The following is a 56,896-nucleotide window of genomic DNA, read 5'->3' on the forward strand; positions in this document are numbered from 1 at the left end:
AACCCGACGGCCCTGCCTCACGCAGAGCCGCATCTCTCACAGTCGAAGCTTCCATCCAATCAGCCTCTTACTGCTTTACCAACGGACAGCCGCCCTTATCGAGCGGACGGAACGCTTCGTCACCCGGAATGGTGCGCAGAACTTTGTAATAGTCCCATGGTCCTTTGGATTCCTCAGGCGACTTGACCTGAACAAGATACATGTCGTGTACCATACGACCGTCTGCACGCAGCTTCGCATTGCGGGCGAAGAAGTCGTTGATATCCATTGTGCGCATCTTGTCGAGCACCGCTTTACCACTGGTGGACTTTGCAGCTTCAGAGGCCTTGAGATAATTCATGACCGCCGAGTAAACACCAGCATGGACCATCGTCGGCATCTTGCCGTTCATCCGTTCACCGAAACGCTTCGACCAGGCCCGGGTCTGGTCATCATAATCCCAGTAAAAGCCGGTGGTGAGTGTCAAGCCTTTAGCAGTTTCGAGACCAACACTATGGACGTCGGAGAGAAACAGCAGCATACCTGCGATTTTCTGACCGCCCTGAGCAATGCCATATTCATTGGCCTGCTTGAGCGCCGTCATCGTATCGCCCGACGAGTTTGCAAGTGCAATCACGTCAGCGCCCGATGCTTGCGCCTGGAGCAAGAAGGAGGAAAAGTCAGTGGTTTCACGGGGGTGACGCACTGAACCTACAACTTCACCGCCGCTTGCCTTGACGGCTTCTGTCGTGTCCCGTTCGAGGGCATGACCGAAGGTGTAGTCAACCGTGATGAAGTACCACTTCTTGCCGCCTTCCTGCGTCATTGCGCGACCGGTACCATTGGCAAGCGAATAAGTATCCCAGGTCCACTGCGCAGTCGTTGGCGAGCAGGCCTTGCCCGTCAGGTCCGAGGAACCTGCGGTCGACGCCAGAAACGCTACGTCCTTGTCGCGCGTGATCTCTTGAACCGCCATGGCGACCGACGATGTCGGCACGTCGATAATGGCCTTGACGTTCTTCTCATCAATCCAGCTGCGCGCCAGCGTGGATCCGATATCCGGCTTATTCTGATGATCGCCGACGATGACTTCGATAGGCTCCCCATTCAACTTGCCACCGAAATCCTCCACAGCCATCTTGGCCGCAACGACCGAGCCTTCGCCAGCAAGATCGAAATTCATGCCGGACATATCCGTCAGCACACCCAGTCGAACGGGTTCTGCCAAAGCCGGGCTTGCAAGCATCATTGCGGCGAACGCACCCGAAAGCATCATTGATTTCATTGTCATGGTTTTCCTCCTCCCAAATAATAACGGTGTCAGCCCGACTGGCTGCTGCTTTCCGCAATCAGCCTCGCCAGATAAAACTGGTCTGCTTCATAAGGTGCGGCCCAGTTGGCGCGGTGTTCTTGATCAATGGCCCTCTTGGTCATCCGCAGGGCTAAAGGCGGGCATTCAGCGATTGTCTGCGCGAAGAGTTTTGCAGCTTCCACCGCGTCACCCGCTGGAGCAATCTTGTCGCAAAGCCCCATATTGAGCGCGTCCTGCTCGCCGATCCGCTCATTGGCGAAAAGCGCGCGTTTGGCACGCGTCGGGCCGATAAGCGACGACAAGAGGGGCAGTCCGCCCCAACCCAGCGTCATGCCCAGACGGACTTCTGGAAACTGAAAGAAGGCGCCCTCAGCCATAACGCGGAAATCGGCTGCCAACGCCAGAATGCCGCCGCCACCGACGGCCGGTCCCTCGACGGCCGCGATTGTGATCTGCGGTAACAACCGCCACCGATCACACATGACGCCGCCAAGCGACATGGCCGTGTGACGAGAAACGGCGTCCGCATTATTGCGCCACAGATTATCGTCCTTCAGATCGACACCACCCGAAAAGCGACTTTCGGTACCCGTGATAATAACGACCTGAACAGTGTCATCCGCCGACAGCTCATCCGCCGCTTCTATGAGTGCCTTGATCGCTTGTTCATTGAGAGCATTGGCCTTGCCGCCACGGTCATAGCGCGCTACCGCAACCGGTCCTTCGCGCTGAATATCGACTATGGCCATTTCCATCCTCCCAGATGTTTTCGCTTTGACATACTACCGAGTATGTTGCATATTCCAAATAGGTTTGCAACTGCCCTCTTTTGAGGTTTAGTTGCGACCCGGGTAGGAGGAATTCAGACTATGACGCCAGACCAGCGTGCGCTCGACCGCAACCATTCCGTGTTGCGATATCTTCTTGATCGATATGCAGCGGAGCGCCCCACGGCACCATTCGTGCATTTTTGGCCATCGACGGAATGGGATTACAAAACGACCCGGGACCGCGTTCGCCAGCGTGCAGCGACACTGCAATGCCACGGCGTGAAACGCGGCGATCATGTCCTTTGTTTTATGGGTAACGGCCCGGACCTGCTCACCACCTGGTTCGCCATCAATTACATCGGCGCAGTCTATGTGCCGATCAATACCGCCGCACTCGGTCGCCCGCTGGAACATATTCTGGACGATGCCGATGCACCTCTGATGGTCGCGCACGCCGATCTGGTAGAGCGATTGCAGGATGTTGCCCCCGGCAAGCTGCGTAAAGTTCTGGTGGTCGAAGGTGCGGTAGACCGCGCAGTCGCTGGCGTTGAAATCCTGCCTTTGACTGACGTGGAATCCGTCAACGAGACCGAACTCGTTCTCGACACGCCGATTGAGCCATGGGACACGCTTGCCATCATGTACACGTCGGGTACGACAGGCAATGCCAAGGGCGTCTTAACCTCATATGTGCAGCTTTATACGATGGGTCCAGACGCCTTCGATTGCGTCGATGAAACCGATCGCTGCATGATCTGCGGGCCGATCTTCCATTGCGGCTCCACGCTCTATGTCTACGCGATGCTGGCACGCGGACTATCGATTGGTATGATGCGCGAATTCAAAACGCAGCATTTCTGGCAAGCGGTACGGGAAACGAACTCGACCTACTGCCTGTTGCTGGGTGTGATGGCCAGTTTTCTCTTAAAACAGCCGGTTTCATCGGATGATCGCAACCACCCGCTTCGTCGTGCCTTCATTACGCCGTTTGGCGAAGACGGTCCATTGTTCGCCGAGAGATTTGGCGTGGAAGCATGGACCATCTACAACATGACCGAAATCGCCAGTCCGCTTGTTGCTGGTCCCGGCATTACCCAAAAGGGCATCGCGGGAAAGCCGCGCCCCTGGTATCAGTTGCACATCGTCGACGAAAATGACGTCGAAGTGCCGGATGGCACGGCGGGTGAACTGGTCATTCGCTCCGACCGTCCGTGGGCTTTGATGAAAGGCTATTACAACAATCCGAAAGCCACCGTGGAAGCCATGCGCAATGGCTGGTTCCACACCGGGGACAGTTTTCGCAAGGACGAAAACGGCGTTTATTTCTTCGTTGATCGCCTGAAAGATGTCATCCGCCGACGCGGCGAGAATATCTCGTCCTTCGCATTGGAGGCCGAAGTTCTTTTTCACGACGCTGTCAAGGAATGCGCGGCTATCGCAGTGCCCAGCGAGTTGAGCGAAGATGAAGTCCTTATCGCCGTAACGCCGGTGGACGGACAGGAAATTGTCGCCGAAGAATTACTGGATTTTCTTGCAGGTCGCCTGCCTCGCTTTATGGTGCCGCGCTATGTGCGGATTTTGGAATCTCTTCCAAAGACGTCGAGCGGTAAAATCCAGAAGCATATTTTGCGCAGCGAAGGGGTTACCGGAAACACGGTCGACCGCGAGCTGAAGCGCGCAAGTTGATCTGCCAAAGCTCAACACCGATAAATCGAAAGACCTGAACATCATGGACAATTTCGTTTTCAACACAACGCCATCCATCGTGCTGCAGACCGGCGGCCTGGCGAAGATCGCTGATATTGCCGGGCACCTGCTGGGCAAGCGCGTGGTCATCGTGACCGACAAGGGATTGCGCAAACTCGGGCTTCTGGAACCCGCGACAAACGCGCTGGAACAGGCAGGCATTGCCGTTTCGATCTTTGACGATGTGCAGGCCGACCCGCCGGAAAGCAATGTTCTGACTCTGAAAGAGCACATCTTGGCGCATGAAGCGACAGGCGTTCTCGCCATTGGCGGCGGCTCATCAATGGATGTTGCGAAGGTTGCAGCTCTGCTCGCAAAGAGCGGCGAAACGCTCAACGACATTTACGGCGTCAATATCGCACGGGGGCCGCGCCTTCCGCTCGTTCTGGTGCCGACCACAGCGGGTACCGGGTCCGAGGTCACACCGATCTCGATCATCACCACCGGCGCATCGGAGAAGAAGGGCGTTGTCTCTCCACTGCTGCTACCGGACATGGCAATCCTCGACGCGGATTTGACTGTCGGTTTGCCAGCGGCGGTAACTGCTGCAACTGGCATCGATGCGATGGTACATGCCATCGAGGCCTATGCCTCAGCCTCCGCCAACAACAATCCTTTATCGCGCTCATTGGCGCGCAATGCCCTGCAATTGCTAAGCTCCAATATTCGCACTGCGGTCTTTGAAGGCCAGAACCGCGATGCAAGGGCTGCCATGCTACTCGGCTCATTGCTCGCCGGCCAGGCCTTTGCCAATTCACCCGTGGCTGCCGTCCATGCGCTCGCCTACCCGATTGGCGGGCATTTCCATGTGCCGCACGGCCTGTCCAATGCGCTCGTGCTTGCCCATGTATTGCGCTTCAACCTGCCGGAAGCAATCCATATCTACGCGGAAATTGCAGCAGATGTTTTCCCAGAACTTGCTACCATGTCGGCAGAGAAACGCGCAGAAGCCTTTGTTGAAAAGCTCGCAAATCTCAGCCGTGAGCTTGGCGTACCGCAGACATTGCGCGAGGTGAACATCGCGGAAGGCGATCTGCCTCTGCTTGCGCGCGACGCCATGAAACAGACCCGCCTTCTGGTCAACAATCCGCGCAAGGTAACCGAGGCAGATGCTCTCGCGATCTATAAGGCCGCATATTGATCGAGCCTCAGTTGAGATCATAAAAAAGGCCGGTTAAACCGGCCTTTTTCGTTCCAATCAACAAATCTCAAACAGGCCTGCCGCACCCATGCCGCCGCCAACGCACATGGTCACCACCACATAACGTCCATTGCGCCGCTTGCCTTCAATGAGGGCATGTCCGGTCATACGCGCACCCGACATTCCATAAGGGTGGCCAATCGAAATAGCGCCGCCATTCACGTTGAGCTTCTCATTGTCGATGCCAAGCTTGTCACGGCAGTAAAGCACCTGTGCGGCGAAGGCCTCGTTCAGTTCCCATAGATCGATATCATCGATCGTCAGGCCATGCTGCTTCAAGAGCTTTGGCACGGCATAAACCGGTCCAATGCCCATCTCGTCAGGCTCGCATCCCGCAACGGCCATCCCGCGATAAATACCGAGCGGAGACAGGCCACGCTTTTCCGCTTCCTTTGCTTCCATCAGCACGGACGCCGAAGCACCATCCGACAATTGCGAGGCGTTGCCAGCAGTAATATAGCCACCCTGTGCGATGACCTGACCACCGGCAAAGACCGGCTTCAACCCGCGCAAGCCTTCCAGTGTGGTTTCAGGACGATTGCCTTCATCCATGGCCAACTCGATGCTTTTCGAAGATATCTCACCAGTGACCTTATCCTTGATCAGCATGGTAGATTGAATCGGTACAATCTCGGCGTTCAAGCGGCCCGCTGCTTGCGCGGCTGCCGTGCGCTGCTGCGATTGCAGCGCATATTCGTCCTGCGCCTCTCGCGAAACTCCATAACGCGCAGAGACAATCTCGGCCGTCTCGATCATGCTCATGTAAGTGGCAGGCAGATGCTCGGCCAGCCACGGATCGCGCCAGCGATAGACATTCATATGCTCGTTTTGCACCAGCGATATCTGCTCCACGCCTCCGCCGACAGCAATCGTCATACCATCGCCAGTAATCTGCTTGGCCGCTGTGGCGATAGCCATCAGCCCCGAAGCGCATTGACGATCCATCGACTGGCCCGGCACCGAAACCGGAAGGCCTGCCCGCAGCAAAGACGTGCGGGCGATATTCATGTGGGTTGTGCCTTGCTGGAGAGCAGCGCCAATGACGACGTCCTCCACCTCGGCGCCGTCAATGCCTGCCCGTTCGACAGCAGCGGCAATTGCATGTCCAGCAAGCGCTGGGGCTGTCGTGTCGTTGAAAGCGCCGCGATAGGCTTTGCCAATCGGCGTACGCGCAGTTGATACGATTACAGCTTCTCTCATCAGAGCTCCTCCACTGACGCTGGAATGTAAAGCCTTTCGGCTAATCCTCTAAGTTCCGGGGTCAGCGGAACAGGCCGTCGCGTGTCTCGGTTGACATAGACATGCACATATTCACTTACAGCAGCCGTCAGCTCTTCGCCATCCTTGAAGATGCCAAATCCCCACAGCAAACTTGTGTTACCGATATGCTCGACACGCACCCCGACAACGACATTGTCGGGATAAGAAATCTCGGAGAAATAATTCGTTGAATTGCGCGCCACGATGCCGATGGGCGTGGAACCATTCAGCTCCAGAGCGCCTCCCGCGATCAACGACCGGTTCAGTGCCGCATCGCAATATTGCATATAGACGACATTATTGACGTGGCCATAAATGTCCATGTCGCTCCAACGCGTCTGCATCTCGTAGAACTCCCGATAGGCTGACCGGGGTTCAGCCTTAGGGCGCGGCTTTTGCGCCGTCATTCGACGACCTCGTTCGCCCTCGACGTTGCAATGATGCGATCCACATGCGCCAAACCGGCATCGGTTTCGATAGAGTTGGTCATATCATCGATCTGTGTGAATGCAGCGGCAACAGCTTCCGGCGTACGCTCGCCTTTCGGCAGATAAACGCCTTCGCTTTCAACAATCGCCATACGGGCCACGGTCCCTGCACCTGCGAGAAGAACGGTGCGGCTCGGAGCCTCCTCGCTGACGAGGAAAAGAGCGGCAGGAACAACGTTTTCCGGAGCGAGGCGCACCAGCATTTCTTCGTCCAACACATCTCCGGTCATGCGCGTTGCCGCGGTCGGGGCAATCGCATTGACGTAGATGTCGTACTTATCGCCCTCAAAATGCAACACATTCATCAGGCCCACGAGCCCGGCCTTGGCTGCGCCGTAGTTCGACTGACCGAAATTGCCATAAACGCCCGACGTGGAAGTTGTCATCAGGATGCGGCCATAGTTCTGACCCTTCATGACGTCCCATACGGCGCGACTGGCATTGGCCGAGCCAATGAGGTGTACGTCGACCACAGCGCGGAAATCAGCCATTTCCATCTTGGCAAAGCTCTTATCGCGCAGGATCCCGGCATTGTTGATGAGAATATCAATGCGACCGAATTCTTCGACAGCGCGCTTTGCCAGTGCCTGCATATCTTCGAACTTCGTGACGTTGCCTGCATCAGCAATTGCGACGCCGCCCTTGGCGCGAATTTCCGCGACGACCTTTTCCGCCGCCTCCGACGCGCCGCCAGTTCCATCCCGGCTACCGCCGAAATCATTGACGATAACCTTTGCGCCGCGCGCTGCCAGTTCAAGGGCGTAGGCGCGCCCAAGCCCACCACCAGCGCCTGTTACGATTGCAACACGATTTTCGAAAGAAATAGTCATATGATCCTCAACCTACCGTCAGAATAAGCCAGTCAGCAGCGAGTGCTGGCTTCGCTTCGTCTTTGATTTCAACAGTCGCTCCAAAGGTCTGGAGCTGACCATTCCCCTTCGGCTGAACCGATTTGGAGTTGAACGCGCCGCGAATGGAAGACCCCACCTTTACCGGAGCGAGAAAGCGAACCTTGTCGAAGCCATAATTAATTTCGACCGCGCCGGCTGCAACTTCCGGCAATACTTCGCGGCTGAGTTTCGTCAGCAGGCCAAGAACCAGAAAGCCATGCGCGATAGTACCGCCAAAGATACTTTCCTTTGCTGCGCGTTCCGGGTCCGTGTGAATGAACTGATGATCATCAATCACATCCGCAAACCGATCCACAAGCTGCTGATCGATCTTGATCCAGTTCGAATACAGAATCTGGCTTTCCGCGCTTGCATGGGGCGCAGACGCAGCAGAATTAGGGTTTATTTCCAAAATTATATCCTCCAAGCGCTGAAAAATGGACAGCAGTCGCATTAATCAACAACATACTGAGTAGTATGCACTTGAACATGGCTTTGTCTAGTGGCATTTTGCCATCGAAATTTGCTAGGATTGGTTGCCGCTTACCTATGCATAAATCGGAGTAGCAGATGGCTGACAGCCGCCGAAATAACCGAACGGACAGTACCGGGAATGTCGTAATCCTGGAAACAGCCGCTCAGTGCTTCATGGAGCAAGGCTTCTCCACAACAAGCATTGATGATGTGGCGCGCAGGATGGGCTCGACGAAAGGGCGCATTTATCACTACTACTCATCGAAGACGGATTTGTTCTTCGACGTGCATCGGGAAGGCATGGATCGACTGTTCAAGGCCGTTGAACCAGTCATGACGCTGAACGGCTCAGGTTTGCACCGACTTGAGGAGATGCTCATGGCGCATGCGCTCGCCATGATGACCAACGTCGCTTTCGAAGCAGTGGTGGTGCAGGGCGTTCATATGCATAAGCTTGCGGCGACGACACCCGACCAGCGCCGCACACTCAATGAGCTGATCTCAATCAGGCGTCGGTTTGAAGATCTGTTCAAACAGGTCATTCGTGAAGGCATGGAGGATGGCAGCATCCGGAATGTCGACGTATCGGTAGCAGCAAAGGCCGTGCTCGGCGCCATCAACTGGCTCTCAATCTGGTACCAGCCGCGAAGTGTGGAAACCGATGCCGACAGGGTCGCACTCGCCAAGGAAATTGTGGGCATACAGATCAAAGGCCTGCATTCGTGAGAGACGACCAGGCGCCTCTCACTGTTGTTCACGTCGTTAGATAGCCGGGCTCCAAAAGCGCAAGATGATACGCTTTATTATGTCGTAACGAACCGATCAAGTTTGCCCAGCGTCTCCAGACCAAGCTCAATTGCCCCGAAGCCTTTGGCCGTCTGGAACTCAGCGGCTGTGCTGAACACCATTCCCAGGGTCACTTTCGTGAAGCCGTCCTGATCCTCAAACGACGCCCATGCATCAGCATGTTTGGGTCCATTCTCGCCCCAAAGCAACGTATAGCCGAGCCGTTCTTCCGTCTTGACCTCACCGTAGCGGTGGTGGTTCGGGTAGACTGTACCGTCAGGCCCTATCATGTCGAAGACCCATTCGCCGCCTTGACGCAGATCGATCCTCTTTGTGCGACAGGAAAACCCTTCCGGTCCCCACCAAAGCGGCAAAGTCTCAGGGTTCATCCACGCCTTCCAGACCACCCCACGCGGGGCACGAATGACTTTCTGCAACACCATGGTGCGCTCGGCAGCATGGGCCAGATTGTCCAGTCCTGCTCCGAAGCCCGCTCTATAACCAGCTTCCATGTCACCGGACAGCGAAGCCAGTTGCACCGTCACCACAATACTGCTGTGCCCACCGAGGTCAGAAAAAATAGCCGTGACCAATGCAGCCGATTGCTTCACGCCCTCGCAGGAGATTACCTCATAGTTCGCGCTAAGCTTTGCAGGCTGCAACTCCAGCCAGCCGCATTCGCAGTGAATATCGGGCTGACCATTCACCTTGCGTAGAGAAACCTCACGACCGCCAATCCGGGTATCAGCTTCCAGAAACTCCACCTCGACAGCAATCGTTGGCGCCGCCCAGACTGCCCGTGCGGCTGGCGCGGTCCATGCCTGCCAGAGAACGGACACCGGCGCGGCCACGTTTCGCTCAAAGGTCAACGTCGTGAAACGGCTTTCACCGGCGGGTGCTGCTTCGATGCTACTTGGCTTTTGAATTTGTGTCATTTTCGCACTCCTCCATCACACTCATTACAAATGCATCAAGACGATCCAGACGGGATTCCCAGATAGCGCGTTGTTCATCCATCCAGCCGCGCGCCGGTTCCAAAGCCTCGGGGCGGATAGCGCAAGTCCGTACCCGTCCATCCTTGGATGACACAATCAAACCGGCTTCTTCCAGCACGGAGAGGTGTCGCATCACCGTCGGCAGGCGAAGGCCTGTCGGCCCGGCCAGATCTGTCACCGCCGTCGGCCCTCCGGCCAAACGGGTCAGGATCGACCGGCGTGTGGGATCTGCCAGCGCGTGGAACAAAAGTGAAAGGTCTGAATCATGCTTAGCCATATTGCTAACTATTCAGATAACAGCGAAATGCGCAAGAGAAAACTTAGCCATTTAGCGAAGTTTCTCTTGCGCTCGCAGTTCTGTCAGCAGAACAACGACTGACCTAGCCGCAATAGGCGCGGATTATTTTTCCGGTGGTCGGGTCGGTTTCAATCGTTATACGTTCCTGCCGGAAATCCATTGTAACCGGATCGCCCGACTTGACCTGGCGGACGATGGTTGCACCCGTGAGCTGCATGGCAGCGTCGTCCGTCATTTTATCCTTGCCAGCAAGAGTTTCTGCGACATCCTTCTTACAAATCCCACCCGGAGCTTCAGCAGCGGCTGGGGCCTGCTCTTTTTGACATGCAGCAACGGCAAGCAGCAGCACAGCCCCAAACAACAAAGACGCGCGACGCATGAAATCCATGATCAAGATATCCTTTCAGCAATATAATTGGCTACTGGCATCGCATGACCGCGAAACTTCAGTGACCTTGCGAAGGTGCATAATCGCTCTCAGATGACCAGAACATGAACGCGGCGCGATTTCCGGTTGGCGCAACAAATCTGTGCCGGTATGTTTTGCTCCAACAGCGATTGATATCAGGATGAGCATATGAACCTGCACAATGGAAGACCATGGGCGAGATTCCACCCTGCCCCGCTCCCATTTGTCATATGGTTGCTGCTCAACCTTCTGGTGATTGGCGGCCTCGCCTTTTACCAGCGATCAGAATTGTTGTCCGAACTCCAGGCGGCCAGCTTCACGTTACATCGTGAAGCTTCCCAGCGGGCCGTTCAGCATGATGCTCATTTGACAGCGCTTTCAACGATTGCACAATCCAAGGTACGCACTGCCGAGCTCTCACGAGATGACGTGTTTCTCGAGGTTGCTACGACCATCACGCGCTTCTATCCGCGCATAGATGAGATACAACTTGTGCCGATCAATCCCACAACACCCGTCACCGGCACAAGAGAGCTGGAACCGGAATTAACCGCAGATATACGCGCGGCGGCACTGTCGTCGAGCGGGGTCCCCACATTGTTCGCACCGGCAGCGCGTCCCGGGCATTACATGATTGTAAAGCGGAGCCCGAACAACGATGATCCCCACGACGGACTGGCGCTATCGATCAATGCCGACGCCCTTATCAGTTCGGACGATGCATTCTGGCAACGCAACGGTGTCGCACGACGAATTCTCATGCCTGATGGAACGGTGCTTTTCAGCCACCCCGCTTCATTTGGTACAGCGCTCTTTTCCAAGCAATTGGGCAGCGCCTCGCAGCCACTTCTTTTCGAAACCGCAATGAATGTGGGATGGGCTGCTCTGCTGCCACTAGATCAATTGATCCCGCTCCTCGTTCTCACAAACTTGCTGTTCTTCGGAGGACTGGTGATCCTTCGCCAGATAAAACGCACGCGCCAGGCAGAGCGTCGCGCGGAGCTAAGCAGCCTCGAGGCCCGACTAGCCCATGCTTCGCGCGTCAATACAATGGGCGAAATGGCAAGCGGCATGGCGCATGAACTGACACAGCCGTTGACGGCGCTTCTGGCTGGCGCGCAGGCCGGGCGCCGACTATTGAGCCGGAACAACACAACAGCGCTGGCCGATGCGCTTGATGATATGGTGGATCAAGCGCGGCGCGCTTCCGCTATTCTGGACCGTCTGCGCAACTGGTCACGACCGCAACGCAGAGAGAACACACAAGCCGATCTCCGTCTTTCGATGCAAAATGTTCAGACCTTGCTGGCTCCGGAAGCAAAGCGGCAAAATGTCGATATAGAACTTTTGATGCCTGACAGCCCCTTGATGGCTGCAGTAGACCCTGTGGAGATGGAACAAGTCATGTTCAATCTCCTGCGTAATGCCATCGAGTCCTTTCATGATACGGGCACCGGCAGTGATCGGCGGGTCAAAGCTTCTCTGAAGGCTGATGGAAGCGTGGCCATTCTCGAAGTTCAGGACAACGGCCCCGGCGTAGCGCCAGAACTGCTGCCTCGTCTGTTTACGCCCTTTACCACCAACCGTCCTGAGGGAACCGGCCTCGGCCTCGCCTTGAGCCAGCGCCTTGTCGAACGCTTCGGCGGCGAGATTTCCTATATCCCGCAGGAGCGAGGCGCGCTATTTCGCGTCGCGCTTCCTATTGTTGCCGACAGAGAAAGTTTAAGTTGATGGTCCAGCCTGTCTATCTTGTGGATGACGACGCAGCGGTCAGAAAGGCATTGAGCCTTCTGCTCTCGACCATTGATATCGACGTCAGGACTTTTGCCGATCCATCCGCATTCCTTACGCAACTGCCACGGCTGACGCCGGGGTGCCTGATACTCGACATTCGGATGCCAGTGATGACAGGCCTCAAACTGCAGGAGCTACTGGAGGCACAGGCAGTCGACTGGCCCGTGATCATTATTTCCGGCCATGGTGATATCGAAGCCTGTCGCCGCGCTTTTCGCAACGGAGCGGTGGATTATCTTTCCAAACCCGTTGATGAGCAGGACTTGATCGATGCAATCCAGAAAGCCCAGCAATTGCTGGAAAAGCGGTTGGGCAGCAAGGCATTGAAGGCCGAAACCCTTGCCTTGCTCGATGCATTGACCGCGCGCGAGCGTGAGGTTCTGGAGCACATAGCACAGGGCTTCACCACCCGTCAGATTGCGGACGGTCTTGGCCTGTCGCCACGCACCATAGACAGCCACCGCGCCGCCATTGGCGTAAAACTGGGTACCACATCTCAGGCGGAAATGACCCGTCTATGGTTGGAAGGGAACATAAGTCAGTAGAACTACGGATAAGATCGCAAGGGCTACGGATTCAGTTTTTGGACCTGTGGAGTTAGGTAACGTTCATCGAAAACGAGGAACGACCATGATCCGCAAACTTGCAATTATCGCTTTGTCGCTGGCTCCGGCTACCGCTTTCGCCCAAACTCTTCCAACGACGCCCTATCTGCCGCTTGATCTAGCAACCAAAGCCGCTCAGGCAGCGCTGGATGCGTGTGTCGCCAAGGGTAACAATGTAAGCGTTGCAGTTGTGGCCCGCGATGGATCGACAAAAATTCTGCTCAAAGCCGACCTTTCTGGCCCGCACACCGGCAACAGCGCCGTAGGAAAAGCGTTCACGGCAGCAGCTCTTGGCCGCGACTCCGGCGAACTTGCCGAGTTTATCGCTTCAAAGCCAGCCAATAGCGGCATGCGTGATATGGATTCGCGCTTTGTCATCCAGGCTGGTGGGCTGCCGATCAAGATTGGCGATGCGCTCGTTGGCGGCATTGGCGTCGGTGGCGCGCCGTCGGGCGCAACAGACGCAGAATGCGCACTGGCCGGCATTCAGGCAATTGTAGCGAAGTAAAAAGAGCCGTCGGGGCCGTATTTTAATCGGCCCCGATATCACGGTCTTGTAACAGCTTTCCTTTTCATGGATGAAGGCGGAACAATTCGCTCCATCGGCTTGTGAAACAGGGAAGCTCTGATGACTGTTACGATATACCACAATCCGAAATGTGGCACGTCTCGCAATACGTTGGCGATGATCCGCGCGAGTGGAGAAGAACCTGTCATCATCGAATATGTACAAAACCCGCCACCGCGCGACCGACTGGTCGAGTTGCTGAACGCGATGCAGATGACGCCGCGAGCACTCCTTCGCGAGAAGGGCACGCCTTATGCAGAACTGAAGCTGCAAGATTCAAAGTGGACCGATGATGAATTGATCGACTTCATGATGGCGCATCCGATCCTCATCAATCGACCGATCGTGGAAACGCCGCTTGGTACCAAACTTTGCCGTCCGTCAGAACTGGTTCTCGGTCTTCTCGATAAACCAGTTACGACATTCACCAAAGAAGACGGTGAAACAATCACTTACGAAAAAGTGTCACCTTGATATGTGTCAAGCCTCGCTGTTGGCGAGGAAGGCCCGGACACGTTCAGCGACCTGAATTGTCGCGGGCGTATAGACCATCAAGTTGAGATCCGGGCGACCATCGATTGCGAAGGTGGAAAATTCGAGTTCGATCGGCCCAAGTTCGGGATGATGGAGACGTTTGACACCCTCCCCCGACCAGACGACCTCGTTGTCCCGCCACAATGCGGCAAACTCCGGACTCATCTGCGTCAGTTCCTCGACAAGTTGCGCAATTTCGGCACCAGCACCCGCGCGCGCCGCATCTGCCCTGAAGGCACCCACAACGAACCTTGCGACACGCAACCAGTCTTCCTGCGCGGCCTTCACCCGCGAGTCCGTGAACATCATGCGCAGAATGTTTCGCTCGCGCCGGGAACGCTTTGCATAATCCGTCAGGATCATGCTGGCAGCTTTGTTCCAGGCAATCACATCCCAGGTCGCAGTCCTGATGAGCGCAGGGCTATTGGGAATAGCATCAAGCACGCCTTGCAATCTTGGCGTGATGCCGTCTTGCTCTTGAAACCGCACTTCCGGAGGATGTCCGAACGCCAGAACATGGAGATGTACGCGCTCCGGTTCAGTCAGCATCAATCCCTTGGCGATACGCTCAAGCACATCTGCCGACGGCGCGCCGCCACGACCCTGCTCCAGCCAGGTGTACCAGGTCGGGCTGATATTGGCGCGCTGCGCGACTTCCTCTCTCCGCAGGCCCGGCGTCCGCCGGCGCCCGGTTGGAAAACCGAACGACACCGGATCAAGACGCATACGGCGATCACGCAGAAACTGGCCGAGAGGATTATCGTTGACGAATGGCATGCCTAGCCTGTTGGTATTTATACCATGATAAGATCACTACTTTAACATGATTATTTGCCGGTGATAATCCTCTCCTGACAGGAACGGAGAACAAGAAATGCGTATATTTCTCACAGGTGCAACCGGCTTCATCGGTTCACGTATCGTGCCCGAATTGCTTGCCCGAGGCCATCAGGTGCTCGGCCTGACGCGGTCAGATGCTGGAGCAAATGCGCTCGCTTCGGCGGGAGCGGAAGTCCAGAAAGGCACGCTTGAGGACCTTGCAAGCATCCGCGCCGGTGCGGCTCAAGCTGATGCCGTGATCCATACGGCATTCGATCACGACTTCTCCAATTTCATCGCGAATTGCGAGAAAGATCGGCGCGTAATCGAGGCTCTTGGTTCAGTGCTGAAAGGCTCGAACCGGTCGTTGCTGATCACATCAGGCACCGGCATTGGTGATCCCGGCAACGGTCAGCCCGCAACGGAGAACGTGTTCAACCCTCATCATCCCAATCCGCGTATTGCATCTGAACTCGCAGCGCAGCGCTTGCTCGAAGATGGTGTCAACGTGTCAGTCGTTCGGCTTCCACAGGTGCATGACACGATGAAGCAGGGTCTCATCACGCCATATATTGAGATATCACGGGATAAGGGAACCGTTGCTTATGTGGGCGAAGGCCTGAACCGCTGGCCCGCGGCACATGTTCTCGATGTCGCGAAGCTCTATGCTCTCGCTTCCGCCAGAGCAAAGCCTGGTGAGCGGTATCACGCTGTCGCAGAAGAGGGCATCACCATGCGGGACATTGCCGAAGTGGTCGGAACGGGGCTTGGCCTGCCGGTCATCTCCCTTTCGCCTGACGAGGCAACGAACCATTTCGGATGGCTCTCCATGTTCGTCAGCTTCGACATGCCAGCGTCAAGCACACAAACGCGGGCAACACTGGGCTGGGAGCCAAAAGGACCAAGTTTAATATCGGACCTGAAAGAAATGGATTACGGAGCCATTCGACCGTAGAAATCTATCTAAATAACAGGAATTTCGCTTTTAATAAAAAAGTCAAAACAGAAGAATATTTGCAAGAAATAGGCCTCACCGTCACAAAAAAACTCTGATAATTCTGCTTGATTAAGCAAGACAATTTGATAGTAAGGGCGCTCAACAAACAGTCAGGATCACGCCAGAATTCCGGATATGATGAATATTTTTCAAAGCTCCCTGAATATATCGGCCGTTTTGAAGAATGTGTCATCATTTCCCCTGATGATGGATGCCAGATCAGACGATGCCATTGGGTTGCTGCACACATAAGGTTGCAGCGACCCCGAAACTCTCAATCATGACAAAACATGAAGTTCGATCTGGCACGACCGGTCGTTCTTAAAAACGTTTGGGTTTTCAAATGGCTATCTGGACTGAGTTGGCGAGCGCCAGTAACGATGCTGGCGACCAAATATTGTTGCGGCAAAGAGGCGACATCTACGAAATTCGCTACAACGGGCTGGAATTGATGTCGAACATCAATTTCCAATCGGAAATCGTTCTCGCTGAACGTTCCCTGAGGTTTTTGCATCGAACACCAAAGAGAATTCTCATTGGCGGACTTGGCATGGGGTTCACGCTGAGAGCGGCGCTCGACTTTGTTTCGCTGGAAACACAGGTCACGGTGTGTGAACTCATCCCCGACATTGTGGAATGGAACCGCTCATTCATCGGTCATCTCGCTGATCATCCGCTGTGTGATCGTCGTGTCGAGTTGCAGATCGGTGATGTCATGGAAACCTTGAAACAATCCCCTTCAACGTTCGATCTGATCTTGATGGACACCGACAATGGCCCCGATTTTCTCGTGCGGGAACAAAACGACGCGATTTATTCTGGAAACGGCCTGGCTGTGTTGGGCCGCGCATTAACACCAACAGGAACGGCAAGTTTCTGGTCGGCGACAGCATCGTCCAAATTCGAAAACATGCTTGATGCGGAAAATTGGGACTGGAACCGTCACGACGTGTGCCTGATCAACGGTAGAGCGGATGCATTCCACCATGTCTATTCTGTCAATCGAGGCTTGCAGGCTCCTCTGCAATCGCGAAATGCGGGCAATTCCTGTCAATTGATTGGCGCGTAGCAAATCCAGAATGGTAAAGGCGGCTGAATAGCCGCCTTTCATTCAACATCCACATAGCGGCAGCCTTGGCACGCGGGCCCGAGAGAAAATCTACTCACACTGTATAATATGCTAGGCGTGCGGCACGCTGGCTGATAAGTCCACGGTACCAAGTCGTGAAAACTACATAGTCAGAGAAGCAGGCATGATGAGTCACGAAGCCCATGATCCAGGCGGCAAGGTTCGCCTGAAAATCAAGCCGGAAATCAGAGGAGACGCAGTCTTCTCCGAATGTGGCCGATATCGCCGGCTTCTGACGCGTGAATGGGACGGAGCGGATAAGGACGGTTACGTGCTCTGGATTGGTATGAATCCAAGCACCGCCGCTTATGACGTCGATGATCCCACCGTTTTCAAAGAGCAGAAGTTTACGCGCCGCTGGGGTTACAGCCGCTACGTAAAATGCAATGTCATGGACTATCGTGCGACGCATCCGAAAATGTTGCTGGAAGAAGGTGTGATCCCTTGCACTGACGAGAATGTTCAGACAATTCTCCAGCAGGCCAGAGAAGCGGCAATTGTCGTTATGGCCTATGGGTCGCTTCACAAGAAGCTGGCGCACTACGGAGAAATCGTGACGAACACATTGCGAAGCAACGGTGTCACGCTCCATGCGCTGAAGATCACCAACAACGGTTCGCCGGGACACCCGCTATATTTGAAAGATACGAGCGAACTGATCGTCTACTGACGTGTCGCTGACGGCAGGATTCGGAAAATTGACGACAGGTCGGGAACGCAACTGATAAGCAATCCGGGCACTGGCAGACTAACGACAGAAAGACAGAAAATTGACCAAGAACCCTCCTCGCAATCAGGCTGGCTTTGCAACGCGCGCAATCCATGTCGGTCAGGAACCAGATCCGTTGACCGGAGCCGTGATCCCGCCGATCTATCATGCCACGACCTATGTGCAGGATGGTATCGGGGCGAGCAAGGGATACGACTATACGCGAAGCGGCAATCCGACCCGAAACAACCTTGAGCGCTGCCTGGCAGACCTTGAAGGCGCAGAAGCCGCATTCGTTTTCCCGAGTGGACTTGCAGCCGCCGCAACATTGCTGGAGGCGCTTCCCGCCGGTTCGTCCATTCTGGCCCATAACGATCTCTATGGCGGCGTTTACCGATTGCTCGCCGATGTTCGGCCAATCACGGCGGCGCAGAATGTGCGCTTCGTAGATTTTTCCAACGAGGCTGCGCTGCGCGAAGCCGTCGCCGAACATAAGCCTGCTTTGCTCTGGTTTGAGACGCCGTCCAATCCAACACTCCGCATCGTTGACCTGTCATTGGTTGCGGAGCTTGGCAACAAGGCCGATGCGATTACCGTTTGCGACAGCACCTTCTCATCTCCTGCCGGCCAGCGCCCGATCGACCATGGAATCCATGTCGTCGTTCATTCGGCAACGAAGATGCTCAACGGCCATTCGGACCTGCTGGGTGGTGTAGTCGCCATATCGGCGAATGCACCTGCGGGGCTCGCAAAACGGGTAGGCTATTTGCAGAACGCCCTCGGCTCGGTCATGTCGCCGACAGATTGTGCTCTTTTGCACCGCTCTTTGAAAACGCTCGAAATCCGCAGCATCCGGCAGTCGCAAACGGCACTGAAGCTGGCGACCAGCCTTGAACAAAGAGCCGAAGAACTCGGCCTGACCAGAATTGTCTATCCCGGTCTGGCAAGCCATCCACAGCATAAAATGGCCGCCAACCAGATGATCAATTTCGGCTGTGTGATTTCTATCGAAGTTGGTGGTGACCTCGCACGCGTCGAACGCATTTTGACTTCGACGCGCTATTTCCACTTCGCTGTCAGCCTTGGAAGCGTAGAGAGCCTCATTCAGCATCCGTCGTCGCTGACCCATGCGGTTGTTCCCGAAGATCAGAAAAGCCAGCTCGGAATTAGCCCTCAGCTTATCCGCATATCCATCGGCCTCGAAGATCCGGAAGATCTGGAAGCCGATCTTGTGCAGGCATTGATGAACAACCGCTAAGCTCCACGTGAATGCGAAATGGCTGAGCGCATTTATCAGCCATTTCGTTTCATCAAGTATGGCAGGAAAAAGAGATATAGCCCCGTCGCCAGCAATATAAACAGCGGCAAAAGAGGTGAATAAACCACCCAGGATGGCGGCTGGCCGAAAGCCATGGTGGCGAAATTCGCGATCACGGTAAGCGTAAATATAATCGATAGCCAGCGGTGAACCTGCCGGATGGATTTATTCAAGGCCACTTTTTCTCTCCCCTTCAAAAGCCAGCCCTAGGCGTAGGGGCTGGCTCTATTGTTATTCGTCCGCCTTTATCCGCTTCGAGTACTCCTAGAAGCGGCAGGTTCAATCCACATTGGCCGCCACGGTTTCGAGCTTTTCGAGGAAGCCCTGCCATCCGTGTTGAGCACCATGAAACGCTTGCGTCTGGTCCGGCTTGAAACCGGTCTGCTCCATCCTCAAATGTGTACCAACCACCGTTGGCGTCAGCGTCAAAGTCACGACACTTCTGAGATTATAAGCGCTATTCTCGTGGACGTGGTTCCAGGTGTAGGATAGCTGCTTGTTCGGTTCGACAACCAAAACTTCGCAATCCAGCACACCACCCCACTCGCCGCGAAATTTGAACTGATGACCGACTGTCGGCGCAAAATCATTGCTCATCAGCCAATCGGCGATCAGATGAGGTTCGGTCAATGCGCGCCAGAGCTTCTCGGGTGGATAAGGCATCTCGCGTTCGACGACGACCGTGCGGGTCTCAGTTGATATCTCGCTCATTGGTCCATCCTCCTCAACAAGTCTTCAAGGGCGTCAAACTTCTTCTCCCAGAAGCCGGTCATTTCCTGCGCCCAGTCTATGAGTGGGGCCAAAGCCGTATACTCGGCTTTGTAATGGCTCTGCCGGCCTTCATGACGATCGCTCACGAGCCCCGCCCGCTTCAACGCGGCAAGGTGCTTCGAGACAACGGGTTGCGAAACCCCTGCCCCTGCAGTCAGAACCGTGACCGTTTTTTCCCCCTCACGGCAAAGACGCTCAAATATCGCCCGTCGTGTTGGATCGGACAGTGCTTTGAAGACTTCATCCCGTGTTGCTGTCACTTTATTCATACCCCAATGGCTATGGATTAATTCATAGCTAAACAGCTATATGTTTGTCAAGCGTGACGATAATCGCTCGTAAAGTCGGTTACAGTTGTATGCACATGATTATGCGCATATACTGGGCAGAAAGGAGACTGCGATATGTCGGAGCACGAAGCTGCACGTATATTCAAGCGTGCGACCAATCTCTCAATCGATAGTGAGCTTCTCGCCGAGGCCCGTCGGCATAAGATCAATATTTCCAAAGCGGCCGAACTTGGAATTGCGCAGGCGGTTGCCGCCGCAAAGGCAATGCGCTGGAAAGAAGAGAACCGCGCTGCGATACAAAGCTCGAATGCCTATGTCGAAGCAAACGGCTTGCCCCTCGAACGTTATCGCCAATTCTGATGGCGCGATACGACGTCTACCCCAATCCCGGTGGCGGCTATGTGCTGGACGTGCAGGCCGACCTGCTTGATGAGCTGAAAACGCGCATCGTCATTCCACTCATCGGCAAGACATCAGCTCCGCTTCCAGCAAAGCGCCTCAACCCGAGTTTTGAGATTGAGGGCGAAGACTATATTCTCGTCACCCAGTTCATGGCGGCAATTCCGATCTCTGCCTTGAAAGAACCCGTGACAAATCTTAAGGCCGCGCACGATGAGATCGTCGCGGCCCTTGATATGGCATTTCACGGCTTCTGAAGCGAAAAGCAAACGTCGCAATCCGTTCGCTAGAGTACCTCTCCGCCGTCGATAACAAGCGCCAGTCCGGTTACGAATGCCGCCAGTGGCGAGGCGAGATAGACGATGCCTGCCGCTATTTCCTCTGCGGATGCCCAACGCCCCATCGGTATCGTTTTGGAGACATAGTCTTCCAGAGCTGCCCGACCTCCCATCTGCTGCTCAAAGCCAGCATTGAAGGGCGTATCGACAAAACCCGGACAAAGTGCATTAAAGCGAATGTTTTCACGCGCATAGTCCGCCGCCATCTGACGCACCATTGCGACTGCTGCGTGTTTGGTCGTGGCGTAAGAAATCATCCCACGATCATATTGGCACCCAGAATTGGACGCAGTAATAATCACCGATCCTCCACCCTGCGCTCGCATTGGCGCGAGTGCTGCCTGTGCAATAACGAAATGTGAGCGAACATTGAGTGCCCATGCCAGATCCATTTGATCAGGCGTTACTTCCTCAAGTTTTCCCGCAATCTGTATGCCGACGTGAGAATGCACGATATCGAGCCTGCCGTGGCGCGCAGCAACACCAACGACTATGTCAGTGATAGCAGCGTCATCGCGCGCATCGAGTGCTGCACTCTCGGCTTGTCCTCCATTGGCCCGGATTGCTTGCGCCGTTGCTTCGGCAAGCTCTGCACGCAGGTCCGTGACCACAACGGTTGCGCCTTCCGCCGCCATGGCGATTGCGCCTGCGCGACCGATACCCGAGCCTGCACCTGTTACGAGAGCAACCCGGCCTTCAAGACAAGATTTCATGATTTTTTCCCTAGAATAAGCGCAGAATGCACGGGGTTAAGGCAGGCGTTTGAAACGCTTCTGATCCTTATTGCCCTGCCGGTTTTCCACGCCGAAGAATGATTTGTGCAAAGACGAGCAACAGCAGAGAGAACACCATCACCATTGTGCCGATGGCATTGATCTCCGGTGTCACTCCGCGACGAATTGACGAAAAGATGTAGATCGGCAGAGTCGTCTGTGGTCCGGCGACAAAGAAAGCGATGATGAAGTCATCGAAGCTGAAGGTGAAGCTAAGCAAGAAGCCCGCCATCATTGCTGGCATCAACATCGGTAAAGTCACTTGCCGGAAGGTTGCAAGCGGGCCAGCTCCAAGGTCGGAGGAAGCTTCGATCAACGCGCGGTCCATCCCATCAATGCGGGCACGCACCAGGATAATCACCAGCGACATCGTGAACAGCACATGTGCCGCGATGAGCGAGCCATATCCCAAAGAGAGTTTTAGCCCAGTCAGTCCCTGAAGCCAGGGATTGACGGTATTGAAGACTGTCACCAGCGCGATCAGCGTTGCAATACCGATAACAATACCGGGGATCATCACCGCGATATAGATCATCGCATCGAAGAGAACACGCAATTTTCCCTTCAAACCAGTGAGCGCAATGGCCGCCATCGTGCCCAGCAGGCAGGATAGAAATGCCGAAGTCAGTGCAACGGATGCTGACGTCTTGAGAGCGTCGATAACGAACGGATTTTCGAGCGCTTTGGAATACCATTGCGTCGAGAACCCTTGCAACTGGCTTGCCGACCGGCCCGCAGAAAAGCTGAAAAGCGCGATAATTCCGATAGGAAGATAGAGGAACAGGTAAATCGCAGTAGCGTAGATGCGCATCATTTCCTCACATCAAACTGACATCTTCGCGTGCGGTCCCCATCAGGCGCAGGAAACGCATGTAAAGGGAGACGACAAGCAACATAATCGCCACCAGTGTTATCGACACGGCCGACCCAAAAGCCCAGTTGCGCGATTGCAGGAACAGATCCACAAGCGCATTTCCAACGAAGAAGACGTTGCCCCCACCGAGCATCTGCGGGATTAGATATTCCCCCATGAGCAGGATGAAAACGAGCATTGAACCAGTTGCCACACCGGGCAGCGACAAGGGCAATGTGATCTGCAGGAAGCGCCGCCACGGAGGCGTACCCAGATCATCCGCCGCTTCCAGCAATCTGCGGTCGAGCTTTTCCAGACTCACATAGATCGGGAAGAACATCAGCGGCAGATAACCGTAGACAATACCCACCAGAACAGCGAAAGGCGTATTGATCAACCGAAAATCACCGAGACCAAACGCAGACAACAATTGAGGGATGCCGCGCCCGCCAAGAAGGAATATCCAGGCATAGGAGCGGATCAGGATCGATGTCCAGAATGGCACGATCACCAGTACCAGCAACAATGTGCGCCACTGCCTGCCCACCCGCAATGCAAGATAATAGGCTAGCGGATAAGCAAACAGGAGCGCTGCAATTGTGCCGATTGGCGCGAGCGTCAATGTATTGCGGAATGCGGCCCAGCGACTTCCGAGATTGGCGTATTGGGCCAAGGTGAAAGCCGGCTCATAGCCGCCTGCCGCTCCGCGTTCCCCAAAGGAATAGACGAGCACGACCGCCAGCGGCAATACGAGGAGTGCCGCGTACCACAGGCCCGCTGGCCCCAGCAGGAGCCAGCGCATTTTTCGCTGAGACAATGCCATCGCTGTCCGTCCGGTTATGCCGATTTAAAGCGGGCGATCAGTTCCGCCCGGTTTGGATCAGTCAACGTGACGGCCGCTCCAAATTCCAGCGTGGACAGAAGTTCTGACGCCGGATGAAGGATCGGATCATTGCGCATTTCTTCGGACACCAGCGCTTCGACGCGGGCATCAGGCACAGGATAACCATGGAAGGCTGCCTCGCGCGCATTGACCGATGGATCGAGCAGGAAGTTCAACAGTGCGTAGGCACCTTCGCGATTGGGTGCACTTGTCGGGATGGTGTAGAAGTCAGACCAGATTTCCCCGCCTTCCTTACCGAGCGTGTAATGAATTTCCGGCAGATCGCGATTCATCTGCTTCGCGTCACCGGTCCAGCACATCGTTAACCAGGCGTCGCCATTGCGCATGGAAGGCTGATAGTCAGAGGTAATAGCAAACAGATGCGGCTTTACCTCAATCAGCAATTTCTCGGCATCGGCCAACTCTTTCGGATCGACAGAGTTAAACGAATAGCCATGATATTTCAAAGCATTACCGATAGCGGTCAGCTGATAGTCATGGATGATCGTGCGACCGGAAAAGTCTGTCTTGGTCAGATCGAAGAAGTCTTTCCAGCTGGTGAAAGGTGCTTTCGCCTTGCTGCTGTCCCAGGCCATGCCTGTCGTACCCCAAAGCTTGGGGATACCGTAGAGCTTTCCATCGACAGTGCCGGGCGTTGCAAAACGCGCTTCGAAGGACTCTGCATTGTAGTTGGGCAGCTTCGTCAGATCGAGCGGCTCGATCATCTTGCTGTCGGCATAGGTGCTTATGGCATAGTTCGTCGCTACGACGATGTCCCAGCCAGCGCCACCCGCCTGCAGTTTGGCGAACATTTCCTCGTTTGAACCGAAGACATTCACCTGAACGGCAGCGCCAGTTTCCTTCTGGAACGCCGCCAGGTTATCAGGGTCCTGATAGTTCGGCCAAGTTGCAATCGATACCCGGTCCCCAATGTCACCTGCCCATGCGCGAGATGGCAAAAGCCCCGGCAGCGCACCCGCCATAACAGCCGTCGCGGCGCCAAGACCGGTCACGCCAAGAAAATGGCGGCGCGTAACGGAACCCTTCTGGTACCGGCGCAGTTCCTCCATGAATGCCTGCCGGGAAACCGGCGTATCTTTCTTCGTCATTTTATCCCTCTCTTTTTATTTTTGTCGTCCAAACTTGGAATTTTGAAATGCACCGCGCTTGAGAGCTGCCCTATGTCAACCTCACAGACCCTTTATTCACCCCGAAGGATCAGGCCTGTTCCTTGATCCCAGACAAGATGAACCGTGGAACCCACATAAACACCCGGCAATGCACGCTCCGCCTGTCTTGGCACCAGAACCTGCAACGAGCCTAGAACCGGATGGGTGAGCAAGAATTCTATGTGCTCGCCAAGGAAAATCTTGTTTGCGACCTGCACGTCAATCGCTGTCTCCCCTTCAGTCGGTGAAACGGTCAGGCGCAGTGCTTCCGGTCGAATCATGATGTCGACAGTGTCACCCGGTGTCACAGCAAAGGCAGTTTCAACCACCACCTGATGACCTGTGGCCAGGCGCACCGTCACTTGGTCATCATCACTATGCTCGACTTTCCCAGCGAGAATGTTGGCGCGGCCCACAAAGTTCGCGACATAGCGATTAGCGGGGCGATCATAGAGTTCCCGCGGCGTCCCAATCTGCGCGATGCGACCATGGCCCATGATGCAGATACGGTCGGACATAGACAATGCTTCTTGCTGATCATGCGTGACCAGAACGAAGGTGATGCCCAGCTTGCGTTGCAATGACAAAAGCTCAAGCTGCATCTCTGTCCGCAGCTTGGCGTCAAGTGCCGCCATCGGTTCGTCGAGCAGCAATATCTTTGGCTCATTCACGATAGCGCGGGCCAGCGCCACACGCTGTTGCTGACCACCCGACATTTCCCATATCCGCCGTCCACCAAAGTCGGAGAGACGAACAGTTTCCAGTGCTTTCGCAACCCGAAGGCCGATTTCGGACTTCGCTAGTCTCGGGCGACGCTGTCTTAATCCGTACCCCACATTCTGCGCGACGGTCATGTGTGGAAAGAGGGCGTAGCTTTGGAAAACCATGTTGACAGGGCGCTTATAGGCCGGCGTCGTGCCGACCTCCGACCCGTCGATCAATATCTCGCCTTCGCTTGGCTGTTCGAATCCGGCCAGCATTCTCAGCGCGGTTGTCTTTCCGCAACCCGAAGGCCCCAAGAAGGAAAGGAATTCCCCTCGCCGGATTTGCAGATTCAGCTGACTGGCCGCAAGCACGGCACCATAACGCTTCGTGGTGCCGACAAATTCCGCAACTGTGTCGCCGCTTCGACCCACTGAAGCCTCGGTAGCGTATACCATCAAAATATATTCCCCTAGAGAGCTTTGCCTGAAGCGGCATATCCCTTATTTTGGAAAAAACATATAAAAATACTCGATATGTGTATATATCACAAAAGGCATATAGACGGAGATTCCTGATGAACTGGACGCTGGCCTCTGCACGGGTCATCGACGCATTGCACCAACCGCAATTTGCGGCGGACCTCATCGAAGCGATCCGCACTGTGGTGCCCTTCGAGCATACGGTCACCTTTGCATATTGCGGCAACCGGCGACCAATCGCGTTGCATTCGGAATTCCCGGTGTGGAAACACAAGGTCATGGTCGAGGATTATCAGGAGGGGCCCTATCTCCTGGATCCATTTTACCTGCAATCATCACTGCCCGGTGATCCAAGCCTCATACGTCTACGGGATTTGGCGCCCGACCGATTCTATCAGGGAGAGTATTTCCGCAATTATTATGTGCAGACGGAGCTGGCTGAAGAAATTGGCTTCAAGTTCAGTGTGGAACCGAATGTTTGTGTCATTATTTCAGCGATGCGAACGTCAAAGCCGTTCTCGGCGCGCGAGCTTCGTGATCTGAATGAGCTGGTTGCTTTTGTAGCTGCGGTCGGGCGGCATAACTGGGCCGATCTGGCGGAACAATTTGAGCAAACTGCAACCAAGCCGAGAGGAGAAAACCTCTCGGGACTGATCGAACGTGCTTTCCGCAATTTGGACAGAAACTCGTTGACCCCGCGCGAGATTGAGATCGTGGGTTATGTCCTGCGCGGATATTCGGCTGACGCGACAGGACACGCATTGGGAATATCGTCCGGGACTGTGCGCATTCACCGACGCAACATCTATGGCAAGCTCCGTATCGCCTCCCAGGGCGAACTGTTTTCAATGTTCATCAGCGCTCTCAACCCAACCGAGTTTACACATCAAATTGATAAGTAAACTCGTTGCGGTTTAGCGCGATGTGCAATTGGCGAAAGCGTTGGTCATTGAGGCTTCCCGTCAGTAACATTTGGCTGATCTGCGGCAGCAACGTGTTGGTCAAAATGGCATCGACCATGCGACCACCCGAGTCCTGCTCAGTGCAACGGCTGACAATCTGATCAATCACCGCCTCATCGAAAGTGCAGGCGATGTTATGGTGTTCGGCCAAACGCGACTGTATGCGGCTAAGCTGAAGCCGCACGATGTTGCCGAGCGTAATGTCCGTCAATGGATAATAGGGCACGACCTGCAACCGCCCGAGCAGAGCTGCCGGGAAGACAGACAAGAGCGGCTTACGCAAAGCTTCGCTTAGAGCTTCCGGCGCTGGCATCAAATCCACATCACTGGATAGATCGGTGACGAGGTCAGCCCCGATATTGGACGTGAGGATGATGATCGTGTTGCGGAAGTCGATGCGGCGTCCTTCGCCGTCCTCCATCCAGCCTTTATCAAAGACTTGAAAGAAAATCTCGTGGACGTCCGGATGCGCCTTTTCGATTTCGTCCAACAAGACGACGCTGTAAGGGCGACGGCGCACCGCTTCAGTCAGCACGCCACCTTCGCCATAGCCGACATAGCCCCGAGGTGCACCCTTGAGCGTCGATACAGTATGCGGCTCCTGAAACTCACTCATATTGATGGTAATGACATTTTGGTCGCCCCCATACAGGGTTTCCGCAAGTGCTAACGCTGTTTCAGTTTTGCCGACACCGGAAGGGCCTGCCAACAGAAACACTCCGACCGGTTTGTTCTGATCATCCAATCTCGCGCGCGACGTTCGCACGCGGCGAGCGATGACATCCAACGCATAGGGTTGGCCGAATACACGTTGACCCAGCGCGTCAGACAGTTGCAAGACCGCTTCAATCTCGTTTTTCACCATGCGTCCCAATGGGATGCCAGTCCAGTCGGCAACCACAGCAGCAACAACATTGGTGTCGACGGCTGCAAAAATGAGCGGCATCTCTCCTTGTAAGATAACTAATCGCTGCTGCATTTCACTCAATTCAGCGCACGGGGCATCAGACTGTCGGAGCTCATTGCTCCTAACCGAACTTGCGTCCTGCCGATGCAATTGAGCACGTCGTTCAATGATCTGCCGAATGAGCGCCAATTCCCTCTGCCAGCGATCAGTCAATAGGTCCAGCTCTTGCTGCAATACCGCCAATTCGCTTTCAATCAGCAATGGACGCTCTGGATCTCCTATACCGATTTTGGCCTCGCGGCGTATGCGCAATGATACTTTGTTCCATCACTATCTTCTTTACCCGGAGCACATTTGAAAAATACGAAACACGTCGACGGAGAAACCGCCTCGCAACGGACGTTGATTTTCGTTCTTATTTCCCGCCATGGAGGAAATATCAAATAAAATTGACAAATCTATAAATATGTTATGATCGCAATTATTTTTTTACTCAAAAATTAGAATTTATTTTAAAATTTCTTACGTATTATATCGAATATAGAATCATTAAAAATTCATGTTTCCATTTTTATCATAACGCAATTTCTAATCTCCCTTCAAAACTCCGTCAATCGAATGAATTTCCCCGCAACTTATTTGGCGGGCATTGGAAGGTTTCGCTGCGATCAGCCATCTAGCTGGCTATGGGCCGCACTTCCATCGCGGACGTCTGGAGTTCGTCAAATATCGCCGAATGACGTAAAGATATAAACATCTCTTTATATGATATTGACACCCCGCTTCAACTCAGACAAACTATAGCTGTCGTGGTTCCTCATCCGTTCGTTCGGGTAAGGCTAAGAGGGAAGCCGGTGCGTCGAGAGACAAGGCCGGAGCTGCCCCCGCAACTGTAAGCGGCGAGCCGAAGTTCATTCATGTCACTGGATCCGAATCCGGGAAGGCGAATGGAGGCTATAACCCGTGAGCCAGGAGACCTGCCCCGGCCATATATCGTCCATGGGCGGGGTGTCCCTGATGTCGCGGTTCTGACCAGCTTTTCCAAGCCGGCTTTGTCACGCACATTCAAATGACCTCGCCCCAACTTGTATCGGGGTTAAGTAGTCATGTCTAAAACCACCATCGCAACGGCCACCTTGGGAGTGCCACGCATTGGTCGACGCCGCGAACTGAAGTTCGCGCTTGAAGCTTACTGGTCTGGAAAGTCATCAGAAACGGAACTGCTGACATTGGCGAGCGCTCTGCGTGCCGCCAATTGGGAACAGCAATGGGATATGGGGATTACGAAGATTCCTTCGAACGACTTTTCCCTCTACGATCACGTGCTGGATACAACCGTGATGGTCGGAGCCATCCCCGCCCGTTATGGCTGGAAAGGCGGCGAAGTTTCGCTCGATACATATTTTGCGATGGCGCGCGGCAGCCAGGGTGAAGCGGCTTCTTGTGGACATGCGCATCACGGTCATGGCGTGACCGCGATGGAGATGACCAAGTGGTTCGATACCAATTATCACTATATAGTTCCCGAGCTTTCCGACGATCAGGACTTCAAGCTATCCAGCACCAAAGTCATTGATCAGTTCCTTGAAGCCAAGGCGCTTGGCATTCATACGCGCCCCGTCATTCTTGGTCCCGTTACATTCCTGAAGCTTGCGAAGTCCACTTCGGATGGTTTCAATCCCGTGGCGCTTTTGCCAAAACTTCTGCCGGTCTATGAAGAGCTGTTGCAGAGGCTTGCCGCCGTGGGCGCCGACTGGGTGCAGATAGACGAACCTGCGCTCGTTCTCGATCTCATCCCCAATGAGCTGGCGGCATTCGAACTGGCTTATAAGCGACTGGCAACTATCGCCGGACCAAGAATTCTGCTCGCGACCTACTTTGGCGATCTCGGCGGCAATCTCGACACTGCCGTATCCCTGCCAGTAGCCGGTCTGCATATTGATCTTGTCCGGGCGCCGGACCAGCTTTCTGAAGTCGTTTCCAAGCTCGCCCCGCAAAAGACCTTGTCTCTGGGCGTGATCGACGGTCGCAACATCTGGCGTTCGGACCTCGTTTCGGTCATTGATCAAATACAGCCTATTATCGAACAACGCGGTCCGCAGTTCGTTGAAATCGCGCCATCCTGTTCACTTTTGCATGTGCCCATCGACCTCGAACTCGAAACCGATCTCGACGCTGATCTGAAAAGCTGGCTCGCCTTCGCGACCCAGAAGTTTAAGGAACTTGCCACCCTTGGTCGTGCGCTCGCTTCCGGTAAAAGCACGGTCCTGCCGGAACTCAAAGCCGCCAGCGAAGCCATTGCGGCACGAAAGGCATCCACCAAAGTTCACAACAAGGCAGTAGGGAAACGCGTTGCCTCTCTCGAAGTAACCATGAAAAAGCGCAAAAGTGCTTTTGGCGAACGCCAGAAGTTGCGGAGTGAAAAGATGGACCTGCCCCGTTTCCCAACCACAACGATCGGGTCGTTTCCGCAGACGCCAGAGGTGCGGAAGGCACGCGCTTCGTACAACAAGGGTGAGATCAGCAATAGCGATTACGTTGCCTTTATCCGCAAGGAAACCGAAGCGGCCATCCGCTGGCAGGAGGAAATTGATCTCGACGTTCTCGTCCATGGCGAATTTGAACGCAATGACATGGTACAGTATTTCGGCGAGCAGCTTTCGGGCTTTGCCTTCACAAAACATGCATGGGTTCAAAGCTACGGATCGCGCTATGTTCGGCCACCGATCATCTTTGGCGATGTTTCCCGCCCCGCGCAAATGACCGTTGTCTGGTGGAAATATGCCCAGTCCCTCACATCGCGTCCAGTCAAAGGCATGCTGACCGGCCCTGTAACCATCCTGAACTGGTCGTTCGTGCGTAACGATATTTCACGTGCGGAAGCCTGCCGGCAGATCGCATTCGCCATCCGTGACGAGGTGGTCGATCTTGAAAAGGCTGGAGCGGCGATGATCCAGATCGACGAAGCCGCCCTGCGGGAAGGACTTCCACTTCGCCGTTCGGACTGGAGCGCCTATCTGGACTGGGCGGTTGAATGCTTCCGCATCTGTTCGAGCGGTGTTTCCGATAACACGCAGATCCACACCCATATGTGCTATTCGGAGTTCAACGACATCATCGACGCTATCGCCGATATGGATGCCGATGTGATTTCGATTGAAACCTCACGCTCGCATATGGAACTTCTCGATGCGTTCAAATCGTTCAAATATCCAAACGAGATTGGACCGGGTGTCTATGACATCCACTCACCGCGTGTGCCTGAGGTGTCGGAAATGACCAATCTGCTTTCGCTTGCGCGGCAGAGACTTTCCGATGGTCAACTTTGGGTGAACCCGGATTGCGGCTTGAAGACGCGTAAATGGGAGGAAGTCCGCCCTGCCCTCATCAATATGGTGGCGGCTGCCAAGGCGCTTCGCGCGCAATTCTAACATCAAGAACACCTCGTGCCAGCTTGCGGCACGAGGTGTTCAATTTGCGTTCAGTTTGCAATCGTCGGCTCTGGAAACTTCCAGGAGCCGTCGAGAATTTCAGCACGTGGCCGATAAAGACGCACGACGTAGTTCCAGTCCTTCATAACCGGCAGGCAATTGACAATCTTGCCATCACAGCCCCCGAACTGCACCGAGACCGCACCATCATCGTCCTTCTTGGCAGTGACACTGTTGAGGGCATAAGCATTGTATGGATTCTTGTCGTAGAAGCCTTCAGCATTGTAGACGCTGATGGACCAGAAACCATCGACAGGAACATCCTTGACCTTCAGCCTGTAAACGACATTCCCATCGTTCTTGCCCGGGAAAACGTTGAGGTATCTGGCATCCTTATCGGGGTTTCCACCCCATCCATAGGCCGTACCGATCAGATGACGGATCGGATCAACCTCCGTCTTTGTACCGAAAGCCTTGTCGAGATTCGGAAGGGTCGATGCAAGAACGAGAAGAGCATCGTGCACCTTCTTCTGGCTGGCGCTATCATATACAGGTAGCTCCAGGGTACCGGTACTGGCCTGACTGGCTTTGATGCCATCCTGAAGCGCATGCACCTGCTCGATATCCTTCGGGTCATTCGGATCAACCAGAATGCGCGTGCCGATCAAGACATAACGTGTACCGACCATCCCCTTGTCGAAAGTGTGTGTTCCTGCCCCGTAAACCGTCGTCGCATAATGATCCTGGCTCACGGCCATCAGCGACATGAAACGCGAACCGGGGTCAGGCAATGTGAAAGTCACGGGACCAGCGTCGAGGTCAAAGATTCCGTAGCTATAGAGCGTGTCGCGATTCAGCCGAATGACCGAATGATCCTCAATGGGCGCCGGTTCACGATGATGAAGCAGATTGCCAAGCCCCCCGGCCTGTTTCGCGAGACCTCCAATATAGGTATCGGACTCGGCCCGAACAAAATTGTCGACCGTGACAGGCGTCGGCCCGGACTGTCCGAAGGCAACGGTTGGCAGGCCAAGAAGCAGTGCAATCCCAAAAACTCTGAGGTGACGGTTCATAAGCGGCTCCGATGTTAGACCGGAAATATCCTAGGAGACCGTCATCGGTCCCGAGAAGTACGCAACGGTAAATGCCACTGCAAAGCCTCGACTATCAGGCTGTCTGGATCAGCCGAGGCCAGCAATAAAACCGCTTCCGTTTAAAGCGGCATAGCAATTCTCGTCCGGTCGCTTATGCCGCGCCCTCCTGTCAGGCGGCAAAGACTTCCTTGGCCGCAAAAAGCCCGTTAAGCGCTGCGGGGAAACCGGCATAGACCGCCATCTGTATGATGACCTCGATGATCTCAGCCTTTGTCAAGCCGACATTCAGTCCCGCTTCTATATGCACTTTCAGTTGTGGGGTAGCAGTTCCCAACGCAGTCAGCGCTGCAACAGTCGCAATCTCGCGAGCACGCAGATCGAGACCGGGGCGACTGTAAATATCGCCAAACCCGAACTCAAAAACGTAATTTGCAAAGTCCGGCGCAATGTCAGCCAAAGCGGCAATGACATTATGGCCAGCTTGGCCATCGATTTCAGCGAGTGCGCGCTTGCCGCGTTCCAGACGGCTTTCTTCGCGGTTCGGGAATTGATGCGTCATAGTCTTTCATCCTCTGTTCGTTGCCGGCATATCCAGCAATCTTGGTATCGAGGACGACAAGGCAGGCTTGCAGTTTGGCCACATGTGCACGAACACGTTCGCGGTGCTGTTCAAGCAACGCACCACGTTCAGCTTCCGTACCGACGCCGCGCTCCCGCATAGCTGCGTAGTGCAGCATTTCCCGAATAGGCATTCCGGTCATTTTAAGACGGTCCAGAAATTCTATCCAGGTCAGGATCGATGCGTCGTAATCACGCTGGCCTGATTGATCTCTGTCAGCAAAGGGAAGCAGCCCGATCCGTTCATAATAACGGATGGTATAGGCCGACAGTCCTGAGCGCTTTGCCAACTCGCCAATCTTCATCACAGCCCTTCTTTCGTCACGACGCAGAAGAAGCTAATTGTTAGAGTGCGCTCTAAGTCAATAGGCTTTCGACAAAATCGTGCACGTCAGAAGTTCAGCTCGATCTCAGCAGCAACATCGCACCTAAAGTTGATCTCACTCGATTAGGTCAGGCCGCTTTAAACTTCGTTTCACGCCGTTTCCGTCACACATTCGATATCAACCTCAAGAATTCACGAATTCTTCGGCGACTGAACGAATGCCCGCACCGTCCAATTTGTAATGCGCATAGAGATGGGTCGGTGGCGCAATGAGGCTGTATTCGTCATAGATTCCGTGACGTTTGAGTTTCACACCAGCGCCTTCATCGGCCAGAACCTCGGCCACAGCCGCACCAAGCCCGCCCAGCACATTGTGCTCTTCGACAGTCATCATTTTCTTCGTGCGCGAAGCAGCAGAAAGTATAGCTTCCCGGTCGAGGGGCTTGATCGAAGCCATATCGATCACCCCGACAGAGCGGCCATTGGCATTCATCGCGCGGGCAGTTTCGAGCGCACCGTGAACCGCCATACCACAGGCAATAATCGTCAGCTCTTCCCCTTGGATATGCTCATGAGCCTTACCGAAAACGAAGGGCGTATCCTTGTCGTAAACAACTGGATCGCGACCCCGGCCAATACGGAAATAGATCGGCCGATCATGATTGGCCGAGGCGCGAATGGCTGCTTCTAGCTGAGCACCGTCGGCTGGCGAGACGACGGAGAGATCGGCGATCGAGCGCATCGTTGCTATGTCTTCGGTCGCATGGTGTGACGTCCCGTAGAACCCGAGTGAAATGCCAGTGTGATGGCCGATCATTCGCACCGGCTGCGCGGAATAAGCAACGTCCATGCGGATCTGCTCGCAGGCAAGCAATGCGATGAAAGAAGCAAAAGTCGCAATGAAAGGCGTGACACCGCAGGTCGCAATACCAGCTGCCGTACTCACCATATTCTGCTCGGATATGCCGAAGGAAATGTATCGATCAGGGTAGACTGACGCGAACCGATTGAGACCGTTCGAATATTGCAGATCGGCAGAACCCGCGACGACATTATGCCCGGCTTTGACGAGGTCGATAAGGCCATTCGAGAGATGATCAAGGCCGGGATTTGCTGCGTTCAAGCCGCGATACTGCCAGGAACTTGGGGAAAGCGATTGGCTCATGGTCAAATCTCCCGCGACTTGATTTCAACGATAGCGGCTTCGGCATCCGAGGGATCGAGATAGCCGAGATGCCAGCCCGGCTCGGTTTCCATATAGGAGACGCCCTTGCCCTTGACGGTCCTGGCTATGATGCAGCAAGGAACCTGACGTTGGTCGTCGGCGCGCACGCGCCGTAGTAGCTCGGTCGTTGCCGCCACGTCATGTCCATCCACGACATGCACCTCCCAACCGAAAGCACGCCATTTCTCGTCCAACGGCTCGACATTCATGACATCATCGACCTTGCCGTCGAGTTGGTACCCATTACGGTCGATGATGGCGATCAGATTACGAGCCTTGTGCTGAGCTGCACTCATAGCAGCTTCCCACACCTGGCCTTCCTGCATTTCCCCGTCACCCATCATGCAGAAGACCTTATAGTCTTCGCCCGTCCAGCGTTGAGCCAAGACCATACCAAGCCCATTGGAAAGCGCATGACCGATTGAGCCAGACGAAAAGTCCACGCCTGGAACCTTGCGCATGTCGGGATGGTCACCGAGCGGGCTGCCAAGACGGGTATAGTTGTCGAGCCAGTCCTTCGGAAAAAAGTCGAGATCCGCATAGATCGGAAACAGGCCAACTGCTGCGTGACCCTTGCCAATTGTGAAACGATCACGCGACACCCAATTCGGTTCGTCCCGTCGAATACGCATGACATCATAGTAAAGTGCAGCGAATATCTCCGCCGCAGAGAATACTGACGTGTAGTGTCCCGTTTTCGCGATTTCGATGAGGCGAACAGTTTCGAGACGAATAAACTGTGCACGCTCCTTGAGCATTGCAACGGTTTCATCCGACGGTTCGAAACTGTTCGGTTTAGGCACTCCGACCGCGCCATTCGTCGAAACCATTTTAAACTCCTGATTTGAATGGTGGAAGTTGAGCAGACACCTACGAGAAAGTGCGTCCGTCACTATCGTTCCAACCGATAAGAATTGCATCACCAGCCACCGGTCTGGTGGTGAAATCCAGAAGTGGCTTGCGAACCACCATTGTTTGCCCGCGCCCAATGTCCACCAGCGCGCGCAAATGGTCGCCGAGGTACGTCGTGTCCAAGATTGTTCCCTTGCACTGATTCGAGCGGCTCTGCGCCGCTGTGCCGATCACAAGATGTTCGGGCCTGACAGCTATTTTCACAGGCTTGCCTGTATCGGCAAAAGTGGAGGACAGATCCGCCCGCACTGTTTGGCCGCAATCCAAGCGGATGGTTCCATAGCCGCGCTCGTCTACACCTTCCGAATGCCCGGAGATGATATTGTTCTCACCAATAAAGCCAGCCACGAAGACATTTGCGGGTTGCTCATAAAGCTCCTGCGGGCTGGCGATCTGCGTGACCGAACCGCGCTCGAAAATGGCAATGCGATCGGACATGGCAAGTGCTTCAGTCTGATCGTGCGTGACATAAACCATTGTGACACCCAAATCCCGATGGATTTGCTTGATCTCATATTGCATATGTTCGCGCAGTGTCTTGTCGAGTGCACCAAGCGGTTCGTCCATCAGAACCAGGCTCGGCTCAAAGACAAGCGCGCGAGCAAGTGCAACACGCTGCTGCTGCCCACCCGAAAGCTCACTCGGGCGACGGTTTTGCATTCCCTCCAGACGAACCATCTCGATGGCCTTGTCCACCTTCACTTGTATTTCCCGCTTGCTCATCTTTCGCATGCGCAACGGATAAGCCAGATTCTGCGCTACGGTCATGTTGGGAAACAAAGCATAGTTCTGAAAGACAACGCCGATGCCCCGGCGGTGCGGCGGCAAGTGTTCAATCGGCTTTCCCGTGACGAGAATATGACCTCGGGTAGGCGTTTCGAAACCGGCAAGCATCATCAGCGTTGTGGTTTTACCAGAACCTGAACCACCGAGAAGGGTTAGAAACTCGCCCTGCCTTACCGACAGGTTCAGATTCTCGATAACAACGGTGCGTCCATCATAGGTTTTCTGCACGCCCACGAATTCAACGATTTGTCCGGTTTCCATGAATGGCCTTTCGTGCGGCTGGTATGCGTTTCCGGGTTTCCCTTGTGACCGGGAAGCACTTTTTGCCGGGATCAATCCCTGTACGGCACTTCGGTCGCGAGCCAGCCGTCTTCCTGTTTCTGCCAGTAAATATCGTGCAATCGACGTGTTAACGGGCCGGGCGTGCCATCGCCGACTGTCTTGCCGTCGATTGTGGTCACAGGCATGATGCCACCAGCTGTACTGGTCATGAAGATTTCGTCGGCACCGAGAAGCTCTCCGATGGCTACTGGACGAACCTCGCAACGCAGCTGCAATTGCTCGCAGAGTTCCAGAACCGTACGTCGGGTCATGCCTTCGAAAACGCCACTCTCTGGTGTGCAGAGGACATTATCTTTGACAGCAAATACGTTAAAGCCCGCGCCTTCGGTGATATTGCCATCCCCATCACGCAGAACGGCCACGAAAGCATCTCTGTCATAGGCCTCAAAGATGCCCATGGTGAGGTCGAGCCAATGGAAGTTCTTGATGCGTGGGTCCACCGCCTGCGGTGCAATACGATGAACAGAACTCACAACCATGGGAACGCCTTGCCTACGCTGATCATCATTTGCAATCCAGACAAAGGGCGTAGCGAAAGCATAAAAGCGCTGGGTACAAAGACGCGGATCACGGCTGCCAGCCGGCGGCATTCCCCGTGTGCATGTCATCTGCACATAGGAGTCACGCAAACCGCTCAAGCTGACACATTTGATGAGGATTTCGGCGATTTGCTCATGCGTATAGGGCAGCGACATGCGAAGCCCGCGCATGGATGCGAAGAACCGTTCGATATGATCGTCAAGACGGAAGAAACGTCCCTTCCAGACATGCGCAACGTCATAAGTCGCGTCAGAACGCACGAAGCCGCGATCAAGAATTGGAATGCTGGCCTCCGCGACTGGCATATAGCGCCCGTCAATGAATGCAACGCCTGCCTGCGGGTTAGGAATGTGAACATCGGGTTCTTTGGTCATGTTATGCCTTTCCGAGATTTCGTGCATTGCGGTTCACGAGGAACAGCGCGGCGATGAGGCTGAGGGTGGCGACGATCATGAGGAACGTTGCCATGGCAAGAATGGACGGTTCGATATTGTCGCGAAGCCCTTCGAACATTTTCAAGGGAAGGGTTCGCTGGCCGGGGCCTGCAAGGAAAAGGGTTACGACGACTTCATCGAACGAAGTCATAAACGCGAAGAGCGCTCCAGAGATAATGCCCGGCGCAATGACCGGAACAAGAACAGTCATGAAGCCTTTGAAAGGAGATGCGCCAAGACTTGCCGCAGCGCGGAGCAGGCCCATGTCAAAACCTTGCAGCGTGGCCGTAACGGTGATCAGCACGAAAGGCGCGGACAGGACTGTATGGGCGATGATAACGCCGGGCATGCTGGCGGTCAGACCGAACTTCGCCATCAGAAAGTACATCCCAAGTCCGCTGATAACAGGCGGGACAATCATTGGCGCGATGAGAAAGCCAAGGATCGCGGTTGGCATGGGCAAGTCACGACGGGCAAACGCATAAGCTGCAAGTGTACCGAGAATGGTTGCAGCAACCGTCGACACCGAGCCGATGATCAGACTGTTCTTGAGTGATGAAAGCCATGGGCCATTCGCAAACACACGCTCATACCACTGCAACGAAACACCCGGCAGCGGATAGGAGAGAAAGCTGCCCGAACTGAAGGACAGCGGGACGATAGCGATGAGTGGAACGACCAGAAAAAGTATCATAGCCACGCCAAACCCATAGTAGAGCGTCCGTATGATCATTGCTTGACGATGATATGGCATTGGCGACCTCACTTTAGTCCCGCAAGCTGACGCACACCCACTGTACGCGCGGCGAGCGCATAGACCGCAACGGTGCAAAGCAACAGCACAATCCCAAGTGCCGACGCCATGCCCCAGTTGATGGTGGTGTTGGCGAAGAAGGCGATGAAATAGCCGAGCATCTGGTCGCGCGCGCTGGCGACCAGCGATGGCGTAATATAATAGCCCGCAGTCACGATGAAGGTCAGCAACACACCCGCTCCGACACCCGGCAACGTCATCGGCAAATAAACATTGAGAAAGCCGCGAACCGGGTGAGCCCCAAGCGAGGCCGACGCCCGCATGAAATGCGGAGGGATGCCCTTCATCGTGGAATAGAGAGGCAGGACCATGAAGGGCAGCATCATGTGGATCATGACGATATAAAGCCCTGTGGTGTTGAAGATCAGCTCCAGCGGCTGCCGGATCAGACCAAGCCAACCAAAAAGGGAATTAACAAGCCCCTCGCGCTGAAGAAGGACGATCCAGGCAGAGGTGCGCGCCAATAGCGATGTCCAGAACGGCAGCATCACGGCGATGATAAGCGCGATTGACAGAAATCGCGGTGCGCTCACCATCAGATTGGCCAGCGGATAACCAAGCAGAGCACAAACAAGCGTGACGATAGCTGCGGTCTTGAGCGTGCGAAAGAGGATATCGACATAGGTTCGTTGCTCTTCAGGTGCCTGTACCACCTTTCCACTGTCATCAATAGCAAGATCGACTGCCGCAAGCATGTAGTAAGGCGTGAAAGCAGGCGACGCACGTTTCATCGCGTGCCAGTAGGCTGGCTCTTCCCACCTCTTGTCGATTCCGGCCAGAAAGCGGCGTGCCGCACCATCCGCAGTGATATCGTCTGGTAATGTACGCAACTTGCGAACGGTGCTGGTGAGAAGCGTTCGGTAACCGCTCTCCTCGTAGTTCAAGCGCCGTGCGGCCTCGGCAACGAGATTGCGCGGAGCGCTGGCAATTTCCTGTACGAAAGTCGTGAAAACAACATCCGGCGGCAACTCCGCTGAATCGTTCGTCGTCCAGCGGGACAATTCAGCCACCGTTTCTGGTAGAGCCTGCGTCAGTTCGGCATTATCAATTGCCTTGTAGAGCATCATGCCGATCGGCAGCATGAATGTCAGCAGCACATAGAATAGAAGTGGCGCCACAAGCATTAAGGAAACGACGCGCCGACGTCTGCCGGCTCGCCCCCATTCCCGGCGCGTTGCCTTGGTCGCGGCTGTGTCTTCATCGATCAAGGTCATCGGAACCATGCCTCCTTAAACCATGCCGGCGGGAAATCGGCCGGCATGGTCCTAACATTATCCAGTCGGCTTACTGGGCAACCCAGCTGGCAAAGCGTTCCGCCAGTTCCTCACCATGATCAATCCAGAATTCCGAGTTGAAACGCACCGCGTTTTTGAGATTGTCCGGAGCAGATGGGAGTTTTGCCAACCGGTCCGCAGGAAGGGCTTCCATGGCTTTGACGTTGCTGACACCGTAAGCGATATTGTTGGCAAAGGTTGTCTGCGGCTCTTTTGACATCATGAATTCGACGAAAGCCGTTGATTCATCCAGGTTTGGAGTTCCCTTCATGATGGCCCAGAATTCGGTTGAGTTGATCTGCCCGTCCCAGACGATAGCAAAATCTTTCCCTTCCTTCTGAGCATTGTCGACGCGACCGTTATAGGCTGTTGTCATGACGACATCGCCTGAAGAGAGCCATTCCTGCGGCTGGGCTCCACTCTCCCACCACTGGATATGTGGCTTCAGTTGATCGAGCTTGGCGAAGGCTCTGTCCTGACCTTCCTTCGTGGCAATCACGCTATAGACTTCCGATGGCGGCACGCCGTCTGCCATCAAGGCTACTTCCATGGTCAGCTTTGCAGTCTTGCGCAAACCGCGCTTGCCCGGCCACTTTTCCACGTTCCAGAAATCGGCCCAGTTCTTCGGTCCATCCGTCAGCTTGGCCTTGTCATAGGTCAGAATATTGGCCCAGCTCAGAGCACCAACAGCGCATTCCTTGAACTGGCTGGGATCAATCTCGTCGGCATGTGGCTTTTTCGACCAGTCGATATTTTCGAGAAGCCCCTGCTCGCACGCCATGGTGACTTCATCGTCCTCCATCTGCATAACGTCCCAGGTGACATTTCCCGCGTCAACCATTGCCTTCTGCTTGGCTAGACCGCCATTGGTCGTGTCTTCGAGCACCTTGATGCCCTTTTCCTTGGCATAAGGCGTGAAATAGGCTTCCCGAAACGCGTCTTGAATTGCCCCACCAAAGCCAACAACGGTCAGATCGCGAGCATGGGCGCCAGAAAGGCATGCCGCAGTCGCGATACCGGTTGCCAGAAGCATCTTCCCATATTTATGCATGTTCCTGTTCCTCTCTCTTTTATGATCATTGCTCGCCCTCTGTTTTTTCTTGTGGCGAGGTATTTCGCTTCAGACGAGAATTTGCATCGGGTTCTGAAGCAGTTCCTTGAAACTGGACAACCATTGCGCGCCCAAAGCGCCGTCTATTGCCCGATGATCGAGCGAAAGCGTCACGCGCATGACGCGGGCGTCAACGGCTATGCGCTCCCGAGACACAATCCGTTCTTCAATCGCGCCGACTGCGAGAATTGCTGCTTGCGGTGGATTGATAATGGCGGCGAAGTCGCTCACCCCATGCATGCCGAGGTTGCTGATGGTGAACGAACCACCGCGATATTCATCCGGCTTCAAACTGCCATTGCGGGCCCTGAGTGCCAGATCGGAAATCTCATCCGAAATTACGGATAGCGACTTTTTGCCAGCGTCCTTGAGCACCGGGGTGATCAACCCGCCATCTGTCGCCACTGCAACGCAAATGTCCGTTCGCTGTAGACTGAGAAGAGCGTCCTCAGTCCAGATAACATTGCAGGCAGGAACGCGAGCGAATGCAGCGGCGGCGGCCTTGACCAGAAAATCCGTAACCGAAAGCCGCGCTTCTGCCGGCCGCGTAGCATTGATCTGCTTTCGAAGTTCAAGCAGAGCATCGACAACGATTTCGGCGTTTAGATAAAAATGTGGAATCTTTTGTTTGGACGCACTCAAACGCTGTGCAATCGTCCGCCGCATAGCGGAATGCGGTATGGCAACATGCGGGATCTCCACATCGTGCGATCGGAGAACAGATACATCGTCATTAACCACCGCCGTCTGCTGGGTAACGGGATTGGGAGTAGAAGAGGCCGAGCGTATCGTTGTACCGAAAGCCTCAACATCGCCGCGAAGAATACGCCCGCGCGGTCCTGTCCCATTGATGTCAGAGAGCGAGATACCCTTTTCGCCTGCAAGCCTGCGCGCAAGCGGGCTGGCGAATATGCGCCGGTTCAAATCCCCGCGTGGCATTTCAACAGACGGTACTGCCGTTGCATCGGAGCCTACTGCTTCCCGTTGAACAGGTGTCGTAGGAATGGAGGTTGAAAGCAGTTGTGCCACATCGGCCTCAGTCTCGCCTTCATTCGCGAGAATGCCGATCGGCGTCTCAACTGTTACAGTCGCTCCATCGCCGTGCAATATGCGGGCAACGCGTCCTGACTTGGGGCTAGGAATTTCGATGACGGCCTTGTCCGTCTCGATTTCGGCAAAGGCCTCACCTGAGACAACAGCGTCTCCCTCGACTTTCAACCACCGGGCAATGGTGCCGTCGCGCGCATTGGCCACAACGGACGGCATGACAAGAAACTCAGGCATGGTGTCGCTCCGGCAAGGTTGCCAATGCAGCCGCGATCTCTTCTCGCCCGGCATAGGCGGCGCGCTCGAGAACCTTGGAGATCGACGGAGAAGCTTCGCGTCCGCTGACCCGCTCGACGGGATGATCAAGCCAGTCGAACAACCGACGCTGGATTTCATCGGAAAGCCAAGCGCCGTAAGAGGAACCGCGTGGTCCCTGCTCGACGATCATGACCATGTTGGTTTTCTTCACGCTTTCAGTGATAGTTTCCCAATCGATGCTGGCACGGTCGAGGCACCGCAGGTCGATAACCTCGGCATCCAGGCTTGCCTCCTCCACGGCATCAAGCGTTGCCTGCACCATAGCGGAGTAGGTCAGTATCGTCGCGGCAGACCCGCTTCGGCGCACCGACGCTTTGCCAAAAGGAATGAAGTAATCAAGATCGCCGACTGGCGCCGGACCCATCGTTTGATAAAGATCGACATGCTCTATCACCAGAACAGGGTCATTCGACGCCAGCGCTGTGTTCATCAGCCCGACATAATCGAACGGCGTGGATGGCGCGATAATTCTCCAGCCCGGCGAGGTGGCGAAAACGCCTGCGGGGTCCATGGAATGCTGGGAACCATAGCCTGTGCCAATCGCAATCTTCGTGCGCAGCACAAGAGGGACGGCCATGTCACCACCGAACATGTGACGCGCCTTGCCGACCTGATTGAACACCTGATCAGCCGCAACCCACATGAAGTCCGGATACATGAACTCGACAATCGGACGATACCGCCCATCCATCGCAAGACCACCGCCCAAGCCCATGAACGCATTCTCGCTGATCGGCGTTCCAAGAATGCGATCAGGATACTTCGCCTTGAGACCACGCGTGGCGCCGTTGGTTCCACCTTTCAAGCGGTGAATATCCTCGCCCAGAATGACGATACCGTCGTCCTTCTCCATGCGCCGGTCCAGCACATCAGCAATGACGTCGACAAATTTGCGTTGTTCGATCCCGCCACTGAAATTCGATTTCTCGACATATTGCAGACCCGACAGTTCGGATCCATCGCTACGAATACCGACATCACAGAAGTCCGGCTTCGGCCACAGCCCCGTTTTGATAAGGCGACGATTGTCCACGCGATCTGTCAGTTCCTCTGCCACATCTTGCATGATCTGTTTACAACGCGCTCTCAACGCATCGATACCGGTCTGATCAACAAGGCCTCGTGCCATCATTTCTCGTGCTACCCGATCCAACGGATCCTTCGCCCGCCAGCTTTCCTCTTCCTCTTTCGTGCGATAGCCAAAGGCAGAGCCCGGGAACGAACCGTTCTGATGGAAGTAGCGGTAAACCTCGGCCTCGATGATGGTCGGACCATTTCCGGCGCGCATATGTGCAAGCGCCTCTTTCATTGCGAGATTGACCGCGAGCGGATCCATCCCGTCAACGTGCCAGGATGGAATGGCGAAGGCCTGTCCGCGCGCAGCCAAGCGCGTTTCTGCCGTTGATTCTTCAAGGCTGGTCGCGACCGCATAGCGGTTGTTCTCGATGAAGAAGCATAGAGGCAGACGCCAGGCCGCAGCGAGGTTCATCGTCTCCAATACCGAGCCGATATTCACCGCGCCGTCGCCAAAGTAACTTACCGCAACTGCATCCGAACCCGACTGCTTGTGTGCGAAAGCAGCACCTGCCGCCAGCGGCACGCCACCGCCAACAATGGCATTGGTGCCCAGCGCGCCTGCGGCCTGCCATCGCAGGTGCATAGACCCACCGCGACCACCACAGAACCCTTCGGCAAGCCCCATGATTTCGGCCAGAGAGCGGCGAAGAAGGGAACGGATTGAACCGTCAAATGCCATGCCGAACGGCAGACCATCGGGCGCGACAAAGTTCAAAGCCTTTGCGAGAAATTGATGGTGACCCCGGTGAGAGCCGTTAATCTGATCCTCTGCCCGGAGCGGCAAGATCGAGCCAACCGCGCCGCCCTCTTGACCAATGGATGAATGTGCCGGGCCATGAACCAGCCCTTCATTTGCAAGTTCGAGGACTGCTTCTTCGAATGCACGGATGAGATGAAGCGATGAGAGCATCGTTTCCAACCCGGCAGCGCCTTCCGCATCCCAATCCTTCTTGGTCGTGCCAAACTCTAGCCAGCAGGTGGAACTCGATACGGTCTTCGTTTGCGGCATTTCTTCCTCTACAGACAAAGTTCGGCCGTCACCTGCGAGCGTCTCGCAAGCGGCAGACAGTGGCCAGACATTACGCGCGATACCGGCGGTTTTGATGCTCTGAACAAGCCAGAGCGGCTCCCACATTTATTCTCGTTTTGTTACTGCTAGGCTTTCATTTTCTTTGCGCGGTGTCAATCAATTGTATCCAATGAATCTCAAATTACAGAAAAATTTGCATAATTAGGCTCGACAAAGGCATTCTCCCAATGAATTATAGCTCTATTGGATACATTGACGTTAAGGTGAGTGAATGTCGAAAAGTAGCTACAGCCATCAGGACAAGGCATTTGCACGTGACATCGGCTTACCTGGCCTGCGAGGCACAGAGCACATCGGTTTCACTGTCCCCAATCTGGCGGAAGCGGTGGATTTCTTCGTAAACGTCATTGGCTGCGAGCCATTTTATGAGCTTGGCCCTTTCTCGTCTGACGGGGATTGGATGCAGACAGCTCTCAATGTGCATCCGCGCGCGGTCATGAAGAAGCTACAGTTCTTGCGTTGCGGGAATGGCTCGAACTTCGAGATATTTGAGTATTCTTCACCGGACCAAAACCCGGTCCAGCCGCGCAATAGCGACGTCGGGGGACATCACCTTGCCTTCTATGTCGACGATATCGATTCGGCTGTGCAGTATTTGCGCATGCATGATGTCCGCATTCTCGGTGAGCCTGTTGTGCGGAAAGATGGTCCGAGTGCAGGGCAAACCTGGGTTTACTTCCTGACACCGTGGGGAATGCAGCTTGAACTTGTATCCTTTCCGAATGGCAAGGCCTATGAAAAAGGTCTGACGCGCCGCCTTTGGAGTCCGGTTGGTTCTACTTCCTGATCGCCTCTTCATCCGACGGTAAAAGTAGTAGACGTGCGCCGAACATTGTCTGCTATATCTGGGCGTCTCTGATGCACTGTCAGAGCATAGAAGGGGCCATTTTATGAATGAAACCACGTTGGGTCTTCGAGTAACGGGTGAAATTCGTCAAAAGATATTGAGCGGCGAGTTCGCGCCCGGACTGCGCATCCGGCAAGAGGAACTTGCCGCACAATTCGGCACCAGCCGCGTGCCCGTTCGGGAAGCTCTCAAGCAGCTCGAAAGCGAAGGCCTCGTCGTCATCGTTCCCAACAGTGGTGTCTGGATTGCGCGTGTCGATATCAATGAGTGCGTAGAGATGTGGAAAATCCGCGAGCGGATCGAACCGCTTGCGCTTGGCGAAAGCCTCCCCCACTTGACCGATGAGGATATTCTCGGCCTTGAGGAAATCTGTCGCGCAATAGACGCCACGACGGATGTGGAAGAATTCCTGCGGCTTGATCGTCAATTTCACCTCGCGAGCTATCGTGCGACGGCCATGCCTACGCTCATCCCCATGATCGAGCGCATCTGGAATACCACCCAGCATTATCGGCGCGCTTACACAATGCTTTTAGGCCGGGAGCGGTTCTGGATCATACAATGCGAGCACGGGCTTCTGATGGAAGCCATCAAACGGAGAGATGTCGAGGACGCCGAAAGAGCCCTTTACAGCCACATTCGCCGCACCCGCATGGAACTGGAACGGAACCGCACGGCCTTTACTGACATTTCTTTCTAGATGCCGCTGATGTCGGTCGATCTTTTCATACGCTCGTTCTGTTGACCGACAGCGATCACTGCAACATCGGCTTCGTGCCCGCTCACATCGGCAATTAGATTATTGCTGAGGCTACTCGTGAAATGACCACCGCAGGTCGTCTTTTTGGCCACACGGACATAACGAGCTTCCACCCAGTAAACCAATTGACGTCAATGACGCTTCGTGCAATTAATTCATGATGCATCATACAACAAACATCGGTTCTTCTCATGTATGATTATTGTCTGGTTGGCGGCGGCATTGTCGGCCTTGCCACGGCCCTTACCATTGTCCGGCAGAAACCTTCAGCCCGCATTCTGGTGCTGGAGAAGGAAGAAGCCGTTGCGATGCATCAGACCGGCCATAATAGCGGTGTGATTCATGCTGGCATCTATTACCAGCCCGGAAGCTTCAAGGCAGAGCTTTGCCGCGCTGGCGAGCGCATGACCAAGCAGTTCTGCGACGAAAACAACATTGCCTATCGTGTTCCGGGCAAGCTTGTTGTTGCGACAAACGAAGTCGAAGTGCAGCGCCTCGCCGCCCTTGAAACGAATGCGGCTGCGAACGGCATTACCTGCCGCCGCCTCAGCGGCGGTGAATTGCACGAATTCGAACCCGCAGTGACCGGGCTTGGTGCCTTGCTGGTCGAGCAGAGCGGCATTGTCGACTATCGTGCGGTCTGCCGCGCCATGGCCGATCTCATACGCGCTGCTGGTGGCGATATCGAGTTCAATGTCAGTGTCGACCGCATTGAAGAACGCAGCGACAGTGTGCGGGTCCATGCGGACGGCAAGGTATGGGAAAGCAGGCAGGTCATCGCCTGTGCCGGATTACAGGCCGACCGCCTTGCCCGCCGATCCGGTGTCGATGTCGACTTCCAGATCGTGCCGTTCCGTGGCGAATATTATGCTTTGCGCCCCGAATTGAATAAACTCGTCGAACGCATGATTTATCCGGTGCCGGACCCTTCAATGCCGTTTCTCGGTATTCACCTGACGCCAATGATCGACGGCAGCCTGACCGTCGGACCCAATGCCGTTCTGGGCTTGTCACGCGAAGGCTATCCAAAATTCTCGGCCAATTTGCGTGATATGGCGACCTATGCAGCCTTTCCGGGTTTCTGGAAGGTGATCACCGCCCATCTTTCGTCCGGCCTGGAAGAGATGAAGGACAGCCTGTTCAAGAAGAGCTATCTGGAAAAGTGCCGGAAATATTGCCCTTCCCTTCAGGAAAGCGACCTCCGGCCTTACCGCGCAGGAATAAGGGCACAAGCCGTCTCGAGAGACGGCAAGCTTATTCACGACTTCAAGTTCCACCAGACCAAACGTGTGCTGCATGTGTGCAATGCGCCGTCTCCCGCAGCCACGTCTGCCATGCCTATCGGAAATCTGATCTTTCAACGCTTGCAAACAGGCAATTGAGTACGTCATGACCAATCCTCACTACCGCGACACCAAACTGTTCATCGATGGCAAATGGGTTGAAGGCGAAGGCGGCACGCCCATCGCCGTGCTCAATCCGGTCAATAATGAAACTATCGGAACGGTTGGCGTCGCCTCGAAGGCTCAGCTTGAAGCGGCAGCACTTGCCGCCGAACGCGGCTTCCACATCTGGCGCGATATGAGCGTCTTCGAACGCTCGAATATTCTGCGCAAGGCCGCCACATTGTTGCGCGAGCGTGCCGAGGACGCTGCGCGTCTGCTGACGCTCGAACAGGGCAAGCCGCTGGCCGAAGCACTCGCGGAAATCAACGTCTCGGCCGATATTTTCGACTGGTTTGCTGAAGAAGCCAGGCGTGCTTACGGTCGCATCATCCCTGCGCGCGACCGTTTCGTTCGCCAGACAGTATTCAAGACGCCGATCGGTCCGGTCGCTGCTTTCACACCGTGGAACTTCCCGGTATCCCAGACGGCGCGCAAACTGGGTGCGGCACTCGCTGCCGGTTGCTCGCTGGTCGTCAAGCCTTCGGAAGACACACCCGCTTCGCCGACCGTTCTGGCCGAAGTGCTGCATGATGCCGGACTTCCGGCAGGCGTCGTCAACTTCGTCTATGGCGTGCCAGCCGACATATCGAGCTATCTGATCGCGCATCCGGCCATCCGCAAAGTCTCGTTTACAGGATCGGTGCCGGTCGGAAAGCATCTAGCCTCGCTGGCAGGTGCTCATATGAAGCCCGCCACGATGGAACTAGGCGGCCATGCACCGGTTCTGGTCTTTGGCGACGCCGACATCGCGGCAGCGGCAACCACGATGGGTCGCTCGAAATTCCGCAATGCCGGTCAGGTCTGCGTCTCTCCGACCCGCTTCCTGATTGAGGACAAGGCTGTCGATCAGTTTGTCGATGTGTTTCTTCAGGAAGTCGGTCGCGTCAAGGTTGGCTCCGGTCTCGAAGCCGACAGCACCATGGGTCCGCTCGTTTCACAACGTCGCGTGGAAGCCATTGAAGCGCTCGTGGCCGATGCCCGAGACAAGGGTGCCAATGTTGCCGCCGGTGGCAAGCGCATCGGCAATTCCGGCAATTTCTATGAACCGACGGTTTTGACGAATATCACGCGCGATATGAACATCATGAATGATGAACCGTTTGGCCCAGTGGCACTGATCATTCCGTTCTCCGATGCGGAAGAAGCCTTTAGCGAAGCCAATCGCCTGCCATTCGGCCTTGCTTCTTATGCGTTCACGCAATCGGCAGCCCGGATTGCCGAACTCGAACGCCGCGTCGAGGTAGGCATGCTGACCATCAACCACCTTGGTCTGGCTCTGCCGGAAGTGCCGTTCGGTGGTGTCAAGGACAGTGGCTACGGTTCCGAAGGCGGTAGCGAAGCCATCGAACCTTATCTCACGACCAAATTCGTCACAGAACGGCACGCGGTGTAATCTGCACTGATCAAGCAGACATTATAAAACGGCACTCCGTTGGAGTGCCGTTTCTTTTTTCGCGGTCATTAGAGCGGTTCCGGTTAAAACAATAACCCCCGCATCGCAGTCAGCAATGCGGGGGGCCTATCTTCGCTATGGTATGCCGATGCTCTAAGCGCGGAGGTTCGCCGTTCTTTCGAGATCGATCTTGAAGGTGCCCGGTTCCTCATCATTGGAAACCAAAGCAACGCGATAGACCTCTTCGGCAGCTTCCGGGGACAACCAGCCACGGTTTGCGGTTGCAAGCACGCGCTTTGGATCGCGTTTCAGCGGATCGCCGTAACCGCCGCCGCCCGAGGCTGTAAAAGCAATTTTCGCTCCGTCTTCAATGACGACTTCCGCAAAGGCTGGCAGAGTTTCTTCCTGGCCCTCGCCCACAATTTTGACCGTTTCCGAAGCCTTGCCCGTACCGCCGCCCAAGACGCCGCGTGGCGGGAAGGTCGTTCCATCAGCAGCGTAGACAATCGTCATATCATGATCGAGCGGATAGAAAACGCCGCCAACCGTCGGTGCCCCTTCAAACTCACCATAACCCTGCGAATCCTGGACAACACCACGCCGTTCGATGATGATGGGATACATCGATTCATCGACCTCGACAGAGTCCAGCTGGATCAAACCGGCATTTGCGGGACCGCAATAGGTCAGCCAGCCATCATGGCCATGCAAGGCGCCGCCACCGGCATATCCGACAAAGACCTGGTTCACATAGCCTTTGCCATCCTTGTATGGGTCTTGACCTGAAATGACCCCGACACCCGCCGGAAGATGCGAGCCGCTTTCGGCTTGACCATATGGCGCGCCCATCTGGGAGAACACGGCATTGCCCGCAATCATCAACCGGTCATTGACGTTGGTCGTGGCAACGGAAGTTCCAACCGGATATTTGGGCTTGCCGATTGCAGAGCCTTCACGCAACAACACCTTGATCTGCGACTTGGCCCCCTCATTATGTGGGACACTTTCATCAAGATTGTTGAACACACCAATGCGGCATGATCCGGTCGCTGTGTTCTCTGACAGATTAAGGCCGCCTGGAACGCAATCGATATTGTCTCGCGCATCAACGACAATCTCACCTTTTTCAGGATCGACATTGATGGTCAGTTTGACGGGAATACCTTCGTCGGCAACGCCGGGCACCGGGTCGTGGCGAATTTCGTAGCTGTACTGACCAGCAGGAAGCTTCGCAATGGCGGCCTTCGCACATCGTGCCCCATAGTCGAACCAGTCTTCCACGAAGTCCATCACCGTTTCCGGCGAATAGCGTTCCAGCAATTCGTGAATCCGACGCTCACCAGTGCGGCAGGCTCCAATCTGTGCACGCACATCGCCAAGCCACATTTCAGGAACGCGATTTCGCATCGAACCGATGCGAAGAATATCCGCCTTTTCCTTGTAGTTTTCTGCAATCCGCACGCAGGGCCAGTGCATCCCTTCTTCAAAGATGTTCTTCGCGAATGGGAGATAGGTTGATGGCGTCGGCGCACCGGTATCAGCATGGTGCGACAGCGCCATCATCCAGAATAGCGGTTTGCCCTGATAGAAAACCGGCATCGCCACGATCAGGTCTGCGTGGTGCGTACCGCCCGTAAACGGGCAATTGTTGAAGAAGATATCACCCGGCTTGATATCGTCAAAGAGCTTGGTGATCGGGCGGGTCGCCAGATCCATCGACATGACGTGGATAGGCAAAGCGTCTTCGACCGAAACCAGACGATGATCATAGGTCAGGATTGCGCAGGAAAAGTCGCGCGCGTTCTTGATAACAGCCGACCGGCTGGCGCGCATGACGACAAGCGTCATCTCGCGCACCACAGCCTCAAAACGGCTCTTGAGAACGGACATAAGAAACGGATCTACGCGACGGGCCGCACCCGTATCAGATATTTTTGTGCTCATATTCATCACTGAACCTTTCTGATCAGGCTACCTGGACAACAAGGTTGCCATATGTATCCACGGTGGCGTCGTGCCCCTTCTTCAGGTAGGCGGTAAAAGTTTCGGCATCGACGATGCACGGCCCTGCAAGTTGCGCGCCAGCGCCAAGTCCCGCCAGTTCGTAGACCGGCAGTTCCTCTTTCGCCTTGATTTCATGGCTGTAAACATTGCGGAAGCCCTTTGGCTGGACCCCACCATCCTGACTATGCAGCGTATGGCTGAGCCAAACGTCCTGTCCGGTACGTTTGCCAATCGCACGCAGTTTCCAGGCTGTGAACTCAACCACGTCACCATCCGCCCGAATGGAATAAATGCGTTCATGCATCTTGTGAAATGCTTCAACGAATTCTGCCAGTTGGGCCTGCGTGACTTGGCCATTTTCAGGCGTGAACGGAACTTCAATCTCGAAGGATTGATACTCATACCGTCCCATGAAACTGAATTCGAAACGTCGGTTCTCAGCCGTAACGCCGGCCTCATCAAGGAACCCGTCGCCGGACTCCACCAGCCGCGACAGGATTGCGTTGACACCTTCCGGATCAAAGCGTTCGCTCGAGGTCAAAAGCACGCCGGTATCCTCGCGACGGATATCCGAGATCAGACCGCCAAATGCTGACAGACCGGCCATGAAGCGGGGGATCATATAGCGCTTCAGACCGAGAATATCGGCCATCTCCGCGATATGGATAGCGGTTGCACCGCCGCCGCAAACGAAGAAGCTGTCACGCGGGTTAATTCCCTCGCGCACGGTGATCTCTTCAATTGCGGCCACCATGTTGTGGTTCGAGGTCGTGTAGATGGCATAGGCGGCTTCTTCATTGGAAACCCCAAGCTCGCCTGCAACCTTTGACAAAGCCTGCTCGGCCAGGTCCTTCCGCAGCTGCATTTTGCCGCCCAGAAAATAATCGGGATCGACAATTCCCAACACAACATTGGCGTCGGTAACCGTCGGCAGTTCACCACCTTTGTTGTAGCAGGCAGGTCCCGGACGCGCGCCTGCACTATGCGGCCCGACATGCAAGAGACCACCAGCATCCACCGACGCAATTGACCCACCACCGGCACCCACCGAGCGCACGTCAACCTTGGGAATGCCAAGACTGTCGTGATGGATCATGCTGTCAGGCGTCACGATGATCTGATGGTTGCGCAAAGCGGAAACATCGAATGTCGTACCACCCATGTCACCGACAATAATGTCTGGCTCATCTGAAAGGGCAAGCGCGGCCATTGGAGCAAGAGTCGGACCCGACATGACCGAGTAAATCGGCTTTCGGATCATTTCTGCGACGGGCATCATGCCGCCAACGCAATTGGCCAGCAGCAACTCACCGCCGAAATTGGTCTCGTCGAGTGCGAGGCGCAGCTTTTCGATATAGCGCTTGACGATGGGGTTGATCGAAGCATCGATCGCAGCGGCGATGATACGCTTATATTCGCGCGGCATCGGATTGATTTCATGGCTGAGCGTGATGGCGACGCCCGGCAGCTTTTCTTCGAGAATCTGCCGTATTTCCAGTTCGTGATCCGGATTAACCACGGACCACAGCAGACCTACCGCGATGGCTTCAACACCGAGTTTCTTGAAGTCTTCCGCTGCCTTTACCACGTCATCGCGATTGAGCGCTGTGACCACTCGCCCGCGCGCATCGATGCGTTCACTGACGGTTCGCGTCAGGTGGCGTGGTACATAGGCTTCGGGATAATCCAGTCGCCACTGGAATGCGCCCTTGCGCGGGCCTTCGCGCAAAACAAGCACATCCTGATGGCCCTCGGTAACGATCAGCCCAACCTTGACGGTCTTGCGCTCCACCAAAGCGTTGGTCGAAACGGTAGAACCGTGCACAATAAGGTCGACCTGCTTGAAGAAGGCGTCCGGGGTTAGATCATAACCTTCAGCAGCAACATGGAGGACATTGATAAACCCCTTCTCAAACTCGCCCGGTGTCGTCGGCGATTTAAAGATCGAGATTTCACCTTTTTCGTTCGAAACAAGGCAGTCCGTGAAGGTACCACCAATATCGATGCAAACCTGATATGTCATTTGATCCTCAAGATATCTCTTTTGGGGTCGATAAATGAACGGCGAAGCCGCCCGTAATGCGAATACGAAAGCCCTGGATTAACGCTGCGTCTGCAGCTGTACGACGACCAGAGAAACGATGATGATGAGGCCAAGGAATATCTGCTGGAGATAACCGTCGACCTGAATGAGGTTCATTCCGTTGGAAAGAACCGTGATGAAAAGCGCTCCGATCAAAGCGGCGGTTACGCCGCCCTCACCGCCGGTCAGGCGCACGCCACCAACGACTGCCGCCGCAATGGATTCCAGTGTCAGATTTCCACCAAGATTGGGTTCGCCGGAGCCTGTGCGTGCTGTCAGCATGATCGCCCCGACAGCTGTCAACAGCCCACAAATGGTGTAGGCCAGAATGACCGCGGGCGCTGCCCGAATGCCAGCCGCCCGTGCGGCCTTGGGGTTCGCGCCGATGATATAGAGACTACGACCGAATTTGGTGGCGGTCAGGACAAATCCGAGCACAATGAAGACCAATGCAAGCACCCATATGGGCGCGGACAGACCAAGAAATTTTCCTTGCGAGAGCGCAGCGTTGAAGACTGGAGGCAGGCCAGTAATCGGGAAGCCTCCGCTGACGGTCGAGGCCAGAGCAAGGATGATATTAGCCATACCCAGCGTCACCACCAAAGCGTTGAGCTGGAACCCGGCAATGAGTACGCCATTCGTCAGGCCGATTGCCGCTCCGATAAGAAGTGCTGCGCCCATCCCCAGCAATACGGACGTGCCGTCTCCGCCAGTGGCCATCACCATGGCCGAAACCACGCTGATCAACGAAATGTTGAAACCAAGCGAAAGATCGAAACCGCGTGTCAGAATGACGAAGGTTTGCGCCATGGCAAAGATCGCAAGAAAGCTCGCCTGCACAATGATGTTCTGTATATTCCCGAGCGACCAGACGCGCGGTTCCACCAAGCCGAACAACAGGAGGGTGGCAAGGATTGCGATAGGCAAAACCAGGCTGGTGACGCGATGCGAAATCGACATGGATTTTTTGATGACAGGCTGAGAAGTCGTGGCGTCGGACATGGTCATTTCCTCACCTGAAGCAAACGTTCGATTCCCAAAGCGACGATCAACACCGCGCCAAGCATCAAGGTCTGAAATTTACTGTCTATCTGAAGCAGGTTCATCGCGTTGCCGATCACCGTCAGGAACAGTGCTGCTAGAACAACAAGTTCCGCTCGCCCTACCCCGCCACGCAGTGACACGCCCCCAATAACAGCAGCGGCGATTGTTTCCATGGCCAGCGTACTACCGATAGTAGCCTGCCCTGAACCAAGCCTAGCTGTCATCAGAAAGCCCGTCAGAGCCGCGAGAACACTGGCAAGCACATAAGTGGATACAATCACACGCTTGACCTTGATGCCGGAAAGAAGTGCTGAACGGGGATCACTTCCAACCGCATAAATATGACGTCCGAAAGCAGTATGGCGCTGCATCACGACACAAAGTACCGCAACGGCGAGAACGATGATCATGATCACTGGTATATTCATGATCTGATTTCGACCGACGCCTTTGATATAACCGTCGAACACGCCGTAAACGGGAATACCTTGCGTGAAATAGAGAGCAACGCCCATGATGATGGAGGTTACCGCCAGCGTCACCATGAAAGGCGAAATGTTAAAGGTCGCAACAAGCGCACCATTAATAAGCCCCACCAGTCCACCGAGTGCAAGTACGGCCAATAATGCGAGCAATGTTACGTAGAGTTCCATTCCCGGGAACAGGGGGCCAACAACGAGCATGATCGTGGCCGTAACCAATGTTCCACCGGCAACGACAGCACCAACCGAGAGATCGAAGCCGCCGATTGTCATGACGAGCATCTGTGCGAGAGCAGGCAGCGCCAGAAATGAGAAATTTCTCATGACGTTGATCAGATTGAGCCGGTTCAAAAAGCTCGGCGCTATCAGCGAGGTAATGATCAGGGACAAAGCCAGGAACGTAAACACGATACCGCCACTGGCGATAAATCGTTGAAGAAAATGCGGCCCGCTATGAGGGGCAGCGTGTCGGGCGACGGTGTCCGTCATGCTATCAGTTCCTTCCCGGCGCTTTCCCCAAAATAGTGAGACAATACGCTCGCTTCGGATTTTTCATTTTCCTGGATTTCCGCCATGACTCGCCCCTCATGCATGACGTAAATGCGTGTCGACAGATTGATCAGCTCGGGCAATTCCGAAGTGGAGACAATGACGCAAGCACCGCCCTCTACGAGACGCTTAATGTATCGGTAGACATCGGCCTTGGCGCCCACATCGATCCCCACAGTGGGCTCGTCAAAAATATAGACGTCGAAGTCCTTCATCAAACCGCGTGCCAGCATGATTTTCTGCTGGTTTCCACCCGAAAATGCTCGGGCACGCCTTTCGGGATCGAAGGGGCTAAGCGCCAGTTCCTTTAGCGGACTAGCGACCACTGACGCTTCTTTCCTGTGTTTGAAGAAGGGACCAATGGAAAGGCTTGGCAGGTTTAAGCCAGCCATAGTCACATTCTCACGGGCGGGCCGGATCAAAGCCAGTCCTTCCTCACCGCGGTCAGCAGGGAAATAGCAAAGATGGTTGTTCAGCATGACTGGAGGCGTCGGACGCTCTACGAGCTTGCCATGGAGTTCAATGCGTCCTGACGATATCGTCTCAAGGCCAAAGATGGCGCGACACAATTCCGAACGCCCGCAGCCAACCAAACCGGCAAGACCAACAACCTCACCCGCTCGTGCATAAATGCTGGCATCGACGACTGCACCGTTTTCAACGGAAAGCTTGTCGATCTTCAGAGCAACTTCGGTCGGACTGGTTGTGATCTTTGGAAACAGCTCCGAGACCGGACGCCCGATCATCATCTCGATCAAACCTTCGTCACTGATCTCCCCGGTATTCACAGTGCCGATATATTTACCGCCACGCAGAACCGTCACGCGATCAGAGAGATTACGCAGTTCCGCCATGCGATGGGATACGTAGATGATACCGACGCCCTTTTCCTTCAATCGCCGGATGGTGCGGAACAGCTTTTCCGCCTCACCATCGGTTAGCGATGCTGTCGGCTCATCAAGGATGAGAATTTTAGGGCAAAGCCGAAGCGCTTTGGCAATCTCGATCATTTGCCGCTGAGCGCGCGAAAGATGCCCGACCATTGCGTCCAGCGGGACATGAAACTCCAGCTCATCCAGCAATCGCTGTGCTTCGGCTCGCATCGCCGCTTTTTTGAGGAAAAGCCTGCCGCTCTTTTCGCGTGCCAAAAACAGGTTTTCCAGTACCGTCAAATCCGGAACAAGGCTGAACTCCTGAAACACCGACGCGATGCCAAGCTCGCGCGCAAGTGCCGGGTTCATTTTGTTGTAGGTCTTTCCATTCACCGTCAGCTCACCCGCCGACGGCTCGAAAGTTCCAACGATCAAATTGATGAGCGTCGACTTTCCCGCACCATTCTCACCGAGAAGCGCATGGACCTCGCCAGGCTTCAGGTGCAGCTCAACGTTGCTCAACGCGGCAATGTTGCGGAAATTCTTTGTCAGCCCTTTGATGTGAAGCATGTTCATTCCCGATCAATGATCCCCGCCCGGCCTCTTTCGAGGCCAGACGACGTCGCATTGTTGAAAGGCGAAACTGCCTGAAAACGCAGCCTACTTGGCGTTGACCGAAAATACCGGACGCGTATTGGCTGGAGCGAAGATCTGCGTCGTATCAAAACTGTCGATATTGTCCTTCGTGACAATACCCGGAGAAACGAGCAGCACCTTCTCGTGCGGTTTCTTTTCAAGGGCGCGAACTGCAAGATCAACGCCAATGCGACCCATCATGACCGGATATTCAGTTGCAAAGGCAACAACTTTTCCGCTCTTGACCGCATCCAGCATCGTCTGGTTTTCATAGGAGGAAACGATCATCACATCGTCACGCCCGGCATCTTCCACAGCGCCAATTGCAGCTTCGGCAGTTGGGGCCCCACCCCAGATCACGTTCATATCGGGATAGGTCTGCAACGCATCTTCTACCAGACGCAGCTGAGCTGGAACGCTGGCTTCGCCGAACTGCTCCGCCAGCAACTTGATATTGCCTTCTTTGACGGAATCCCGGAAGCCGCCCATATAGGTTTCCGCCCATCCAGAACCCTGAGGTCCGGGGAAACCGACTGCTTTTCCTTCCTTGTCGCCAAGAAGTTTCTTGGCATACTCGCCGGTCTGATAGCCCTTCTGATAGAAGTCCGGTGTGACGCGGGCAGTAATCGGCGTTTCGAGAATGGGGTTCGCCACAGCGATATTGACGATACCCTTGTTCATGCCTTCAGTGATCTTCGCAGCGACGCCCGCTTCCGAGATTGGCGAAATCAAA

General features: G+C 54.9%; 56 protein-coding genes and 1 riboswitch (1 of these 57 cut by a window edge). Of the genes, 19 read left to right on the forward strand and 37 right to left on the reverse strand.

Features of this window, described 5'->3' with window-relative positions:
• Positions 1-67: 67 nt before the first annotated feature.
• Both FGI60_RS19795 and FGI60_RS19800 read right to left on the reverse strand, forming a co-directional pair.
• A complete protein-coding gene (locus tag FGI60_RS19795) occupies positions 68-1,270 on the reverse strand; it encodes an ABC transporter substrate-binding protein (RefSeq protein ID WP_138786645.1) in 1,203 nt (400 codons plus the stop codon).
• A 29-nt stretch (positions 1,271-1,299) separates the two neighbouring features.
• Entirely contained in the window at positions 1,300-2,040 is a 741-nt protein-coding gene (locus tag FGI60_RS19800; RefSeq protein WP_138786646.1) for an enoyl-CoA hydratase/isomerase family protein, read from the reverse strand.
• A 120-nt stretch (positions 2,041-2,160) separates the two neighbouring features.
• On the opposite strand from FGI60_RS19800, the gene FGI60_RS19805 reads away from it, so the two are divergent.
• Positions 2,161-3,747, forward strand: coding sequence for an AMP-binding protein (locus FGI60_RS19805; protein ID WP_138786647.1), 1,587 nt, complete (start codon positions 2,161-2,163; stop codon positions 3,745-3,747).
• Positions 3,748-3,790: 43 nt separating this feature from the next.
• A complete protein-coding gene (locus FGI60_RS19810) occupies positions 3,791-4,948 on the forward strand; it encodes an iron-containing alcohol dehydrogenase (protein ID WP_138786648.1) in 1,158 nt (385 codons plus the stop codon).
• Between the two features lie 57 nt (positions 4,949-5,005).
• Here the strand turns inward: FGI60_RS19810 and FGI60_RS19815 are convergent, their stop codons facing one another.
• The 4 genes from FGI60_RS19815 to FGI60_RS19830 are packed head-to-tail and all read right to left on the reverse strand — an operon-like array spanning position 5,006 to position 8,052.
• Positions 5,006-6,208 carry an acetyl-CoA C-acyltransferase gene (locus FGI60_RS19815; RefSeq protein WP_138786649.1) on the reverse strand — a complete coding sequence of 401 codons (1,203 nt, stop codon included), beginning with the start codon at positions 6,206-6,208 and terminating at the stop codon, positions 5,006-5,008.
• Positions 6,208-6,675, reverse strand: a complete 468-nt coding sequence (locus FGI60_RS19820; protein WP_138786650.1) for an acyl-CoA thioesterase — start codon at positions 6,673-6,675, stop codon at positions 6,208-6,210. Before FGI60_RS19820 ends, FGI60_RS19815 begins: the two co-directional genes overlap by 1 nt.
• Positions 6,672-7,586, reverse strand: a complete 915-nt coding sequence (locus tag FGI60_RS19825; protein ID WP_138786651.1) for an SDR family NAD(P)-dependent oxidoreductase — start codon at positions 7,584-7,586, stop codon at positions 6,672-6,674. The genes FGI60_RS19820 and FGI60_RS19825 overlap by 4 nt, the downstream gene beginning before the upstream one ends.
• A gap of 7 nt (positions 7,587-7,593) precedes the next feature.
• Positions 7,594-8,052: a MaoC family dehydratase gene (locus tag FGI60_RS19830; RefSeq protein WP_407921693.1), complete on the reverse strand. Its 459-nt coding sequence runs from the start codon at positions 8,050-8,052 to the stop codon at positions 7,594-7,596.
• Between the two features lie 164 nt (positions 8,053-8,216).
• On the opposite strand from FGI60_RS19830, the gene FGI60_RS19835 reads away from it, so the two are divergent.
• Positions 8,217-8,846 (forward strand): TetR/AcrR family transcriptional regulator, encoded by a 630-nt coding sequence (locus FGI60_RS19835; protein WP_138786653.1) that lies wholly within the window; start codon positions 8,217-8,219, stop codon positions 8,844-8,846.
• Between the two features lie 77 nt (positions 8,847-8,923).
• On the opposite strand, the gene FGI60_RS19840 is transcribed toward FGI60_RS19835, so the two are convergent.
• The 3 genes from FGI60_RS19840 to FGI60_RS19850 form a co-directional block, all read right to left on the reverse strand.
• Entirely contained in the window at positions 8,924-9,841 is a 918-nt protein-coding gene (locus FGI60_RS19840) for an SRPBCC family protein (RefSeq protein ID WP_138786654.1), read from the reverse strand.
• Complete coding sequence (locus tag FGI60_RS19845; RefSeq protein WP_138786655.1) at positions 9,816-10,178, reverse strand: ArsR/SmtB family transcription factor; 363 nt, start codon at positions 10,176-10,178, stop codon at positions 9,816-9,818. Before FGI60_RS19845 ends, FGI60_RS19840 begins: the two co-directional genes overlap by 26 nt.
• A 103-nt stretch (positions 10,179-10,281) precedes the next feature.
• Complete coding sequence (locus FGI60_RS19850) at positions 10,282-10,587, reverse strand: I78 family peptidase inhibitor (RefSeq protein WP_138786656.1); 306 nt, start codon at positions 10,585-10,587, stop codon at positions 10,282-10,284.
• A 387-nt stretch (positions 10,588-10,974) separates the two neighbouring features.
• Between FGI60_RS19850 and FGI60_RS19855 the strand changes: the two genes are divergently transcribed.
• The 4 genes from FGI60_RS19855 to arsC all read left to right on the forward strand — a co-directional run bounded on the left by FGI60_RS19855 (position 10,975) and on the right by arsC (position 14,049).
• Positions 10,975-12,339, forward strand: a complete 1,365-nt coding sequence (locus FGI60_RS19855) for a sensor histidine kinase (RefSeq protein ID WP_235889868.1) — start codon at positions 10,975-10,977, stop codon at positions 12,337-12,339.
• Positions 12,339-12,947, forward strand: a complete 609-nt coding sequence (locus FGI60_RS19860; protein ID WP_138786658.1) for a response regulator transcription factor — start codon at positions 12,339-12,341, stop codon at positions 12,945-12,947. Before FGI60_RS19855 ends, FGI60_RS19860 begins: the two co-directional genes overlap by 1 nt.
• 85 nt (positions 12,948-13,032) lie before the next feature.
• Positions 13,033-13,515, forward strand: coding sequence for a GlcG/HbpS family heme-binding protein (locus FGI60_RS19865; RefSeq protein ID WP_138786659.1), 483 nt, complete (start codon positions 13,033-13,035; stop codon positions 13,513-13,515).
• 120 nt (positions 13,516-13,635) lie between these two features.
• Complete coding sequence (gene arsC / locus FGI60_RS19870; protein ID WP_138786660.1) at positions 13,636-14,049, forward strand: arsenate reductase (glutaredoxin); 414 nt, start codon at positions 13,636-13,638, stop codon at positions 14,047-14,049.
• 6 nt (positions 14,050-14,055) lie between these two features.
• On the opposite strand, the gene FGI60_RS19875 is transcribed toward arsC, so the two are convergent.
• Entirely contained in the window at positions 14,056-14,886 is an 831-nt protein-coding gene (locus FGI60_RS19875; protein WP_138786661.1) for a helix-turn-helix transcriptional regulator, read from the reverse strand.
• Between the two features lie 97 nt (positions 14,887-14,983).
• Between FGI60_RS19875 and FGI60_RS19880 the strand changes: the two genes are divergently transcribed.
• From FGI60_RS19880 to FGI60_RS19895, 4 genes are all read left to right on the forward strand, one after another.
• Positions 14,984-15,883, forward strand: coding sequence for an SDR family oxidoreductase (locus FGI60_RS19880; protein WP_138786662.1), 900 nt, complete (start codon positions 14,984-14,986; stop codon positions 15,881-15,883).
• A 385-nt stretch (positions 15,884-16,268) separates the two neighbouring features.
• Complete coding sequence (locus FGI60_RS19885) at positions 16,269-16,994, forward strand: spermine/spermidine synthase domain-containing protein (protein WP_138786663.1); 726 nt, start codon at positions 16,269-16,271, stop codon at positions 16,992-16,994.
• Between the two features lie 184 nt (positions 16,995-17,178).
• Positions 17,179-17,724 carry a DUF1643 domain-containing protein gene (locus FGI60_RS19890; RefSeq protein WP_235889869.1) on the forward strand — a complete coding sequence of 182 codons (546 nt, stop codon included), beginning with the start codon at positions 17,179-17,181 and terminating at the stop codon, positions 17,722-17,724.
• A gap of 100 nt (positions 17,725-17,824) precedes the next feature.
• Positions 17,825-19,021 (forward strand): trans-sulfuration enzyme family protein, encoded by a 1,197-nt coding sequence (locus FGI60_RS19895; RefSeq protein WP_138786664.1) that lies wholly within the window; start codon positions 17,825-17,827, stop codon positions 19,019-19,021.
• Between the two features lie 35 nt (positions 19,022-19,056).
• Here FGI60_RS19895 and FGI60_RS19900 read toward each other — a convergent pair whose 3' ends face one another.
• From FGI60_RS19900 to FGI60_RS19910, 3 genes are all read right to left on the reverse strand, one after another.
• Entirely contained in the window at positions 19,057-19,260 is a 204-nt protein-coding gene (locus FGI60_RS19900; RefSeq protein WP_138786665.1) for a hypothetical protein, read from the reverse strand.
• Between the two features lie 100 nt (positions 19,261-19,360).
• Complete coding sequence (locus FGI60_RS19905; protein ID WP_138786666.1) at positions 19,361-19,792, reverse strand: SRPBCC family protein; 432 nt, start codon at positions 19,790-19,792, stop codon at positions 19,361-19,363.
• Complete coding sequence (locus tag FGI60_RS19910; RefSeq protein ID WP_138786667.1) at positions 19,789-20,121, reverse strand: ArsR/SmtB family transcription factor; 333 nt, start codon at positions 20,119-20,121, stop codon at positions 19,789-19,791. Before FGI60_RS19910 ends, FGI60_RS19905 begins: the two co-directional genes overlap by 4 nt.
• 135 nt (positions 20,122-20,256) lie before the next feature.
• On the opposite strand from FGI60_RS19910, the gene FGI60_RS19915 reads away from it, so the two are divergent.
• Entirely contained in the window at positions 20,257-20,502 is a 246-nt protein-coding gene (locus tag FGI60_RS19915; protein WP_138786668.1) for a type II toxin-antitoxin system CcdA family antitoxin, read from the forward strand.
• Positions 20,502-20,798, forward strand: coding sequence for a CcdB family protein (locus tag FGI60_RS19920; protein ID WP_138786669.1), 297 nt, complete (start codon positions 20,502-20,504; stop codon positions 20,796-20,798). The genes FGI60_RS19915 and FGI60_RS19920 overlap by 1 nt, the downstream gene beginning before the upstream one ends.
• A gap of 29 nt (positions 20,799-20,827) precedes the next feature.
• Here FGI60_RS19920 and FGI60_RS19925 read toward each other — a convergent pair whose 3' ends face one another.
• The 5 genes from FGI60_RS19925 to FGI60_RS19945 form a co-directional block, all read right to left on the reverse strand.
• A complete protein-coding gene (locus tag FGI60_RS19925; RefSeq protein WP_138786670.1) occupies positions 20,828-21,592 on the reverse strand; it encodes an SDR family NAD(P)-dependent oxidoreductase in 765 nt (254 codons plus the stop codon).
• A gap of 67 nt (positions 21,593-21,659) precedes the next feature.
• Positions 21,660-22,463, reverse strand: coding sequence for an ABC transporter permease (locus tag FGI60_RS19930; protein ID WP_138786757.1), 804 nt, complete (start codon positions 22,461-22,463; stop codon positions 21,660-21,662).
• 7 nt (positions 22,464-22,470) lie between these two features.
• Positions 22,471-23,328 carry an ABC transporter permease gene (locus tag FGI60_RS19935; RefSeq protein ID WP_078341148.1) on the reverse strand — a complete coding sequence of 286 codons (858 nt, stop codon included), beginning with the start codon at positions 23,326-23,328 and terminating at the stop codon, positions 22,471-22,473.
• 14 nt (positions 23,329-23,342) lie between these two features.
• Positions 23,343-24,497 carry an ABC transporter substrate-binding protein gene (locus FGI60_RS19940; protein WP_138786671.1) on the reverse strand — a complete coding sequence of 385 codons (1,155 nt, stop codon included), beginning with the start codon at positions 24,495-24,497 and terminating at the stop codon, positions 23,343-23,345.
• A 92-nt stretch (positions 24,498-24,589) separates the two neighbouring features.
• Positions 24,590-25,717 carry an ABC transporter ATP-binding protein gene (locus FGI60_RS19945; RefSeq protein WP_138786672.1) on the reverse strand — a complete coding sequence of 376 codons (1,128 nt, stop codon included), beginning with the start codon at positions 25,715-25,717 and terminating at the stop codon, positions 24,590-24,592.
• Between the two features lie 119 nt (positions 25,718-25,836).
• Here FGI60_RS19945 and FGI60_RS19950 point away from each other — a divergent pair, with 119 nt between their 5' ends.
• Complete coding sequence (locus FGI60_RS19950; RefSeq protein WP_138786673.1) at positions 25,837-26,643, forward strand: helix-turn-helix transcriptional regulator; 807 nt, start codon at positions 25,837-25,839, stop codon at positions 26,641-26,643.
• On the opposite strand, the gene FGI60_RS19955 is transcribed toward FGI60_RS19950, so the two are convergent.
• Positions 26,621-27,871 carry an AAA family ATPase gene (locus FGI60_RS19955; RefSeq protein WP_235889870.1) on the reverse strand — a complete coding sequence of 417 codons (1,251 nt, stop codon included), beginning with the start codon at positions 27,869-27,871 and terminating at the stop codon, positions 26,621-26,623. The genes FGI60_RS19950 and FGI60_RS19955 overlap by 23 nt on opposite strands.
• Before the next feature lie 532 nt (positions 27,872-28,403).
• Positions 28,404-28,609: riboswitch (cobalamin riboswitch) on the forward strand.
• A 107-nt stretch (positions 28,610-28,716) separates the two neighbouring features.
• Between FGI60_RS19955 and metE the strand changes: the two genes are divergently transcribed.
• A complete protein-coding gene (metE, locus tag FGI60_RS19960) occupies positions 28,717-31,041 on the forward strand; it encodes a 5-methyltetrahydropteroyltriglutamate--homocysteine S-methyltransferase (RefSeq protein WP_138786675.1) in 2,325 nt (774 codons plus the stop codon).
• Positions 31,042-31,091: 50 nt separating this feature from the next.
• On the opposite strand, the gene FGI60_RS19965 is transcribed toward metE, so the two are convergent.
• The 12 genes from FGI60_RS19965 to FGI60_RS20020 all read right to left on the reverse strand — a co-directional run bounded on the left by FGI60_RS19965 (position 31,092) and on the right by FGI60_RS20020 (position 43,967).
• Positions 31,092-32,114, reverse strand: a complete 1,023-nt coding sequence (locus FGI60_RS19965) for a DUF1254 domain-containing protein (protein ID WP_138786676.1) — start codon at positions 32,112-32,114, stop codon at positions 31,092-31,094.
• A gap of 190 nt (positions 32,115-32,304) precedes the next feature.
• On the reverse strand, positions 32,305-32,694 hold the full coding sequence (locus tag FGI60_RS19970; RefSeq protein WP_138786677.1) for a carboxymuconolactone decarboxylase family protein: 390 nt from the start codon (positions 32,692-32,694) through the stop codon (positions 32,305-32,307).
• Positions 32,630-33,058 (reverse strand): MerR family transcriptional regulator, encoded by a 429-nt coding sequence (locus FGI60_RS19975; RefSeq protein ID WP_138786678.1) that lies wholly within the window; start codon positions 33,056-33,058, stop codon positions 32,630-32,632. The genes FGI60_RS19970 and FGI60_RS19975 overlap by 65 nt, the downstream gene beginning before the upstream one ends.
• Before the next feature lie 204 nt (positions 33,059-33,262).
• Complete coding sequence (locus FGI60_RS19980) at positions 33,263-34,243, reverse strand: transketolase family protein (protein WP_138786679.1); 981 nt, start codon at positions 34,241-34,243, stop codon at positions 33,263-33,265.
• Between the two features lie 2 nt (positions 34,244-34,245).
• The gene (locus tag FGI60_RS19985) at positions 34,246-35,133 is read right to left on the reverse strand and encodes a transketolase (protein WP_138786680.1); all 888 of its coding nucleotides are present in this window, start codon (positions 35,131-35,133) and stop codon (positions 34,246-34,248) included.
• A 40-nt stretch (positions 35,134-35,173) separates the two neighbouring features.
• Positions 35,174-36,262, reverse strand: coding sequence for an ABC transporter ATP-binding protein (locus FGI60_RS19990; RefSeq protein WP_138786681.1), 1,089 nt, complete (start codon positions 36,260-36,262; stop codon positions 35,174-35,176).
• Between the two features lie 71 nt (positions 36,263-36,333).
• Positions 36,334-37,257, reverse strand: coding sequence for an aminotransferase class IV (locus FGI60_RS19995; RefSeq protein WP_210238453.1), 924 nt, complete (start codon positions 37,255-37,257; stop codon positions 36,334-36,336).
• A gap of 1 nt (position 37,258) precedes the next feature.
• Entirely contained in the window at positions 37,259-38,011 is a 753-nt protein-coding gene (locus FGI60_RS20000; protein WP_235889882.1) for an ABC transporter permease, read from the reverse strand.
• Positions 38,012-38,079: 68 nt separating this feature from the next.
• A complete protein-coding gene (locus tag FGI60_RS20005) occupies positions 38,080-39,345 on the reverse strand; it encodes an ABC transporter permease (RefSeq protein ID WP_138786683.1) in 1,266 nt (421 codons plus the stop codon).
• A 70-nt stretch (positions 39,346-39,415) separates the two neighbouring features.
• Positions 39,416-40,456, reverse strand: coding sequence for an ABC transporter substrate-binding protein (locus FGI60_RS20010; protein ID WP_171058815.1), 1,041 nt, complete (start codon positions 40,454-40,456; stop codon positions 39,416-39,418).
• 69 nt (positions 40,457-40,525) lie between these two features.
• Complete coding sequence (locus FGI60_RS20015) at positions 40,526-41,800, reverse strand: 2-oxo acid dehydrogenase subunit E2 (RefSeq protein WP_138786684.1); 1,275 nt, start codon at positions 41,798-41,800, stop codon at positions 40,526-40,528.
• A complete protein-coding gene (locus FGI60_RS20020; RefSeq protein ID WP_138786760.1) occupies positions 41,793-43,967 on the reverse strand; it encodes an alpha-ketoacid dehydrogenase subunit alpha/beta in 2,175 nt (724 codons plus the stop codon). The genes FGI60_RS20015 and FGI60_RS20020 overlap by 8 nt, the downstream gene beginning before the upstream one ends.
• A gap of 292 nt (positions 43,968-44,259) precedes the next feature.
• Between FGI60_RS20020 and FGI60_RS20025 the strand changes: the two genes are divergently transcribed.
• The 4 genes from FGI60_RS20025 (at position 44,260) to FGI60_RS20040 (ending at position 48,493) form a co-directional block, all read left to right on the forward strand.
• On the forward strand, positions 44,260-44,835 hold the full coding sequence (locus tag FGI60_RS20025) for a VOC family protein (protein ID WP_138786685.1): 576 nt from the start codon (positions 44,260-44,262) through the stop codon (positions 44,833-44,835).
• A 103-nt stretch (positions 44,836-44,938) separates the two neighbouring features.
• Positions 44,939-45,595 carry a GntR family transcriptional regulator gene (locus tag FGI60_RS20030; protein ID WP_138786686.1) on the forward strand — a complete coding sequence of 219 codons (657 nt, stop codon included), beginning with the start codon at positions 44,939-44,941 and terminating at the stop codon, positions 45,593-45,595.
• 251 nt (positions 45,596-45,846) lie between these two features.
• Positions 45,847-47,037: an L-2-hydroxyglutarate oxidase gene (gene lhgO / locus FGI60_RS20035; protein ID WP_138786687.1), complete on the forward strand. Its 1,191-nt coding sequence runs from the start codon at positions 45,847-45,849 to the stop codon at positions 47,035-47,037.
• Positions 47,038-47,044: 7 nt separating this feature from the next.
• On the forward strand, positions 47,045-48,493 hold the full coding sequence (locus FGI60_RS20040; protein WP_138786688.1) for an NAD-dependent succinate-semialdehyde dehydrogenase: 1,449 nt from the start codon (positions 47,045-47,047) through the stop codon (positions 48,491-48,493).
• Positions 48,494-48,646: 153 nt separating this feature from the next.
• Here the strand turns inward: FGI60_RS20040 and FGI60_RS20045 are convergent, their stop codons facing one another.
• The 6 genes from FGI60_RS20045 to torT all read right to left on the reverse strand — a co-directional run.
• On the reverse strand, positions 48,647-50,437 hold the full coding sequence (locus FGI60_RS20045; protein ID WP_235889872.1) for a hydantoinase B/oxoprolinase family protein: 1,791 nt from the start codon (positions 50,435-50,437) through the stop codon (positions 48,647-48,649).
• Positions 50,438-50,459: 22 nt separating this feature from the next.
• The gene (locus FGI60_RS20050) at positions 50,460-52,520 is read right to left on the reverse strand and encodes a hydantoinase/oxoprolinase family protein (protein WP_138786690.1); all 2,061 of its coding nucleotides are present in this window, start codon (positions 52,518-52,520) and stop codon (positions 50,460-50,462) included.
• 78 nt (positions 52,521-52,598) lie between these two features.
• Entirely contained in the window at positions 52,599-53,582 is a 984-nt protein-coding gene (locus tag FGI60_RS20055; RefSeq protein WP_210238454.1) for an ABC transporter permease, read from the reverse strand.
• Positions 53,583-53,584: 2 nt separating this feature from the next.
• Positions 53,585-54,595, reverse strand: a complete 1,011-nt coding sequence (locus tag FGI60_RS20060) for an ABC transporter permease (RefSeq protein ID WP_138786691.1) — start codon at positions 54,593-54,595, stop codon at positions 53,585-53,587.
• Positions 54,592-56,097 carry a sugar ABC transporter ATP-binding protein gene (locus tag FGI60_RS20065; RefSeq protein ID WP_138786692.1) on the reverse strand — a complete coding sequence of 502 codons (1,506 nt, stop codon included), beginning with the start codon at positions 56,095-56,097 and terminating at the stop codon, positions 54,592-54,594. The genes FGI60_RS20060 and FGI60_RS20065 overlap by 4 nt, the downstream gene beginning before the upstream one ends.
• A gap of 90 nt (positions 56,098-56,187) precedes the next feature.
• Positions 56,188-56,896, reverse strand: the 3' portion of a protein-coding gene (gene torT, locus FGI60_RS20070; protein ID WP_235889873.1) for a TMAO reductase system periplasmic protein TorT. 386 nt of this gene lie beyond the right edge of the window; only the last 709 of its 1,095 coding nucleotides appear in the window; its start codon lies off the right edge, out of view; its stop codon occupies positions 56,188-56,190.

It is taken from the genome of Brucella haematophila (assembly GCF_005938105.1).
In the GTDB taxonomy this organism is placed as follows: Bacteria; Pseudomonadota; Alphaproteobacteria; order Rhizobiales; family Rhizobiaceae; genus Brucella; species Brucella haematophila.

Coding starts and splice junctions, on each gene's coding strand:
- FGI60_RS19795 (WP_138786645.1), bottom strand. CDS start 1,270: ATGACAATGAAATCAATGATGCTTTCGGGTGCGTTCGCCGCAATGATG.
- FGI60_RS19800 (WP_138786646.1), bottom strand. CDS start 2,040: ATGGCCATAGTCGATATTCAGCGCGAAGGACCGGTTGCGGTAGCGCGC.
- FGI60_RS19805 (WP_138786647.1), top strand. CDS start 2,161: ATGACGCCAGACCAGCGTGCGCTCGACCGCAACCATTCCGTGTTGCGA.
- FGI60_RS19810 (WP_138786648.1), top strand. CDS start 3,791: ATGGACAATTTCGTTTTCAACACAACGCCATCCATCGTGCTGCAGACC.
- FGI60_RS19815 (WP_138786649.1), bottom strand. CDS start 6,208: ATGAGAGAAGCTGTAATCGTATCAACTGCGCGTACGCCGATTGGCAAA.
- FGI60_RS19820 (WP_138786650.1), bottom strand. CDS start 6,675: ATGACGGCGCAAAAGCCGCGCCCTAAGGCTGAACCCCGGTCAGCCTAT.
- FGI60_RS19825 (WP_138786651.1), bottom strand. CDS start 7,586: ATGACTATTTCTTTCGAAAATCGTGTTGCAATCGTAACAGGCGCTGGT.
- FGI60_RS19835 (WP_138786653.1), top strand. CDS start 8,217: ATGGCTGACAGCCGCCGAAATAACCGAACGGACAGTACCGGGAATGTC.
- FGI60_RS19840 (WP_138786654.1), bottom strand. CDS start 9,841: ATGACACAAATTCAAAAGCCAAGTAGCATCGAAGCAGCACCCGCCGGT.
- FGI60_RS19845 (WP_138786655.1), bottom strand. CDS start 10,178: ATGGCTAAGCATGATTCAGACCTTTCACTTTTGTTCCACGCGCTGGCA.
- FGI60_RS19850 (WP_138786656.1), bottom strand. CDS start 10,587: ATGGATTTCATGCGTCGCGCGTCTTTGTTGTTTGGGGCTGTGCTGCTG.
- FGI60_RS19860 (WP_138786658.1), top strand. CDS start 12,339: ATGGTCCAGCCTGTCTATCTTGTGGATGACGACGCAGCGGTCAGAAAG.
- FGI60_RS19865 (WP_138786659.1), top strand. CDS start 13,033: ATGATCCGCAAACTTGCAATTATCGCTTTGTCGCTGGCTCCGGCTACC.
- arsC (WP_138786660.1), top strand. CDS start 13,636: ATGACTGTTACGATATACCACAATCCGAAATGTGGCACGTCTCGCAAT.
- FGI60_RS19875 (WP_138786661.1), bottom strand. CDS start 14,886: ATGCCATTCGTCAACGATAATCCTCTCGGCCAGTTTCTGCGTGATCGC.
- FGI60_RS19880 (WP_138786662.1), top strand. CDS start 14,984: ATGCGTATATTTCTCACAGGTGCAACCGGCTTCATCGGTTCACGTATC.
- FGI60_RS19885 (WP_138786663.1), top strand. CDS start 16,269: ATGGCTATCTGGACTGAGTTGGCGAGCGCCAGTAACGATGCTGGCGAC.
- FGI60_RS19890 (WP_235889869.1), top strand. CDS start 17,179: ATGATGAGTCACGAAGCCCATGATCCAGGCGGCAAGGTTCGCCTGAAA.
- FGI60_RS19905 (WP_138786666.1), bottom strand. CDS start 19,792: ATGAGCGAGATATCAACTGAGACCCGCACGGTCGTCGTCGAACGCGAG.
- FGI60_RS19910 (WP_138786667.1), bottom strand. CDS start 20,121: ATGAATAAAGTGACAGCAACACGGGATGAAGTCTTCAAAGCACTGTCC.
- FGI60_RS19915 (WP_138786668.1), top strand. CDS start 20,257: ATGTCGGAGCACGAAGCTGCACGTATATTCAAGCGTGCGACCAATCTC.
- FGI60_RS19920 (WP_138786669.1), top strand. CDS start 20,502: ATGGCGCGATACGACGTCTACCCCAATCCCGGTGGCGGCTATGTGCTG.
- FGI60_RS19925 (WP_138786670.1), bottom strand. CDS start 21,592: ATGAAATCTTGTCTTGAAGGCCGGGTTGCTCTCGTAACAGGTGCAGGC.
- FGI60_RS19930 (WP_138786757.1), bottom strand. CDS start 22,463: ATGCGCATCTACGCTACTGCGATTTACCTGTTCCTCTATCTTCCTATC.
- FGI60_RS19935 (WP_078341148.1), bottom strand. CDS start 23,328: ATGGCATTGTCTCAGCGAAAAATGCGCTGGCTCCTGCTGGGGCCAGCG.
- FGI60_RS19940 (WP_138786671.1), bottom strand. CDS start 24,497: ATGACGAAGAAAGATACGCCGGTTTCCCGGCAGGCATTCATGGAGGAA.
- FGI60_RS19945 (WP_138786672.1), bottom strand. CDS start 25,717: ATGGTATACGCTACCGAGGCTTCAGTGGGTCGAAGCGGCGACACAGTT.
- FGI60_RS19950 (WP_138786673.1), top strand. CDS start 25,837: ATGAACTGGACGCTGGCCTCTGCACGGGTCATCGACGCATTGCACCAA.
- metE (WP_138786675.1), top strand. CDS start 28,717: ATGTCTAAAACCACCATCGCAACGGCCACCTTGGGAGTGCCACGCATT.
- FGI60_RS19965 (WP_138786676.1), bottom strand. CDS start 32,114: ATGAACCGTCACCTCAGAGTTTTTGGGATTGCACTGCTTCTTGGCCTG.
- FGI60_RS19970 (WP_138786677.1), bottom strand. CDS start 32,694: ATGACGCATCAATTCCCGAACCGCGAAGAAAGCCGTCTGGAACGCGGC.
- FGI60_RS19975 (WP_138786678.1), bottom strand. CDS start 33,058: ATGAAGATTGGCGAGTTGGCAAAGCGCTCAGGACTGTCGGCCTATACC.
- FGI60_RS19980 (WP_138786679.1), bottom strand. CDS start 34,243: ATGAGCCAATCGCTTTCCCCAAGTTCCTGGCAGTATCGCGGCTTGAAC.
- FGI60_RS19985 (WP_138786680.1), bottom strand. CDS start 35,133: ATGGTTTCGACGAATGGCGCGGTCGGAGTGCCTAAACCGAACAGTTTC.
- FGI60_RS19990 (WP_138786681.1), bottom strand. CDS start 36,262: ATGGAAACCGGACAAATCGTTGAATTCGTGGGCGTGCAGAAAACCTAT.
- FGI60_RS19995 (WP_210238453.1), bottom strand. CDS start 37,257: ATGACCAAAGAACCCGATGTTCACATTCCTAACCCGCAGGCAGGCGTT.
- FGI60_RS20000 (WP_235889882.1), bottom strand. CDS start 38,011: ATGATACTTTTTCTGGTCGTTCCACTCATCGCTATCGTCCCGCTGTCC.
- FGI60_RS20005 (WP_138786683.1), bottom strand. CDS start 39,345: ATGACCTTGATCGATGAAGACACAGCCGCGACCAAGGCAACGCGCCGG.
- FGI60_RS20010 (WP_171058815.1), bottom strand. CDS start 40,456: ATGCATAAATATGGGAAGATGCTTCTGGCAACCGGTATCGCGACTGCG.
- FGI60_RS20015 (WP_138786684.1), bottom strand. CDS start 41,800: ATGCCTGAGTTTCTTGTCATGCCGTCCGTTGTGGCCAATGCGCGCGAC.
- FGI60_RS20020 (WP_138786760.1), bottom strand. CDS start 43,967: ATGCCGCAAACGAAGACCGTATCGAGTTCCACCTGCTGGCTAGAGTTT.
- FGI60_RS20025 (WP_138786685.1), top strand. CDS start 44,260: ATGTCGAAAAGTAGCTACAGCCATCAGGACAAGGCATTTGCACGTGAC.
- FGI60_RS20030 (WP_138786686.1), top strand. CDS start 44,939: ATGAATGAAACCACGTTGGGTCTTCGAGTAACGGGTGAAATTCGTCAA.
- lhgO (WP_138786687.1), top strand. CDS start 45,847: ATGTATGATTATTGTCTGGTTGGCGGCGGCATTGTCGGCCTTGCCACG.
- FGI60_RS20040 (WP_138786688.1), top strand. CDS start 47,045: ATGACCAATCCTCACTACCGCGACACCAAACTGTTCATCGATGGCAAA.
- FGI60_RS20045 (WP_235889872.1), bottom strand. CDS start 50,437: ATGAGCACAAAAATATCTGATACGGGTGCGGCCCGTCGCGTAGATCCG.
- FGI60_RS20050 (WP_138786690.1), bottom strand. CDS start 52,520: ATGACATATCAGGTTTGCATCGATATTGGTGGTACCTTCACGGACTGC.
- FGI60_RS20055 (WP_210238454.1), bottom strand. CDS start 53,582: ATGTCCGACGCCACGACTTCTCAGCCTGTCATCAAAAAATCCATGTCG.
- FGI60_RS20060 (WP_138786691.1), bottom strand. CDS start 54,595: ATGACGGACACCGTCGCCCGACACGCTGCCCCTCATAGCGGGCCGCAT.
- FGI60_RS20065 (WP_138786692.1), bottom strand. CDS start 56,097: ATGCTTCACATCAAAGGGCTGACAAAGAATTTCCGCAACATTGCCGCG.